Source organism: Telluria sp. PB2R4, from assembly GCF_059685695.1.
Genome location: NZ_JCASIC010000004.1, coordinates 287,676 through 343,239 on the forward strand (window position 1 = coordinate 287,676; position 55,564 = coordinate 343,239).

Genomic DNA, 55,564 nt, shown 5'->3' on the forward strand with positions numbered 1-55,564 from the left:
CGAAGCCGGCCACCTTGTCGGGCAGGCTGTCGCGCGCGGTCAGCATCAGGACCGGGGTCGACTTGCCGAGCTCCGCGCGGAGTTTCTGGCACAGCTCCAGCCCGTTCAAGCCGGGCAGCATGACGTCGAGGACGATCACGTCGTACTCGTTCTCCGAGGCCAGCGCCAGCCCGCCGTAGCCGTTGCGGGCGGAATCGAGCTGGTGGCCCTTCGGCTCCAGGAAACCGTAGAGGTTGGCGAGGATGTCCGGGTGGTCTTCGACGATGAGAATGCGCATGCACCTATTCTAGCGTCCCGGGTGTCAAGAAAGCGTTAAGGGTGAGCCGGCCATTGCGGCGTTGGCAAATGGCCATCTTTGCATTATTGTTGGCAGGTTCGACAATGTCGCCAGCCCTTGAGAGAGACCATGAACCGATTCCTTGCCGCCGCTTTCCTTTTCCTGAGCCTGTTCAGCACCGCCCATGCGGCCACCGATCCGGTCCTCACCAAACAGGTCAACGCATTCGTCGACGAATGGCACGACGACGCGGCCAACGCGCGCCTGGCCTATTTCGACAAGATCGCACCGGATGGCGTCTATATCGGCACCGACCGCACCGAACTGTGGAAGCGCGACGAATTCAAGGCCTGGGCCAAAAAGCAGTTCGAGCGCAAGTCGGCCTGGAGTTTCAAGGCCACCCGCCGCAACGTGTACGCATCGAGCGACGGTTCGCTGATCTGGTTCGACGAGCTGCTCGACACGCCGAACATGGGGCCGTGCATGGCCAGCGGCGTGATCCGCAAGACGGCCAAGGGCTTCGAGATCGTGCACTACCAGCTGTCGATGGCGGTGCCGAACGAGGTGGCGGGGCAGGTCACCAAGCTGATCGCCGGGGAAAAGTAGGGTGGGCAGGGTAATTTCGGGCAGTGCCCGGAATTACAAATGCCCACGCGGTGATAGCTAACGCGTGAATGATCGCGCAGGCTGGGTCACCGTGATTTGAACGCGTGGGCGGAGTACCCGCCCACCCTACGGGTATCATTACCGGATGTCGCACGTAAATTCTCCCTACATCGGCCGCTTCGCCCCATCCCCGACCGGCCCGCTGCACGCCGGCTCGCTCGTGGCGGCCCTGGCCAGCTATCTCGACGCGCGCGCCCACCACGGCAGCTGGCTGGTGCGCATCGAAGACATCGACGAAGGCCGCAGCGTGCCCGGGGCAGCCGAAAGCATCCTGGCGCTGCTGGACGCGCTGGGCATGCATGCCGACGGCGAGATCGTCTGGCAGAGCCGGCGCAAGCACCTGTACGCCGCGGCGGCCGAGCGCATCGTCGAACATACCTACCCCTGCGGCTGCAACCGGCGCGAGATCGCCGATTCGCGCCTGGGCTTCGCGCCCGACGGCGCCGCCATCTATCCCGGCACCTGCCGCTACGGCCTGTCCGACGGACGCGGCATGCGCAGCCTGCGCCTGCGCGTGCCGGAGCCGGGCTACGATGTCGTAAGCTTCGTGGATCGTTTCGCGGGCGAGGTGACGCAGCGCCTGCATGCCGAGTCGGGCGACTTCGTCCTGAAGCGCGCCGACGGCTTCTGGGCCTACCAGCTGGCGGTGGTGGTGGATGACGCCGAGCAGGGCGTCACCGATGTGGTGCGCGGTGCCGATTTGCTCGACTCCACGCCGCGCCAGGTCTTCCTGCAGCGCGTGCTCGGGGTGCCGACGCCGCGCTACCTGCACGTGCCCGTGGTGCGCAACGAGAACGGCGAAAAACTGTCGAAGCAGACCGGCGCGCTGGCGGTGGCGCCGGGCGACGAAACCGCTGCGGTGGAAGCGCTGCTGCAGGCCGCGCGCTTCCTCGGCTTGCGGCTCGACCGGCCGGCATCGCTGCACGCCTTCTGGCAGGCGGCGATACCGGCCTGGAGCCGGTTGCTGGCCAGCCGCGAGGGGGCCGGACTTCCCCCGGACCTTACTTGACCATGCCGGGCCGGCGCCGTGCCATCAGCGCCAGTCCGGCCAGGCCAACACCCAGCATTCCCCAGGTCGCCGGTTCCGGAATCGGCGCGGCCACGACGAAGCCGCGGATCTCGCCGCCCGGGTACTGGGTGGTGTGGATGTTGATGTAGGCCTGGTTGGCGGCCATCGCCTCGAGCAGCCCCGTGGCCGCGGAGGCCGCGGTGCCGCCGAACGAGGCCAGGAAGGCCGGATCATAGATGGCGGCGTCGGTCGCGTCGAATGTATAGCGGTATTCGCCTGCCGTGACGCCGGTCGGGAATTCGACGAGCGGCACCGCAACCGGCGCGACGCCGGTGAAGGCCTCGGTGGTGCAGCAGTGGATGTGGGCCGCGGTCGTGCTGCCGACCAGGTCGCGGAAAGGCACCTCGGCCCGCAGCAGCGTTCCATCGACCTCCACGGTGGCGACGCTCGACCCGGGCGACCCATTGGGCGGCGACTCGGCCGGGCCGCTGGACACGGCGCGATAGATGTCGGCACCCTGGGCCGCGGGGGCGAGCGCCGCTGTTGCAGCAGCCAGCGCAAGCGCGGTCAGTACTTTTTTCATGGCAGTCCTCCTGATTAGGAAAGAATCCGGACAGCACACCCGGCGGGTGTGCTGCTGAAAAAAGTAACCCAACAAATTCTGCATGGCCCACACCGTACGAGGGATAAAAGTACCGTGGGTATAGGTGTAAAAGAAAGATAATGACGGACTGGCTTACTGCGGGTTGCGCAGGATGGTGATCTCGCCGTCGGCCTCCAGGAAAGCGCACTTCATTTCCGAGCGTGGGCAGTCGTGCTCGCGCAGGGATTCCTCGAGGTCGGATTGGGACAGCCGGCAGTTGCGCACGACCTTGTCGAAAAACACGCCATCGCGGCCGATCAGCACGGCGCTGCCGTCCACGATTTTTTCGAACCGCTGGCTGCGCGAACTGCCCAGGGCCACCAGGGAATTGATGGCGACCAGCGTGGCTGCCGCGATCAGCCCGCCCAGCAGGGAGTCGTCGCCGCCGCTCAGCGAACTCGATACCGCTTCCGACAGCAGCATGACGACCAGCAGGTCAAAGGGCGTGAACTGGCCCACCGTCCGCTTGCCGGACAGGCGCACCATGACCAGTAGCAGGAGATACACGGCAAGCCCGCGTACGACGAATTCCCACCAGGGAAGATCCAAGTCGAACATATCCCCTCCACATGGACAGAGCCGATGAGTTCATTCTAATCAAAACGGCAAGCTTTCGGATTCAAGCGTGCCCTGCAGGACAGCGCAATGCGGAGGCGGCGGCATTGGAGGGTGGGCGGCTTCCCATGCGGCCAGTTCGCGCTCGTAGCGTTCGAGCGCTTCTTCGTACAGGTCGAACACGCAGGGCGTGCAGCCGCTGCGGCAGCAGTCTTCCAGGTCCGGCTGCACGGGCGGGACAGGACGCGCAAGCGGCATGTTCAATCGTCCCGGCTCAGGATCCGCTGGATTTCCTCGCGTTCCTTCTTGCTGACGTGGCCGCGCAGCGCGGCCAGCACCAGTTCCTTGCCGGAACCGGAGAAAGCCTTGTGGATCAAATCCTTGATGAGGCCGGCCTGGTGGGTGTCCTGCGGCTGGGCTGGCGCGTACACGTGGGCGCGTGCGCTTTCGTCGCGGGTGAGCAGGCCTTTCGCATGCATCATCTGCAGCAGGCGCAGCACGTTGGCATAGGGCATGTCGGGGCGCGTCTCGACCGCCGCCGCGTGCACCTGGCGTGCGGTGGCGGGGCCGAGCTGCCACAGCAGGCGCAGCATTTCCAGTTCGGATGGGGTCGGCTTGGCGGGAACGTCGGGTGTGCTCATGGACCTAGAATAAATGATCTAGATGGCGGAGTCGAGCCGTATCTTGCGCTGGCAGCCCGCAACTGGAACACGGCTCAGTGCACTGCGCACCCGTACACGCTGGTCGCAAGCCAACATCCGACTCACGCGATTGGGGGCCTGACGAGCATCAAGCCCCCGACGGTGCGCCCTCGGACAGGCGCATCCATCGCGGTAGACTTCACCGTTCGAGACAAGCCCGAGGCGGCCAGCCGAGAGAGCACATGCGTCGACACAGTGAGCAACGACGTTTCTTGCAAGGCCTGTTCGCTGGCCTGCGGGTGGTATGGCCCATCCTGTCGGGCCTGCTCATCATGATCGTCGGCCTCGGCACCATCGCCGGCCTGCGCGAAGGCTGGTCACTCCAGGATTCAATTTATTTCTCCTTCGTCACCGGACTGACCATCGGTTATGGCGACTTCGCGCCCAAGACACTGCTCGCACGCGTGCTCGCCATCCTGATCGGTGTGTGTGGTGTCACCCTGACCGCGATTGTCGCCGCCATCGCTGTCAAGGCATTGACCGGCGCGGTGGGCGGAAGCGGGGAGTGACAGCGTCGGCATCGCCGCAAGCGCAGCTGCGCTAATCGTGGATCCGATACTCGCGCAGCTGGAACACCGGCTTGCCGTCCTCGCGCTCGCAGACGCCGGTCATGGTCTCGCCCTTGCCCGGAATATAGGTGATGCGGGCGCCGTCCGGCTTGCCGGCGCAGGCGGCGTGGGCCGCGGCCGGCACTTCCGGGATCGGCGGCGGGGCCGGTGGCGCCGGTGGCGCCGGTGGTGCGGGCGGCGCCGGTGGAGCGTCGTAGGAGACGCCGTCGGCGGACAGGTGCGGCGGCGGTGCCGGCGGGGCAGGCGGCGCCGGCGGCGTGGGCGGAACGGGAGGCGGCGGACATTTGCCCTTCACCGTCGATTCGCATTTGTAGCGGACCTGGACGCCGGCCTCGGCGTTGCCGGCGGCAAAACCCAGCAGGGCGATGGCCGCGCACAGGCCCGTGTTCTTGATGTTCATGATGGTCTCCTTTGGCTGCGGCCCGCGCCGTTCGGCGGGCCATGGAGATAGGTTGCAGGCCAAATGTGGAGAAATGATGGAGGGCCCGCCCTGCAGCGCGCAGCGTCATGGCGATCGGAGCATGTTCAGCGCCCGGATCCACCGTCAAGTCCGGCTTGCCCCCGACGCGCTCCCAGCCGGGGCCGGTCGTCCTGCATGGCCATGTGAACAAGACGAGAATGCGCGGCCGGCTAGCTAATCAGCCCCAGCCGTCTGCGGCGGTGGGTGTCGGACAGTTCGTTTGTTTACCGGGCCCCGGCAGCGTCTGTGGGGAGCCCCGGCCCGTCGGATTCCCTGATCAACCTCGCCACGACTTGGACCGTGCCGCGCCCGGTCGAGTCGGTGACGCGGGCGACCATGTTGTAGTCGCCTTCCGCGGTGAACGTATGGGTGGCGCTCACTTCGCCGCGGCCACGGTACTCGCGCACGGCGGCTGGCTGCGGGCCCCTGCCGTCGCCCCAGTCGATGGTAGCGTGGTGGGTGTCGCCAGGATTGCGGTCGCGGAAGGATAGCCTGAGCGTCACCGGTTGGTTGAGCTCCGTCGGGGATAGCTGGATTGGCCCGAGCACCGGCGCATCGCCGCCCCTGCCACGCGCACCCAGCAGTACCAGGCCGGCACTGGAGTTGGCGAGGATGTTGCCGTTGGGCGCGATCGCCAGCGCTTCGCCGACAACGAGGCCGGAAGGCGGGTCGAGCAGGAGGGTGTTGAGGTCGACTGCGCCGCCCGGCCGCGACCAGCGGTAGGCCACCCCCGGGTCGGTCGCACTGCGCCGCGCCATGCCGACCACGATGCCGCTTTCGTTGATGTCGGTGGCCTCGGATGCGAACAGTGGGCGGGGGTGCAGGTTGACCAGTCCCCGTGCCCGGGAAAAATAGTAGGCGTGGGTCTCGCCGTTGGGGCGCTGGAAGCGCCCGACCTGTTCGCCGGCCTCGTTCAACTTGCTGAGAACGGTATTCGGCCCGACCCGCACCGTGCCCCTTCCAGGACTCCACAGGAAGGCCTGGAAATTGCCGGTCGCCGGGTCGAGCGTACCGGCGATCTCGCCGCGGTTGTTGATGTAGCGGGGCGCGGCGCCGGCCGCGCCGAAGGTGCCGAGGTCCAGCGGCCGGCCGGCCTGATCCCAGCGCAGTCCGCGGATAGCGCCGTTGGCGGCGACGCCGTAGCCGACGCTGACATTGCTGTCGTTGATGTCGGGTGCGGACACCTCGCCGAAGCCTGCCGGGCCGTAAAGAGGAAGCACGCGGTTGCCCGCCGTCCAGCGTACTCCCCGGTAATTCCCGCCCTCCGGCGAGGTGGAGGAGTTCCCGACGATCTCGCCGCGCTTGTTGATGGCGCCGATATAAATATCGGCGTCGGCGATGTAGGGAACAGGCAGGATGACCGGAGGGCGCCCGGCCGTCCAGCGCAGTACCCGGAATGCGTCGGAGAGGGGGTGTGCGGGGTCGAGGTAACGCACCTGCATGGCAAGTTCGCCCCGGTCGTTGAGCCCGCCGAGCACCGACACCGTCGCGGCCGGCGGCACAGGATCGATGACGCGCTCGCCGTCGAAGAAGCCGACATGCAGCCCGTAGTCGAGTCCGACGTAGTCGAAGGCGGCCTGGCCGCGCGCATTGAAGCGTGACGTGGACGCCCGGAACGGCACCAGGTTGACGATGCCGTAGACGTCGCGGCCGCCAGGGCCGCCGCCCGTACGTGCGTCTTGTGTGGGTGCGGCGTTTGCCGTATCGGCCACTGCTCCGCTGTCGGTTTGGCTGTACACGGACATTGCCGCTGTCAGCAGCAGCAAGCCGATGCCCGTGGAAGTCCGTCCTGGCGTAAAGCGTCGCATCTTCGCCTCCCTTCGTTTTGTTCCATGCTTCGTGCACGGATTCCGACCACGATAGGGAAGCGAAGAATGCGCAGGACGACGTGCCGCAAAAGGCTTGATGGAACCTCGGGCGAATGGTGCGGTCGCCTTGCCTGTTTCAAATGTCGCAGCGGTAGCCGAGGCCGTAAATCGAGCGGATTGCTTCCAGCCCAGGCGCGGCGGCGTCGATCTTGCGCCGCAGGTTCTTGATGTGGCTGTCGATGGCGCGGTCGGTGGCCTCCAGGCTGTCGGCGCGGGCGCAATCGAGCAGCTGGGCGCGCGAGAGCACCTGGCCCGGCCGGCGCGCCAGCGCGGCCAGGATGGCGAATTCGCTCGGCGTCAGGTCGAGCGCCTGGCCGTGGATCGTGATGTGCCGCGCCGCTTCGTCGATCGCCAGCACGCGTGGCGGTTGCGCCGGGCCCGAGCGGCGCAGGATCGCCTTGATGCGCGCCATCAGCTCGCGCGGGCTGAAGGGCTTGCACAGGTAGTCGTCGGCGCCCGCCTCGAGGCCGAGCAGGCGGTCGATCTCCTCGACGCGCGCGGTCACCATGATGACCGGCAGCGCGCTGCCCGGTTCATTACCCTCGCGCAGCGCGCGGCACAGCGACAGGCCGTCCAGGCCGGGCAGCATCAGGTCGAGCACGACCAGTGCGGGCGGGTCGGCGCGGATCGCGTCCAGTGCCGCGCGGCCGTCGCCGACAACCCGCGGCACATAGCCGGCGGCGCGTGCATAGTCGGCCACCAGTGCGGCCAGCTCCGGCTCGTCTTCCACGATCATGATGGCCTGGCTCATGCGGCCTCTCCCGACAGCGGCAGCGACAGGATCACGCGCAGGCCGCCGAGCGGCGAATGGGCGAAGTCGATGTCGCCGCCCTGTGCCTCGAGGATACGGCGGCACAGCGCCAGCCCGAGCCCGGCCCCGCCATGCGCGCGGCTGCGCGAGGCATCGACGCGGTAGAAGCGTTCGGCCAGGCGTGCGAGGGCGTCGTCCGGCACCCCGGGTGCGCTGTCGTCGATGACCAGTTGCAGTCGCGCGCCGTCGGCGTGTGCAGACAAGACGATGCGGCCGCCCGGCGCGCTGTAGCGCAGGCTGTTTTCAAGCAGGTTGTCGAGCACCTGGCGCAGGCGGTCGGGATCGGCCAGCACGCGGCGTTGCGCAGGCGCGGCGCCGGTTTCCAGGGTCAGGCCGGCCGCTTCCAGGCGCATGGCGAAACCCTGGGCGTGGGCGCCGGCGAAGTCCCACAGGTCGAGCGGGACCGGCCTGCAATCGAGCGCACCCACGTCGGCGCGCGCCAGCGCATACAGTTCGTCGATCAGCTTGTTCAGGGCCAGCACCTGGCGCAGCATGGCCTCGAAGGTCTCGGGTGTGGCGCTGCGCACGCCGTCCTGCAGCGCTTCGAGCTGGGCGCGCAGCACGGACAGCGGGGTGCGCAGCTCGTGCGAGGTATCGGCCACCCATTGGCGGCGCGCGCCTTCGAGGCTGTCGAGCTGCTGCGCCAGTGCGTTGAAGTGGCGCGCCAGCTCGCCCAGCTCGTCGCTGCGCGCAGCCGGCAGGCGCACATCGTAGCGGCCGCCGGCCAGGGCGCCGGCGCCTTCGGCCAGGGCCAGGATCGGCTGGCGGAAGTGGCGCGCCAGCAGGGTCGCGGCGAGCGCGCTCAGGGCCACCGCCACGGCGACGATCAGCCACAGGCTGCTGCGCAGCTGTTCCAGGAAGGCGAGCGCCATCGCATCGCTCGGCTGGTGGCTGCGCGCCACCGCCAGGTAGCCGACCGTGCGGCCGTCGATCTCGATGGCGCGCCGGGCCGGCGGCAAAGCGCCTTGCGTCTGGAGCGTGTGGCCGGCCAGGTAGCCGCCCTTGGTGTCGAGCAGCGTGACGCGTTGGGGCAGGTCGTAGGTGATGCCGTCGGCGGACGGGACGTCGAGGCGGGGCGGCGGCAGGGGCGGGGCGGGCGGGGCGGGAGGGGCGGGAGGGGCGGGCGGCGCCGGCGGCGAAGATGCTTCCATCGGCGCAACCGGGCCGGCCGGGGCAAGCGGGGCAACCGGGGCCGGCGCGCTCGGCGGCACCGGCGGCACGGCGACAAGGCGCCGTTCGCGCTCGTCCTGCAGCCGGCCCAGCTCGTGCGCGATCCAGCCGCGGCGCCCCGCATCGGCGGGCAGGAACTGCCAGCCGCCCTGCGCCCGGTAGCGGGCCGCCAGCGCAGCCGAGAGTTCGTCCAGGCGATCGAGTTCGATGCCGACTGCGTAGTCGCCGAAGCTGGACAACACGTTCTGGCGCAGCAGGTAAACGGCACTGGCCGCCACTGCCAGGATGGCGAGCAGGACCGAGAGGAACAGGCGGTGGCCGATGGAGAATTTCACAATGTCGGGTCAGCGTAGGACTACAGCGGAAAAGAAAATTTGTTCTCGAAACTGGAACTGGAGGATCATCCTATGCCAGGGCTCGCAAAAATACAAAATGTTGAACAAAAAACTTCTGCCAGTCTGACGGCCCAGACGCCGGGTTGGACGAGGCCTGGTCCTACAGGAGCGCTGCCGGTTTTGGCTGGCCGGATGGGTTCGCCATGGTTAGGATGGACCCGTCTCAGCCACTTCCGGCTGGTGCTTTTTAACTCTGTTCAGGAGGCAACTATGGCATCGAATAACCAGGGCGGCAACAAGGGCGGTAACCAGGGCAAGAATCAGGTCGGCAACCAGGGCAACAACCAGGGTAACAACCAGTCCGGCAACCAGGGCAGCAACAAGCAGAGCGGCGGCACCAGCAACCGCGGTTTCGCTTCCATGGATCCGCAGCGCCAGCGCGAGATCGCCAGCGAAGGCGGACGCGCTGCCCATGCCTCGGGCAATGCCCATGAGTTCACGCCGGAAGAAGCACGCCGTGCCGGCTCGATGAGCCACGGCGGCGGTGGCGGCGGCAGCCAGCAGAGCGGTGGCGGCCAGGGTGGCCAGCAGAGTGGCCGTGGGGGAAACCAGGGCGGCGGCAACCAGGCCAGCGGCGGTGTGCAGGGCGGAACGCCGGAGCAGCATGCGCGGGCGGGTGCGCAGAGCCACAAGAACGACAAGCAGCGATAGGCGTGGTGGTGGGCGGCGCTGCCGCCCACCATGTTCAATACACGTCGCGGCGGTAGCGGCCCGCGGCCGTCAGTGCGTCGAGGGTCTGTGCACCCAAGGCTTCGGTCAGTGCCTCATGCACGCCACCGGCCATCCCCTGCAAGCTCCCGCACACATAGATCGCGGCGCCTTGCTCGACCCAGCTGCGCAGCGCCGCGGCGTGTTCCTCTACCAGATGCTGCACGTAGCGCGTTGCCGACCCGTCGCGCGAGAAGGCGAGGTCGAGCCGCGCCAGGCTGCCCGCTGCAAGCCATTCCTGCAGCTCCTCGCGGCACAGGAAGTCGTGCGCCGCGTTGCGCTCGCCGAACAGCAGCCAGTTGTCGCCTTTGCCCGCGTCGATGCGCGACTTGAGCAGCGCACGCAATCCAGCCAGTCCGCTGCCGTTGCCGATCGCGATCAGGGGACGTCCGGCGTTGCCGTTCAGGCGGAAGCGCTGGTGCGCGCGCAGGCGCAGCCGGATCACGTCAGCCGGCGCCGCCGTTTCGCACAGCCAGCCGGAAGCCGCGCCCACGCTGCCGTCCTCGCGCCGCTGCAGGCGCACCATCAGTTCCAGCCGGCCTTCCGAGCGCAATGAAGCAATCGAATATTCGCGTGGATGCTCCGGATCCGCCGGCGCGCTGAGCTGCGCCAGGTCGCCGGCTTCCCAGGCCGGCAGCGCGCCATCCAGCGGCAGCAGGGCAATGCGGTAGAGCGGGGCCCCGGCGCTGCCCGGGTTGGCGAGCGAGCGTTCGGCGATACGCCAGTCGGCGTAGCTTGGCGCTTCCCAGTCCGGCGCGTCGGCGGTGCCGGCCAGGCGGCCGATGTGGTGCTGCCATTCGGCCAGCGCCCTGGCATTGCCGCGGTCGACGTCGATGCGCTCGAACAGCGGCGTTGCGCCGCGCGCCCTCAGCCAGCCGTCCAGCGCGCGGCCGAAGCCGCAATAATTGACGTAGCTGCTGTCGCCCAGGGCCAGCATGGCGTAGTGCAAGTGCGTCAGGTGCGCCAGGTCGGGCGACCCGGCCATCACCGCGCCGGCAAAGCGTGCGGCGCTGTCGGGCGCGTCGCCTTCGCCGTAGGTGCTGGCGATGAACAGCACGCGGCCGGCCCGCGCCAGCGTATCGGCGTCGAGCTCGGACATGCACAGCGCGCGCGCGGACAGTCCGCCCGTGGTCAAGGTGGCGGCGGTCTGCCCGGCCAGGTATTCGGCGCCGCCGGTCTGGCTGGCGTACACCACCAGCCAGTCGGCAGTGCCGGTTGGCGTAACGGGACGAGCAGCCCGTGCACGCCAGATCGCCAGGCACATCGCCAGGTAGCCACCGGAAAGGGCGAGCGCGCTGCACCAGCGCACGGGGTCGAGGGTCATCATTGCAGCAGTTCCCGCCACCCGGCCGTGACGTGTTCGCGCAACCCGCCGTCGATCCGCACCAGGTAGCGCGCCGCGATGCCGCGCGCATCCGCAAACGCGATTCCCGCCTCGGCGCCCATCACGGTCAGCGCGGTCGACAGCGCGTCGGCCACCATGCAGGTGCGGGCCACGACCGTGCAGGACGCGACCCGGTTGACGATCGGGTGGCCGCTGCGTGGATCGAGCGTGTGCGAAGCGCGCTGTCCGCCATGGTCGAAGTAGCTGCGGTAGTCGCCCGAGGTGGCGACGGCCAGGCCGTGCAGGGCCACCACGGCCTGCGCAGGCGTGAGCACAGCGGCGGCCGCATCGGGCACGCCTTCGATCTCGACCCACCACGGCTCGCCGTCCGGCTTCATGCCGGCGCCGCGCAGCTCGCCGCCGACTTCGACCAGGTAGTGGCGCACGCCATGGCGTTCGAGGCAGAGCCCGAGGCGGTCCACGCCGTAGCCCTTGGCGACCGAGGAGAAATCGAGGATGGCGCCGCCAGGCTGCAACAGGCGGCGTTCCTTGCGGTCGAGCTGCGGCGCGGCCCTGGCGCGCCGCGCCACGGTGCTGGCAACCTCGGCTGGGGAGGGCAGCTGGAAACCGGCGCTGTCGTGGCGGCCGGTCGGGCCGAAGCCCCATAGCTGGACCAGTGCGCCGGCGGCCGGATCGTAGGCGCCGGCCGTGTCTTCATGGACCTGCAGCGCGAAGTCTATCACCTCGAAGAACTGCGGCGGCAGCGCGTGCCAGCTGCCGCCCGGCGCCCGGTTGTAGCGCGCCAGCAGGGAGGTGTCGTCCCAGTGGCTCATCTGCGCGACGATCTCGTCCAGCTCGCGTTGCAGGGCGGCTTCCAGATCGCCGCCAGCCCCGGGCGGGACCAGCATCTGCGCCGACCAGGTCGTGCCCATCGCGCGGCCGGCCGCCTTGCGCAGCACGCTCCCGACGGGCGGCAGCGCCATGTCGATGTCGAGCGGAACGAGAACCTCACGCATGCTGTCTTGCCGGTCTTTACTGCGGCAGCACTTCGAACGTTGCCGCATAGGTGTAGCGCTTGGCGCCCGGCTGCTGCGGAGCACCGCGCTCGCCGCCCGGGAAGCTGGCGCTCAGGTAGTACATGTTCGGCGCCGGCACGGTGAAGCTGGCTTCGCCCTTGTCGTCGGTCGTCAGGCGCTGTTCGCCCGAGGAGCCGCGGTACTTGGCGGTGCCCGGCACCACGCTGAAGGCCAGCTTGGCCGCCGGCTTGCCGTCGAGCTGGAAGCGCACGCGGATCGGCTCGCCGACGCGCAGGTCGGACGGGTGGGTGACCGGGATCAGTTCGAGACCGGTACCGCTCGGCTTCAGGGCAGTCTCATTCATCTTGTTGGCCGAGACGAAGGTTTCCAGGCGGGTGAGGACATTGGTGGTCTGCACCTCGGTGGCGCCAGCCGGGACCTGCACTTGCGCGCTGCCCTGCGGACCGCGGAAGCGCTTGGTTTCGCCATTGAGCTTGTAGCTGCCCATCACGTTGTTGTTGACGATCGACAGGCGGTAGGTGCCGTCCTTCGGCAGGCGCAGGTCGAGCGTGCTGCGGTACTTGCCCAGCACCGCGCCGGTGGCCTTGGTGCTCACACCATCCGGATCGGTGATCATCAGGTTGTCCAGACGCAGCGGTGCATGGTTGAACTCGAACAACTGGTTCGAGATCCCGGCGTCGAGCGACACCCAGGCTTCCTTGGCGTCGACCATGGTGGCGTTCGGCAGCAGCCATGCGTCGTGCGCCTTGGCCGTCATGGACATGCCTGCGAAGATCAGGCCGAGTGCAAGGGCCTTGGTGAAGCGCTGTTGTTGCATGTGGTTCTCCTGTTGTCGTATCAAATAATGTGCGTTACTGGATCTGAAGCGATACGGCGCCCAGTTCGTCCTTGCCTGCCGCGCTGGCGGCGACCTTGCCCTTGCCGGCCCAGTTGAATGGCAGCTTGACCACTTCGCGCCCGCCCGATTCGCGCGAGGCTTCGACCACCAGGGTGTAGCCGCCGGCCGGAAGCTTGTCCAGGCCGGAGCGCGCAGCATCGAATTTCATGGTGTGGGTGCCGGGCGCACGGGTCGCGCCGCTCACGCCGTCGATCGGCATGCTCGCTTCGCGCCCCGCCTTGCGCCACCAGGTGCGCAGGTCCTTCAGCCATTTTTCGCCTTCGCGGTCCTTCAGCTTGAGGTCGTACAGCACGGCCAGGTTCGACGCGACGCCCTGGTCGGCGCGCTCGAGCCAGATCGCGACGTAGGGCTTGTGGTATTCGGCCACGTTCAGCCGCGGCAGCTCGAACTTGACGGACAGGTCGGCGCCCATCGCCCAGCCGGATGCCAGCGGCAGGGTCAGTGGCAAGGTCAAGGCCAGCGAGCGGGACAGTTTCATCAGATTACCTTATGAATGAGAGTTAAATATAAGCTCAGCTAATAAATCAGCCATGAAGTCAATGCACGAACAGCAGCGCGATCACGGCCGGCAGCACGATGCCGAAACCGATCACGGGCCAGGTCGAGGGCCGGTTGGCCGCGTGGTATTTCAGGATCAGGAAGCCGGTGAGGCAAAAAATCACGCAGGCGATCGCGAAGATGTCGATGAACCAGCTCCAGACGGTGCCGGTGTTGCGGCCCTTGTGCATGTCGTTCAGCCACGAGATCCAGCCGCGCGAGGTCGCCTCGTATTCGGCCTCGCCAGTGGCCGCGATGCGCAGCCAGGCGTCGCCGCCCGGACGGGGCAGGGCGATGTAGGCGTCTTCCTCGCTCCATTCGGCGCGGGTGCCGCGCACGTCGACCGGGAAGGAGGCGTTGGCCCACTCGGCGATCTCGTTCGGGAGCGGCACTTCGGCGTCGGCGTGATCGGCGGCATAGGCTTCGAGCTGGGTGCGCAGCGGCTCCGGCAGGGTGCTTTTGAGGCGCGTGACTTGCGGCTTGGCCTCGATCTGGGCCGCGTGGTTCAGGGTGAATCCGGTAAAGCTGAAAAGAAGCATCGCCATCAGGCAGATTGCCGAGCTGATCCAGTGCCATTGGTGCAGCTGCTTGAGATAGACGGCGCGGCGCGCGCCCGGCAGGGCGTTCGATGCCGTGCCTGGCTGTGCGGTAGTGGTTGGTCCAGATGAGCTCATCCTCAAATGATAACGATTATCATTTACCGGGTCAACGCCTGGATGTGGCTTTACAAATTGAAATAAAACATTTATGGCCGCAGGGCCTGCCTTGCGCGGAAGCTTGCGTTACAATACCGTGCGCTAAAAGGCATCATGCTTGTGATATAGCAAGCGTTGCTAGTGTAAAAGCAGTACAGAATTTCGTCCTTCCCCACAACTTGAGAAGTAAGTGCGATCCGCTAACCGGTCAGGCCGTGTCGCGGAAGGTTAGACTAACCCGCCCCATACTCGCGAAGCGCGAAGAAAGGTGAGCAAGAATGATGCAGCAACAGAATGCGAACTCGTACCTGTTCGGCGGTAATGCGCCGTACGTGGAAGAGTTATACGAAGCGTACCTGAACAATCCGGGATCGGTCCCGGACAACTGGCGCGCCTATTTCGACCAGATGCAGAACGTGCCTGCCGTCGACGGTTCCAACCGTTCCGACGTGGTGCACTCGTCGGTCGTCGCCTCGTTCGCCGAACGCGCGAAGCAGGGCCCGATCCGCACCATCAGCGCCAGCACCGATCCGGAAATGGGCCGCAAGCGCGTGGCCGTCACCCAGCTGATCGCCGCCTACCGCTACCTCGGCTCGCGCTGGGCCAACCTCGATCCGCTGCAGCGCCAGGAACGTCCGCCGCTGCCGGAACTCGACCCGGCTTTCTACGGCTTCACCGAAGCGGACCTCGACACCGTCTTCAACATCAGCAATACCTACTTCGGCAAGGAAACCGCGCCCCTGCGCGACATCCTGAACTGGCTGCGCGACACCTATTGCCGTTCGATCGGCGCTGAGTTCATGTACATCAGCGATCCGGCGGAAAAGCGCTGGCTGCAGGAACGCCTCGAGTCGATCCGCTCGACCCCGACCTTCTCGGGCGAGAAGAAAAAGCACATCCTCGAGCGCCTCACCGCGGCCGAAGGCCTGGAACGCTACCTCCACACCAAGTACGTCGGCGCCAAGCGCTTCTCGCTGGAAGGCGGCGAGTCCTTCATCGCCTCGATCGACGAAGTCATCCAGCGCGCCGGTGAAAAAGGCGTGCAGGAGATCGTCATCGGCATGGCCCACCGCGGCCGCCTGAACGTGCTGGTCAACACCCTGGGCAAGAGCCCGGCCGACCTGTTCGAAGAATTCGAAGGCAAGCACGCCGACGACCTGCCTGCGGGCGACGTCAAGTACCACCAGGGCTTCTCGAGCGACATCTCGACCCCGGGCGGCCCGGTCCACCTGTCGCTGGCCTTCAATCCCTCGCACCTCGAGATCGTGAACCCGGTCGTCGAAGGTTCGGTCAAGGCGCGCATGGAACGCCGCGGCGACCGCAAGGGCAAGGAAGTGCTGCCGATCCTGGTGCACGGCGACGCCGCATTCGCCGGCCAGGGCGTGGTCATGGAAACCCTGAACCTGGCCCAGACCCGCGGCTACGGCACCGGCGGTACCGTCCACATCGTCATCAATAACCAGATCGGTTTCACCACCTCGGACCCGCGTGACGCCCGTTCGACCATCTACTGCTCGGACGTCGTCAAGATGATCGAGGCACCGGTGCTGCACGTGAACGCCGACGATCCGGAAGCGGTGGTGCTGGCCTCGCAGCTCGCGATGGACTACCGCACCGAGTTCGGCAAGGACGTGGTCGTGGACATCGTCTGCTACCGCAAGCTCGGCCACAACGAGCAGGACACCCCGGCGCTGACCCAGCCGCTGATGTACAAGAAGATCGCCAAGCACCCGGGCACCCGCAAGCTGTACGCGGAGAAGCTGGCTGCCCAGGGCACCATCGCCGCGGATGCCGGCGACCAGTTGGTCGCCGAGTTCCGCAGCGCAATGGACGCCGGCAAGCACACCGTCGATCCGGTGCTGACCAACTTCAAGGGCAAGTACGCCGTCGACTGGGCGCCGTTCCTGAACAAGAAGTGGACCGACGCCTGCGACACCGCCGTGCCGATGACCGAGCTGAAGCGCCTGGCCGAACGCATCACCAAGGTGCCGGAAGGCTTCAAGCCGCACTCGCTGGTGGAAAAGGTGCTGAACGACCGCGCCAACATGGGCAAGGGCGAGATGAACCTCGACTGGGGCATGGGCGAGCACCTCGGCTTCGCCTCGCTGCTGGCCTCGGGCTATGCGATCCGCCTGTCGGGCCAGGACGCCGGCCGCGGCACCTTCGTGCACCGCCACGCCGTGCTGCACGACCAGAACCGCGAGCGCTGGGACCAGGGCATCTACCTGCCGCTGGCCAACGTCTCGGACAACCAGGCCAACTTCACCGTGATCGACTCGGTGCTGTCCGAAGAAGCGGTGCTCGGTTTCGAGTACGGCTACTCGACCGCCGAACCGAACACGCTTACCATCTGGGAAGCCCAGTTCGGCGACTTCGTCAACGGCGCCCAGGTCGTCATCGACCAGTTCATCGCTTCGGGCGAAGTGAAGTGGGGCCGCGCCTCGGGCCTGGTCATGATGCTGCCGCACGGCTATGAAGGCCAGGGTCCGGAGCACTCGTCGGCCCGCATCGAGCGCTTCCTGCAGCTGTGCGCCGACAACAACATGCAAGTGGTGCAGCCGACCACGGCCGCCCAGATCTTCCACCTGCTGCGCCGCCAGATGGTGCGCCAGTTCCGCAAGCCGCTGGTGATCTTCACGCCGAAGTCGCTGCTGCGTAACAAGGACGCCGGCTCGCCGCTGACCGACCTGGCCAAGGGCGGCTTCCAGACCGTCATCGGCGAAGTCGACGAGAAGATCGATGCGAGCAAGGTCAAGCGCGTGCAGGTCTGCTCGGGCAAGGTCTACTACGACCTGGTCAACACCCGCAAGACCCGCGGCGCCAACGATGTCGCCATCGTTCGTATCGAACAGATGTATCCGTTCCCGCACAAGTCGTTCGCGGCCGAACTGAAGAAGTTCCCGAACGCGACCGAAGTGGTGTGGGTGCAGGATGAACCGCAGAACCAGGGTCCGTGGTTCCAGATCCAGCACAACATCTTCGAAAGCCTGGAAGCCGGACAGCGCCTGGCCTATGCCGGCCGCGCGGCCTCCGCGTCCCCGGCGGTCGGTTATGCCGACAAGCACGTGGCGCAGCAGAAAGAACTGCTGGAAACCGCGTTCTCGAAGCTGAAGGGTTTCATCCTGACCAAGTAAGACGATACGGCCTCGTGCTCAGGCACGGGGCCTTTTGCACAGAATACATAAAACGGAGTTACATCAAATGGCACAAATCGAAGTCAAGGTCCCTGTACTGTCGGAATCGGTTGCTGAAGCGACCCTGCTGTCCTGGCACAAGAAAGTCGGCGAGCCGGTTGCGCGCGACGAGAACATGATCGACATCGAGACCGACAAGGTGGTCCTGGAGCTGCCGGCCCCTGGCGCCGGCGTGATCGTGCAGCTGCTCAAGGCCGACGGCGCGACCGTCGTGTCGGGCGAAGTCATCGCGATCATCGATACCGAAGCCTCGGCACAGACCAGCCCGCTGGAAGTGAAGCCGATCCCGTCGGCCGCACCGAACGCACCGATCGCCGCCGGGCCAAGCGCAGCATCGACCGGCGCCAAGGGCGACGTCGCCATGCCGGCCGCCGCCAAGATCCTGGCCGACAACAACATGAGCGCATCGGACGCCACCGGCACCGGCCGCGACGGCCGCGTGACCAAGGGCGACGCCCTGGCCGCAGTCGCGGGCAAGCCGGCCGGCGCTCCGGCGGCCCAGGCCGCTGCGCCTGCCGCAAAGCCTGCCCTGCAATCGGTCGCCGCACCGGTCGCCAACCTGGGCGACCGTCCGGAAGAGCGCGTGCCGATGAGCCGCCTGCGCGCCCGTATCGCCGAGCGCCTGCTGCAGTCGCAATCGACCAACGCCATCCTGACCACCTTCAACGAGGTGAACATGGCGCCGGTCATGGAACTGCGCAACAAGTACAAGGACAAGTTCGAGAAAGAGCACGGCGTCAAGCTGGGCTTCATGTCCTTCTTCGTCAAGGCCGCCGTCGCCGCACTGAAGAAGTACCCGATCCTGAACGCCTCGGTCGACGGTAACGACATCGTCTACCACGGCTACTTCGACATCGGTATCGCCGTCGGTTCGCCGCGCGGCCTGGTGGTGCCGATCCTGCGCAACGCCGACCAGCTGTCGATCGCCGAGATCGAGAAGAAGATCGGTGAATTCGGCCAGAAAGCCAAGGACGGCAAGCTGACCCTGGAAGACCTGAACGGCGGTACCTTCTCGATCTCGAACGGCGGCGTGTTCGGTTCGATGCTGTCGACCCCGATCATCAACCCGCCGCAGTCGGCGATCCTGGGCGTGCACGCGACCAAGGACCGCGCTGTCGTGGAGAACGGCCAGATCGTCATCCGCCCGATGAACTACCTGGCTATGTCGTACGACCACCGCATCATCGACGGCCGCGAAGCCGTGCTGGGCCTGGTGGCCATGAAGGACGCGCTGGAAGATCCGGCACGCCTGCTGCTCGACCTGTAATCGGCAGCACAGTAGTGCAGTGCGGACATGCAGCCGAGCGGCGCATGTCCGCTACAGCAGCACAACACAGCAGCACAACCCAGGGAGGACTGCCATGATCTCCGATGAAATCCGGCGTCTGCACGAGCTGCACCAGGCCGGCGCGCTGAGCGACGCCGAATTCGAGCAGGCCAAGGCCAAGGTGCTGGCGGCCGAGCGCGTCAACCTGGACAAGGGCAGCGGCGAAGCCGGTGCGCGGGGTGGCACCGGCGGCGGCTTCGGCAGTGCGACCAACCGCTTCGAGGCGCAAATGCGCGGCCTGCGCCGTTCGCGCAGCGACCGCTGGCTCGGCGGTGTCTGCGGTGGCCTGAGCGTGACCTTCGGCATGGAGACCGTCGCCTGGCGCGTGATCTTCGCCCTGTTCACCCTGGTCACCTCCGGCTTCGGCGCGCTGGCGTACCTGCTGCTGTGGATCTTTGTCCCAGAAGAATAACGCAGAAGAATAAGGAAGCTATTCATGAGTAACGAGAAACAATTCGACGTCGTCGTGATCGGCGGCGGTCCTGGCGGCTACATCGCCGCCATCCGTGCAGCGCAGCTCGGCTTCAAGACCGCCTGCATCGACGAGTGGAGCAACGCGGCCGGCAAGCCGGCCCCGGGCGGCACCTGCACCAACGTCGGCTGCATTCCGTCGAAAGCCCTGCTGCAGTCGTCGGAACACTTCGAGCACGCCGGCCATGCGTTCGCGGACCACGGCATCAAGGTGAACGGCCTGGAACTCGACCTGCCGACCATGCTCAAGCGCAAGGACACCATCGTCAAGCAGAACAACGACGGCATCCTGTTCCTGTTCAAGAAGAACAAGGTGACCTTCTTCCACGGCCGCGGCGCGTTCGCCGGCAAGGCGGACGGCGGCTACACCATCAACGTGAGCGGCCCGACCACCGAGACCCTGACGGCCAAGAACGTCGTCATCGCGACCGGTTCGAACGCACGCCAGCTGCCGGGCGCGGAATTCGACGAGAAGCTGATCCTGTCGAACGCCGGCGCGCTGGCGATCGAAGCCGTTCCGTCGAAGCTGGGCGTGATCGGCGCCGGCGTCATCGGCCTGGAAATGGGTTCGGTGTGGCGCCGCGTCGGCGCCGACGTCACCGTGCTGGAAGGCCTGCCGACCTTCCTGGGCGCGGTCGACGAGCAGATCGCCAAGGAAGCGCACAAGCTGTTCACCAAGCAGGGCCTGAAGATCAACCTGGGCTGCAAGATCGGTGCGATCACCAAGGGCGACAACAACGTCACCGTCGCCTACCTTGATTCCACCGGCGCCGAGCAGACCGCGACCTTCGATCGCCTGATCATCTCGATCGGCCGCGTGCCGAACACCAACGGCCTGGGCATCGAGACCGTCGGCGTGCAGCTGGACGAGCGCGGTTTCGTGGTCGTCGACGACGAATGCCGCACCAGCCTGCCGGGCGTGTGGGCGGTGGGCGACGTCGTGCGCGGCCCGATGCTGGCGCACAAGGCGGAAGAAGAGGGCGTCGCGGTTGCCGAGCGCATCGCCGGCCAGCACGGCCACGTCAACTTCAACACCATCCCGTGGGTCATCTACACCTCGCCGGAAATCGCATGGGTCGGCAAGACCGAGCAGCAGCTGAAAAGCGAAGGCGTGTCGTACAAGGCGGGCACCTTCCCGTTCATGGCCAACGGCCGTGCGCGCGCGCTTGGCGACACATCGGGCATGGTGAAATTCCTGGCCGATGCGGTCACCGATGAAATCCTGGGTGTGCACATCGTGGGCCCGGTGGCGTCCGAACTGATCTCGGAAGCCGTCGTCGCGATGGAGTTCAAGGCCTCGTCGGAAGACATCGCCCGCATCTGCCACGCGCACCCGTCGCTGTCGGAAGCCGTGAAGGAAGCGGCGCTGGCGGTGGACAAGCGTTCGCTGAACTTCTAAAAGCAGTACTCGTAGGGTGGGCGGCTCTGCCGCCCACGCGTTCAAATCACCTGTCCCGGCCCGCTCCGTGGCGTGCATGCGACCGTTGAACGCGTGGGCGGGAGACCCGCCCACCCTACGTTAACAGCATCAACACTATGAACGTCCAAGAGTATTACCAACATGCGCTGACCGAGCGCGGCTTCACATCCGACCCGGCCCAGCAAGCCGCGGTCGACCGCCTGCAGCAGGCGTACGACGACTGGGTCCAGTACAAGGCCCAGCGGTCGTCCGCTTTCAAGCGCCTCATCAACCGTCCCGACGTGCCGAAGGGCGTATACATGTGGGGCGGGGTGGGGCGCGGCAAGTCCTTCCTGATGGACTCCTTCTATTCGGTGGTGCCGGTGGTGCGCAAGACGCGCCTGCACTTCCACGAATTCATGCGCGCCGTGCACGGCCAACTGGATGAACTGAAAGGCGTCGCCGATCCGCTCGACGAAGTCGCCAAGCGCATCGCGAAAAAATATCGCCTGATCTGCTTCGACGAATTCCACGTCTCGGACATCGCCGATGCGATGATCCTGTATAACCTGCTCAAGGCCTTGTTCGACAATGGCGTGAGCTTCGTGATGACCTCGAACTACGAGCCGTCCACCCTGTACCCGGACGGCCTGCACCGCGACCGCATGCTGCCGACCATCGCGCTGCTGAAGGACAAGCTCGACGTCCTCAACGTCGATGCCGGCAACGACTACCGCAAGCGCGCGCTGGAGCAGGTCGAGGCCTATTACACGCCGCTCAACGCGAAGTCCGACCACATGCTGCGCGATGCCTACGCCAAGGTGGCCGACACCGCCGACGAGAGCCCGATCGTGCACATCGAGAACCGCGAGATCCGCGCGCTGCGCCGCGCCGGCGGGGTGATCTGGTTCGACTTCGCCACCCTGTGCGGCGGGCCGCGTTCGCAGAACGACTACCTCGAACTGGCCGAGCGCTTCCATACCGTGGTGTTGTCCGGCATTCCGGCCATGTCGGCCGGACAGTCATCGGAAGCGCGCCGCTTCACCTGGCTGATCGACGTGTTCTATGACCACAAGGTCAAGCTGATCATGTCCGCGGCAGTCGAACCCGAAGAGCTGTACACCCAGGGTATGCTGGCGAACGAATTCCACCGTACCGTCTCGCGTATCATTGAAATGCAGTCGCGCGAGTACATGCTCGCCGAGCGCCGCGGCGCCGCCGACGCCATCGCCTGAATCGAAAGGACACCATGACGAGTCACCCAGTAATGCGCCTTGTGGCTGCGGCGGTGGTCGCGGCCGCGCTGGCCGCCTGCGCCAGCGTCGAGCCGGGCCCTGCGGTGGAATCGGGCGATCCGCCCACCTCGATCGCGCAGGCGGACGCACGCCTTGGCGCGGTGGCCGCCGAGCGCAGCGCCATCGAGGCCCGCTATGCCGAACGCGAAGCGGTCTGCTACGACAAGTTCTTCGTCAATAACTGCCTGGACGAAGCCAAGGAGCGTCGTCGCGTGGCCCTGGTCGCCCAGCGCAACATCGAAATCGAAGCCGAGCGCTTCAAGCGCCGCGTCAAGGTCGAGGAACGCGACCGCGAGATTGCGGCCGCCGACGCCGAATACAAGGCCGAGGAAGCGCGCCTGGCGGCCGAACCGCCGCCGGCGCCGCGCGACACCACGGCCCTGCCGCCGCCGAAGCCGGCGCCGGCCGCATCGCGCATGGCGCGCCGCGATGCCAAGCTTAGGGAAGAAGCAGCCCGGGCGCCGGAACAGGCGGCCAAGGCCGCCGCCAATGCGCGCGAATTCGAGGAGCGCAAGCGCAAGTCGGAGCAGAAGCAGAAAGACGTCGCGCAGCGCGTGGCCGAGCGCGAGGCCAAGGCGGCGGCGCGCAAGGCCGAGGAAGAGAAGGCCAAGGCGGCAGTCGCGAAGCCGGCGCCTGTGCCCGGCAAGTAAAGCCCGTCCGGGAGGGCCGGTGTGCGGCCCTGCCGGCGTTCAGACCACCCGGCCGATCTTTCCCGCCAGGCCATCCTGCGCCGGCTTGACCAGCTTCACGATCACCATCGAGCAATTCCCACCCTTGCCCTGCGAGCGTTCCTGCGCCTTGTTGATCAGCATTTCCGACGCCTGGCGCGGCGTGGCCTTGCTGGTGGCCGCCGCCAGTTCGGCGTCGGTGAAGAAATGCCACAGGCCGTCCGAGGCCAGCAGGAAGACATCACCCGGCGCCAGCCCGCTGTAGCTGCCGATGGTGACGAAGGGTTCCTTGCGATTGTTGCCCAGTACATTGAGCAGCAGTTTGGACTTGCGGTGGTTCTTCGCCGCATCCGCAGGCAGTTTATCGCTGGCCACCAGGTGCTGTACATACTCCGCGTCGTTACTCCGCGTCATGCACTTACCTTCCTGGAAGCGGTACAGGCGCGAGTCGCCCACATGGCCCCAGACCGCCTCGCCGTGCGGGCCCAGCACCAGCCCGACGAAGCTCGCATGCACTTCCGGCTGCTCGGCTGCCCCGCCCGCCGATCCGCCCATCACGGCGTTCATCTTCATGACCAGGTGGGTTTCACTGACGATGTCGCGCAGCAGCTGGGCGAGCCGTTCGGGGCCGGGGCGGTCGCCCGGCTTGAATTCGTCGAAGACCTGGCGCGCCGTGTGCAGCAGCTGGTCGGCCCCCGCGGCCCCCGCGATGCCGTCCGACAGCACGGCCAGCACGTAGCCGGGCGCGCGCGCGCCGCTGAACAGCGCGACGCGGTCGTTCTGCTGCGGGCGGTTGCCGATGTGCTGCCCGGTTCCCGCTTCGATCTTGTATGTTGTCATAAACCTTGTTTTCCGTAGCGCCTGCGCCAATCTTTGTTGGCGGCAACCTCAGCGTAGATTAAACTATGCACCGAGAAGCCGTCGTGTTGCAAGCCGAAAACATCGGCCGCGCCCGGCCAATGCCGCCACGCCGCCGGCGACCGGCGGCGCCGCTCCCAGCTCCCGCAAACGCTTTGACCAGAACTGTTTGGAACAGCAATCATGAACGACGTCCAGGATATCCAGCGCCGCATCATTGAACTCGACGTGGAACACCGCGACCTCGATGCCGTCATTTCGATGCTGGCTGTGGACGGCCATGCCGACCAGCTCCAGCTGCGCCGTTTGAAAAAGCGTAAGCTGCAGCTCAAGGATCATATTACGCTGCTGAAGATGCAGCTGGTGCCCGATATCCCGGCCTGAGGCGAGGCCTGCAGGCCGCCCGCTTGCGCTTTCCTCTGCCCCTGAAGAAACCATTATTTTGACCGACCAACTCCCCGCTTCCGCTGCGGATACCGGCGACGTACTGCCAACCGGCGCCCGACCTTTGGGAAAATACGACGAAGAGCTCGACCGCCTGTTCGGGGCGGGAGGCCCGCTCGCGCCGAATGTCGGCACCTACAAGCCGCGCCAGTCGCAGACCGAGATGGCCAAGGCCATCGCATCGGCGATCGACGGCCAGAAAGTCCTGATGGCCGAGGCCGGCACCGGCACCGGCAAGACCTTCGCCTACCTGGTTCCGGCGCTGCTGTGGGGCGGCAAGACCATCATCTCGACCGGTACCAAGAATCTGCAAGATCAATTGTTCTTGCGCGACATCCCGACCATTCGCGCCGCGCTGCGCGCCCCGGTCTCGGTGGCGCTGCTCAAGGGACGCTCGAACTACGTCTGCCACTTCCACCTGGAACGCACGCTCAACAACGGGCGCCTGACCTCGCGCGACGACGTCGGCCACCTGCGCGAGATCTCGCGCTTCATCAAGATGACCAGCTCGGGCGACAAGGCCGAGCTGGCCAAGGTGCCGGAAACCGCCACGGTCTGGAACCTGGTCACGTCCACCCGCGACACCTGCATGGGCGCCGAGTGCCAGTATTACCAGGACTGTTTCGTCATGAAGGCGCGCAGGGAAGCTCAACAAGCAGATGTGGTGGTGGTCAATCATCATCTGTTCTTCGCCGACGTGGCCCTGAAGGACACCGGCGTGGCCGAACTGCTGCCCTCGGCCAACACCATCATCTTCGACGAGGCGCACCAGCTGCCGGACACGGCCACCTTGTTCTTCGGCCAGTCGGTCTCGACCTCGATGGTGCTGGAACTGTGCCGCGACGTGCTGGCCGAGGGCCTGGCGCACGCGCGCGGGCCGGACTGGGCCAAGGTCGTCACCGTGGTCGAGAAGGCGGCGCGCGACCTGCGCCTGACCTTCCCGGAAGGCGGCACCCGCCTGTCGCTGCCACAGATCATCCCGACATCAAGCTTTTTCCCGGCGCTCGAGAAATTAAAAGAAGAACTGTCCGGCATGATCACGGTGCTCGAGGAACACGCCGCGCGCGCCGAAACCATCGAGGCCTGCCGCATCCGCGCGCTGGAGCTGAGCGCCTCCTTCGAGGCCTGGAAGCCGGACACCAAAAAAGGCAAGCTCGTCGAGGGCGACGACGCCGCCGTCCTGTGGGTCGAGGCCTTCAATTCCTCGCTGCAGCTGCACAAGACGCCGCTGTCGATCGCCCCGATCTTTTCCAGCCAGCGCGAAGGCACGCCGCGCAGCTGGATCTTCACCTCGGCGACCCTGGCGGTGAAGAACGACTTCAAGCACTTCGCCGACCAGATGGGATTGGCGGGCGAGCCGGCCATGACCTGGCCGAGCCCGTTCAACTACGTCGAGCAGGGCATCCTGTACGTGCCGACCGGCCTGCCTGAACCGAATTCCTTTCAGTACACCGATGCCGTGGTCGATACCGCGCTGCCCGTCATCGAGGCGGCCGGCGGGCGCACCTTCTTCCTGTGCACGACCATTCGCGCCGTGAATCGCGTGGCCGAGCGCCTGCGAGAAGAGTTCGCCGCCCGGGGGCTGGACTTCCCGCTGTTCGTGCAGGGCGAGCGTGGACGTACCGAGCTGCTCGATTCCTTCCGCAATGCGGGCAATGCGGTGCTGGTGGGCAGCCAGAGCTTCTGGGAAGGTGTCGACGTGCGCGGCGATGCGCTGTCGCTGGTCATCATCGACAAGCTGCCGTTCGCGCCGCCGGACGACCCGGTGCTGGCCGCCCGCATCGAGGTGATGGAGAAACAGGGGCTGAACGGCTTCATGCACCACCAGTTGCCGGAGGCGATCATCACGCTCAAGCAGGGGGCAGGGCGCCTGATCCGCGACGTCGACGACCGCGGTGTGCTGATGATCTGCGACCCGCGCCTCATCACCAAGCCGTATGGACGGCGCATCTGGCAAAGCCTGCCGCCGTTCAAGCGTACGCGGGTGCAGGCGGAGGTGATCGAGTTCTTCAAGCCGGGGACGATGGCGGATGCGGCCGATTTGAACGGCTGACGAACGGCTTTTCGTAGGGTGGTCGGCTTCGCCGACCGCGCGTTCAGCCAGCTTGGAAATCGACGATGCGCGCCAATTCGCCGTGTAGTTGAACGCGCGTACGGCAGAGCGTGATCTGGTCCACTGGACCAGATCACCCCTACGGGGTGATAACGATTTTGCCGGTAACTTTACGGGCCGCCATGTCGTTCAATGCCTGCGCAGTGTCTTCCAATTCATAGCGCGCCGACACCAGCGGCTTCAGCTTCCCTTCCGCCATCCACCCCAGCATCTGGCGCATCGCCGCCAGGTTCGCCTGCGGTTCCTTGCGTACGAAATCGCCCCAGAACACGCCCACCACCGAGGCGCCTTTCAGCAGCATCAGGTTCCACGGCAGCTTCGGAATGTCTCCCGCCGCGAAGCCCACCACCAGGTGGCGCCCGCGCCAGGCGATCGAGCGCAGGGCCGGTTCGCTGTACTTGCCGCCGACCGGATCGTAGATGACGTCCGGCCCGCGTCCAGCGGTCGCCGCCTTCAGCGCCTCGCGCAGGTCTTGCTTCTCGTAATTGATCACGGCATCGGCGCCGTGCGCCGTGCAGATCGCCAGCTTGTCGTCGCTGGACGCTGCCGCGATGACGCGCGCGCCCAGCGCCTTGCCGATCTCGATCGCGGCCAGCCCGACGCCGCCGGCCGCGCCCAGCACCAGCATGGTTTCGCCCGGCTGCAGGGCGGCGCGGTCCACTACCGCGTGGTGCGAGGTGCCATAGGTGAGGGTGATCGCGGCGGCGGTATCGAAGTCCATGCCGGCCGGCATCGGCATCAGGGCCTCGACCGGCGCAATGGCCTGCTCGGCGAAGGCCCCGGTGCGCGTGAAGCCGATCACCGGCTGGCCCGGCGCGAAGGCCGTCACGCCGGCGCCCACCGCGCGCACCGTGCCGGCGAATTCATTCCCCGGCGTGAAGGGCAGCGTGGGCCGTACCTGGTACTTGCCCTGCACCGTCAGCACGTCGGGAAAATTGACGCCGGCTGCGCGCACATCCACCAGCACCTCCCCGGCGTCCGGCACCGGCTCGGGCAAATCCTCGATCACGAGGCTGTCGATCGGGCCCCAATCCTTGCAACGCACGGCTTTCATTTGCTTCCCTTCATCTCGAATGCGTGTTCCGCATCTGTGTTCCGAATTTCGTGTTCATCCATCAACGAGATTATGCCCGAAGGTGCATGTGACGCGACTTTCAAAACGATGCTGCCGAGTCCGCCAACCCGCTTGTGCGCCCGCAAAATGGATGGGGTCGGCGGCGCTAGAGTCGAAGGAATCCGCCTTGTATAGAAGAGAATGGGAGCAGGCAATGGCGATCCGTTACGGGTGTTTCTTCAGCTACGCACACGGCAGGCACGACCTGATGAACCGGTTCAAGACTGCCCTGGCCGACGCGCTGCGCTGCTATCTCGAGCCTTACTTCGACAACGAAGACGAACTGTTCATCGACACCGAACAGCTGGGCGGTGGCGACGACCTCGACCGCAAAATCGCGCGCGCGATGTGCGAGAGCGTCTGCATGATCCTCATTTACACGCCCAAGTACGAGGCGCATGCCTACACGCGGCGCGAATACGCCGCCATGCGCGAGCTCGAGCGCGAGCGCGCTGCCTGGTACACGCTGCCGAGCCACCTGATCATCCCGGTCATCATGACCCGGCACCCGGACTCGCTGCCGCCCGAAATCACCGACAACACCTTCTACGTCGACTTTTCGCACTTCACGATGGCGACGGCCGACCTCAAGTCCAATCCGGATTTTTTGCCGGACATCGACAACATGGTCAAGCGGATCGCCACCCACTACCATTTTCAAAAAAAGCATACGCCGCCCGGCCATGACTGCAACCAATTCGTGCTCCCCGATGTCCCACCAGAATGGCGCGCGATGCCCAGCCTGACCTTTCCAAAAAAATGAGGAGCCACATGGAAAAGATTCGTATGTTGCTTCCAACTTCGTTTCCCTCGACACTTTTACCGCTGGATAGCCCTGGCCAGGTGACCACGTTCTACGCCTATGAAGGCGGTCCCGCCCGCAACGGCCTGCTGGCGGCGATGGCCCTGCAGCTCGCCGGCGACAGCGCCGGGGCGCCGGTGCTGGTGATCGACTGGGACCTCGAATCGCCGTCGCTGCACCGTTACTTCGGCGCCCTGCACGATGGCGGCGAGGCCGACCTTGCCGACGATGCCTGCGATGATGAGCCGCCCGGCCTGGTGGAATATGTCGACGCCCTGCGCGACGAACTTCGCCGCCGCCGCGGTGCACGCGAGGACGGTTCCGCCGCGTCGAGCGCCGGGCCCGCTGCAGTAGCCGCCACCGTGGCCGATGCCGTGGCCGATGCCGTCCTCGATGCGGTCGACTGGCGCGCCTACGTCGGCCGTGCCGACGGCCGCCGCCCGCTCTACCTGATGCGCTCCGGCCGCTTCGGTGACGACTATGCCGAGCGTGCCGGGCGCCTCGACTGGGTCGCCTTGTTCGATGCCTGCCCGGCCCTGCTGCGCCGCTTCGCAGCACGCATGGCCGGCCACTTCCGCCACGTGCTGGTGGCCTGCCGCTCCGGCCGCTCCGCGAGCGTCAGTGCCTGCACCACGCTCGTGCCCGACCGGCTGGTCGGCCTGTTCACGCCCGCGCCCGGCAGCCTCGACGGCCTCGAAGGCGTGGTCAGGCGCGCGATCGAGTACCGCTGCACCCACGAGGACGAGCAGCGACCGCTGCTGGTCTATCCAGTCGCCTGTGCCGCCGACGGCGCGCGCAGCGACCCGGGACAGTTCTGGCGGCGCGGCGACGCCAGCCAGGGCCTGGCCGGCTACCAGCCGCGCGTCGAAGCGCTGCTGCGCGGCGTGTACGGCATCAGCCGGCTGCGCCTGGAAAGCTGGTTCGACGAAGTCCAGCTGCCGCTGTGCGACGCCGTCGCCGCTTTCAATCCCCACGCCGGGCCCGGCTTCGGCATCGGGGGCGGGGCGCTGGCGCATCCGGTTTCCTGCCTGCTATCGTGGTTCGCCCAGGGCTGCTTCCCGTGGCAGTCCTTGGCCGAGGTACGGCTGCGGGCGGCGCTCGCGCGGGCACGTGCGCAAGCGGACACGGAATCGGTCGCAGAAGCGGACGTGGAAGCGGACGCAGAAGCGGACGCAGCGGCCGTGGCGGCAGCCGGCCACCTGGCCGCCAGGCTGATGCGGCTCGGCCTGCTCTGCCAGGAAGAAGGGCGCGCCGGTGAAGCCGGCGAACTGCTGCGCGAAAGCCTGGCGCTGCGCTGCGCCGTGCTGGGCGACGACCATCCGGATGCGCGTGCAGCCCTGGCCGCGCTGGCGGCCCTGCACCTGGCCAGCGCCGAACTGGACGTGGCGCGGCGTCACTACGAACTGCTGGTACAGCGCAGCGCGCGGGACGCGGGCGCCGAGCATCCCGACACGCTGGCGGCGCGCTCCGGCCTGGCCTGTGTGCTCGGCTGGCTGGGGGAAGGCGAACGGGCGCTGGCCCTGCACGAACAGGTCGTGGCAGCCTGCGAGCGCCTGTGGGGCGATGCCCATCCGGCCACGCTCGAGAGCCTCGAAGCGCTCGCCGTCACCCTGGGCGGGCAGCATGAGAACGACCGGGCGCGGGTATTGTTCGAGCGCGTGCTCGACGGCCGCCGCCGGCTGCAGGGCAGCGAGCACGAAGACACGCTGCGCTGCGCAGAGCGGCTCGCCCGGCTGCTCGGCCAGATGGGCGACCTGGGCAATGCCCGGCGCCTGCTGGAAGGCGCACTGCGCGCACGCGCGCGCCAGGACGGCGGCTACGCCTTGAGCACACTGCGAACGCGCCAGGCGCTGGCCGAGATCCTCGCCGCCCAGGGCGATATGGCTGCCGTGCGCAGCATCCAGGACGGGGCGCCCGCGCAGCGCGCGCCCGCCTGGCCGCGCGGGCAGGCCTGTGACTCCGGCGCCAGGCCCGGCGAAGCCGGGGAGCATTCGGCGTTCGACAGCCTGCAAAACAAGTGCGCGCAACTGAAAGACCTGGTGGACAGGGAAGACCGGCACGAGGCGCGGGTACTGGCCGACACACTGCGCCATTCGGTGCCGTGGCCGAATGTGGCACTTCCGCTACGCAAGCTCATGACGGCCCTGATCGAACAGGTTTACCTGCAAGAGGGGGACAAGGACGCCGCCCTGGCCTTCAATAAAGACCTGTTGTCGTCACTGGAAGGAGCATTGTCGCAAGCCGGGCGAGGACACGTGCCGGGTTTGCATTAAAGACAAGAAAGTAAGAAAACGCCGTGACCGGCCCTGTGGCCGGCGGCACAAAAAATCGCCGTCCGGAAACAAAAAACGCGGCTCCGGCGAACGAAGTGGGCGTTGCTTCAGGTAAAATCGCAGGCATGCGAATTCTTATCAGTAACGATGACGGCTATCTGGCGCCTGGTATCAGCGCGCTGGCCGATGCCTTGTCCGCGATCGCGGACATCATGGTAGTCGCACCCGACAGCAACCGCTCGGGTGCGTCGAATTCGCTCACCCTGGATCGGCCGCTCACGGTCCAGAAGGCCGCAAACGGTTTTCATTTTGTCAACGGTACGCCAACCGATTGCGTCCACATCGCACTGACTGCGATGGGGGATGCGCTGCCCGACCTGGTCGTTTCGGGCATCAATAACGGCCAGAACATGGGTGACGACACCCTGTATTCGGGCACCGTTGCGGCAGCCACCGAAGCTTACCTGTTCGGCATCCCCGCGATCGCATTTTCGCAGGTGAACGCGGGCTGGGCCCATGTGGACGCCGCAGCCAGGGTTGCACGCGAGATCGTCGAGCGCCGCTTCGACAAGCTTGAACTGCCTTTCCTGTTCAACGTGAACATCCCGAATTTGCCCTACGAACAGATCGGCCCTTTGACGCCGTCGCGCCTCGGGCGCCGCCACCAGGCCGAGCCGGTGGTGCGCTCGCAGGATCCGCGTGGCCGCGAAATCTTCTGGATCGGCGCCCCCGGCGCCTGCCGCGATGCGGGCGAGGGCACCGATTTCCACACCACCGCGCAGGGCTGCGTATCGATCACGCCGCTGCAGGTCGACCTGACCCACCGTGCCCAACTGGAACTGCTGCGAGGGATCGTATGAGCGAGAAGATGGGCGACAAGCGCAGCACCTTCCCGCTGCCGCTGTCCTCGGTGACCGGCGGCGCCACCCGCAAGCCGGGGCTGCAGGGACCGGTGGCCACGCCGCAGACCGCCACGCGCAATGCCAGCAGCACGGCCGCCGGCACCTGGGGTCGCGCAAGTAGCCCCCCCGGCGCAGCGGCGCCGTCGCCGCGCGCGCCCGGCTATGCGCAGACACACGCGCCGAGCGCGCCGGTCGTGCAGCGTTCCGACCTGATGGCATCGGAAGCGGTGCGGCGCGCCATGGTGGCGCGTGTGGCGAAGCAGGGCGTCAAGGACGGCATCGTGCTGGACGCGATGGAAGCGGTGCCGCGCCACCTGTTCATCGAACCGGCCCTGTCGGCGCAGGCGTACATCGACGCTTCGCTGCCGATCGGCTATAACCAGACGATTTCGCAGCCCTACATCGTGGCCCGCATGATCGAAGCAATGCGCGAGGCCATGCGCGACGGCGGGAAACTGGGCAAGGTGCTCGAGATCGGCACCGGCTGCGGCTACCAGGCCGCCGTACTGTCCTTTGTGGCGCGCGAGGTGTATTCGATCGAGCGCATCAAGCCGCTGCACGAGCTGGCCAAGACCAAGCTGCGGCCGCTGAGGATTTCGAACCTGCGTTTGCAATACGGCGATGGTATGCTAGGCTTGCCGCAGGTAGCACCTTTCGACGGCATCATCCTTGCAGCCGCGGGCCTCGAAGTGCCGCAAGCCCTGCTCGAACAACTGGCCATCGGCGCGCATCTGGTTGCGCCGGTTGGCGCCCAGGTCCAGCACCTGCAACGTATTACCCGCATCGGCAAGAGCGAGTGGGCCAGCGAAACGCTGGAAGCCTGCCACTTCGTGCCGCTGCGTCCCGGCACGGTCTAGCGCAGCGTCGCTTTGGCATGCCCCGGCCCGCCGGGGGAGGCCTGTGCCGGGCTGTGCAGACCAAGCTGCCGGGTCAACCCGTCCGGCCCGGCCGGCGTTGAAGAGCCTGGTCCGACACCATGACCGGACACGGCCGATGATGTCCGCCGACGTGCGTCCTTCCCTGGCTCGGCCGGGGCTGCGCGCCACAGAACATGAACAGAAAACAGAAAGACAATGAACCAAGCACCCCAATTGCCCCGTCTGGCACTGATTACCCTCACCCTCGGCCTGCTGGCCGGCTGTAACTCCATTACGCGCCAGGCGCCGGTCGTCGAGCGCACCACGCAGCCGGCGGCCTCGCAGCCGCGCCCGGCTCAGGCCGCGCGGGTCGAAGAACCGAAGGCCGAGAAGGGCATGTACACCGTTCGCCGCGGCGACACCCTGCTGCGCATCGCACTGGACCACGGAGAGAATTACCGCGACCTCGTCGCCTGGAACAACCTGCGCGACCCGGACGACATCAAGGTCGGCCAGACCCTGCGCATCGCGGCGCCGGAGCGCGGCGAGCGCACCGCCAATATCCAGACCCAGCCGGTGCCGATGCCGCCGAGCGCCACGCCGCCGCGCAAGACCGAACCGCGCGCCGACAAGCAGCCGTACAACGAGAGCGTCGCCGCCAACCAGCCGCCCGTGCCCGCACGCACCGAGCCTGTGCGCCCGGCCGCGCCGGCGCCCGCTGTTGCGGCCCCGGCGGTTGCGGCAGCCGGCACCGTCAGCGCGAACGACGACGACAGGCTGAGCTGGATGTGGCCGGCCGATGGCCGCATCGTCGCCACCTTCGACGAAGGCCGCAACAAGGGCATCGATATTGCCGGGCGTCCCGGCCAGCAGGTCGTGGCGGCAGGCGCCGGCAAGGTAATGTACGCTGGCAGTGGCATCCGGGGTTATGGTAATCTCGTCATCGTCAAGCACAACAACAGCTTGCTGTCGGCATACGCGCACAACCGCAAGATCGTCGTCAAGGAAGGCGACAACGTGGCCAAGGGCCAGATGATCGCGGAGATGGGCGATTCGGATGCCGATTCGGTGAAATTGCATTTCGAAATACGCCAACAGGGCAAACCCGTCGACCCGTCGAGGTTCCTGCCCGGTCGCTGACGGGTGTGAAAAAGCGGCCAGGGCAAGGTGCCGAGTCGAAGACAGTACGGTAGTACGGTAGTACGGCGAGACGAGGCAACGCAGCCATGGACGAATTTTTCGCACACGTAGGGATGGTATGACGCAGCCGCCGCATTCGCTGGAACCGCAGGACGACGAGTTTCCGGACGAATCGGAACCCGAGGGTGCGCTTGCGGCCGATGGGGCGGAGGAGCTGGCGAGCACCCCGGCAGTCGATTCGGTGGACGAGCTGCGCAAGGTCTTGCAGGCCGAGCTTGCCACCGATACCACCCAGCACTACCTCAACCAGATCGGCACCCGCCCGCTCCTGAGCGCGGCGGAAGAAGTCCAGGTCGCCACGCTGGCCAAGGCGGGCGACTTCGCCGCGCGCCAGAAGATGATCGAGCATAACCTGCGCCTGGTCGTCTCGATCGCCAAGCACTACATCAATCGCGGCGTCGTGCTGCTCGACCTTATCGAGGAAGGCAATATCGGCCTGATGCGCGCAATCGACAAGTTCGAGCCCGAGCGCGGCTTCCGTTTTTCGACCTACGCCACCTGGTGGATCCGCCAGAGCATCGAGCGCGCCATCATGAACCAGGCGCGCACGGTGCGTCTCCCGGTGCACATGGTGCGCGAGCTGAACCAGGTCCTGCGCGCCAAGTACCACCTCGAGGCGCAGAAGCACGACGGCAAGGACGCCACCTGCGAGGACATCGCCAGCCTGGTCGGACGGCCGGTGGAAGAGGTGCAGGACATCCTGGCGCTGTCCGAGCACGCCGCCTCGCTCGACGCCCCGCTCGACAACGATCCCACGTCCAGCCTGATGGACATGCTGCCGGACGACGGCGAGGCCAGTCCCGACCTGCGCGCCGAGCACCACGAAATGACGGGCCTGGTGCGCGACTGGCTGGCGCGGCTGCCGGACAAGCAGCGCCAGGTCGTCACGCGGCGCTTCGGGCTGGACAACGACGATCCGGCCACGCTCGAGACCCTGGCCGAAGAGATGGGCGTGACGCGCGAGCGGGTGCGCCAGATCCAGCAGGAGGCGCTGGTCAAGCTCAAGCGGGCGATGGCGGCACGCGGCGTCGTGCGGGATTCCTTGCTGTAAGCATTGAAGCCCCTCCGGTAGCGCCTGATTCATTTCCTTGCTATCATCCCCGCCGGGCGGATTCAGCCCATTTTTTATTTGCGAACTCCTTGCACAGCCAGTCCTGTGCTCACTCCCTTTTCTCCACCACCATGCAAGAAATTCTCATCGACATCAAATCCCTGGATGCGGACGCGCGCGGCGTCGGCCACCTCGAGAACGAAGACGGCAGCCAGGGCAAGGTGATCTTCGTCGAAGGCGCACTGCCTGGCGAACGCGTCAGCTATGAAACCCTGCGCAAGAAGAAGAACTGGGAGTCGGGCCGCATGCTCACGCTGCAGCGCGCCTCGTCGATGCGGGTCGAGCCCAAGTGCAAGCACTTCGGCACCTGCGGCGGCTGCTCGATGCAGCACCTGGAACCGTCGGCACAGGTGGCAATGAAGCAGCGCGTCCTGGAAGACAACCTCTGGCACATCGGCAAGGTCAAGTCCGAGATGATCATGCGTCCGATGTACGGCCCCACCTGGGACTACCGCTTCCGCGCCCGCCTGTCGGTGCGCCACGTGGCCAAGAAGGGCGGGGTGCTGGTCGGTTTCCACGAACGCGGCTCGGCCTTCGTGGCCGACATCACCTATTGCGAAATCTTGCCGGACCACGTGGCGCAGCTGATCGCGCCCTTGCGCGAATTCATCGGCCAGCTGTCGATCTACAACCAGCTGCCGCAGATCGAGGTCGCCATCGGCGAAGAGGTGACGGTGCTGGTGCTGCGCATCATGGCGCCGCTCACCCCGGCGGATGAAACCCTGGTCAAGGCCTTCGCCGATCAGTGGAATGTGCAGATCTGGCTCCAGCCGAAGGGTCCGGACACCGCCCATCCCTACTACCCGCTGGGCAAGGAGCTCTACTACACGCTGCCGGAATTCGGCATCCGCATGCCCTTCAAGCCGACCGATTTCACCCAGGTGAACCACCAGATCAACCGCGTGCTGGTGGCGAAGGCGCTGAGGCTGCTGGACGTCCAGCCGGGCGAGCGCGTGGCCGACCTGTTCTGTGGTCTGGGCAACTTCACGCTGCCGCTGGCGACGCAGGCGCGCGAAGTGGTCGGCATCGAAGGCAGCACCGCGCTGACCACGCGCGCGCTGGAGAATGCGCAGGCCAACGGGCTGGCAAGCAAAACGGCGTTCTCGACCCGCAACCTGTTCGAGGTGACGAAGGAGGACCTGGTCGCGCTGGGCCATTTTGAGCGCATGCTGGTCGACCCGCCACGCGACGGCGCCATGGCGCTGTCGCAGGCGCTGGCCGACCTGCGCGCTACGCATGAGGAGCTGATGCCGCAGCGGATCGTGTACGTGTCCTGCAGCCCGTCGACCCTGGCGCGCGACGCAGGGATCCTGGTGCATCAGGCGGGCTATGTGCTGCGGAAGGCGGGGGTGTGCAATATGTTCCCGCACACCTCGCACGTGGAGTCGATTGCGGTGTTCGAGCTGGGGGAGAAGCCGGTGGCGGCTGCCACGTGCGAGGTGCCAGGCGAAGCCGCTTGACGTAGGGTGGGCAGGTTTTCCTGCCCACGCGTTCAGCTATCGGGCGAGAAGCCGCGCCGTGCCTGCATCCGATCTGGTTGAACGCGTGGGCGGGAGACCCGCCCACCCTACGAGAACCCAGCCGTTCCGCCAAAGAAAAAGCCGACCATCAGGTCGGCTTTTTCATTCGGGCTGAAACCGCTTAGTCGCGGTCGCCGCCGGCGATGCCCAGCAGGTGCAGCAGGCTGGTGAAGATGTTGTACACGTCCAGGTAGATCGCCAGGGTCGCCGAGATGTAGTTGGTCTCGCCGCCGTTGATGATGCGCTGCACGTCATACAGGATGAAGGCCGAGAAGATGCCGATTGCCAGCATCGAGATCACGATCGACAGCGCCGACATCTGCAGGAAGATGTTGGCCACGGCTGCCAGCAGGATCACGATCACGCCGGCCATCAGCCAGCTGCCCATGCCCGAGAAGTCGCGCTTGGTGGTGGTGGCGATGCTGGCCATCACGGCGAACACGCAGGCGGTGCCGCCGAAGGCGGTCATGATCAGGGTGCCGCCATTGCTGTAGCCCAGGGTGTGGCGCAGCAGTGGAGTCAGCATCAGGCCCATGAAGAAGGTGAAGCCCAGCAGCACGGCCACGCCGAGCGCGGAGTGCTTGGTCTTTTCGATGGCGAACATGAAGCCGAATGCGACGGCCAGGAAGATGATGAAGCCCATGCCGCCGCTGAGCATCGGCAGTTCCATCGAGACGCCGATGAATGCGCCCAGCACGGTCGGGATCATCGACAGTGCCAGCAGCCAATAGGTGTTGCGCAGGACGTTATTGCGCGCGACCTGGCCCCGACCCGCTTTGGTCAGGTCGATCGTGCTGCGCGGTTGGGAATTAGGGAACATTTATGCCTCCGGTTAGTGGATGAGCGTCACTGAAAACATACAAGGACAAACTTAGTTGAGCCTTAAACAACGCTGCAGTCAGGACGATTTTGCCCTGCAACTCTACCACTTTGCTTGCCAGTGCCGCAATATCGGCTATATGGGGCATGTGTGGTAAAATTAAAGGTTGATTGAGTTCCAAATTGGGTTGCAAGAACCCTCCTCAGTTCTTGATTCAAATCATTCATTTTTATTGGAGTTTTACATGGCAATCGAACGCACCCTGTCGATCATCAAACCAGACGCCGTTGCAAAAAACGTGATCGGCCAAATCTATAGCCGTTTCGAAGGCGCTGGCCTGAAGATCGTCGCTGCACGCATGACCCAGCTGTCGCGTGAGCAGGCTGAAGGCTTCTACGCTGCCCACAAGGAGCGCGGCTTCTTCAACGACCTGGTCACCTTCATGGTCTCGGGTCCTGTCATGATCCAGGTCCTGGAAGGCGAGAACGCCGTCCTGGCGCACCGCGACCTGATGGGCGCGACCGATCCGAAGAAAGCTGAAAAAGGCACCATCCGCGCCGATTTCGCCGATTCGATCGATGCCAACGCCGTTCACGGTTCGGACGCTGTCGAAGCTGCCAAAGTGGAAATCGCTTACTTCTTCCCAGAACTGAAGTAATCGGCTTCATGCATCAAGAACCACTCGTCCGCAGCCCCGGGGCTGGCACGAGTGGTTTCAGAAATAAAAGGATTTTGCCATGACGACGCTCACCAACCTGCTGGACTTCGATCCCGCGCAACTCGTTGCGTACTGCGCCGAGCTGGGTGAGAAGCCGTTCCGCGCCAAGCAGCTGCAGCGCTGGATCCACCAGTTCGGCGCCGCCAGTTTCGACGACATGACCGACCTGGCCAAGTCGCTGCGCGAAAAACTGAAGACCCGCGCCGAAGTCCGTGCCCCTGGCATCATCAGCGACCACACGTCCACCGACGGCACCCGCAAGTGGCTGGTCGACGTCGGCAATGGCAATGCCGTGGAAACCGTGTTCATTCCGGAAGAAAACCGCGGCACGCTGTGCATCTCCACGCAGGCCGGCTGCGCCGTCAACTGCCGCTTCTGCTCGACCGGCAAGCAGGGCTTCAACCGCAACCTCACCGTGGCCGAAATCATCGGCCAGCTGTGGATGGCCGAGTTCGAGCTGCGCCGTACCAAGGGCATCGAGCCGGGCCCGAAGGGCGAGCGCCAGATCACCAACGTGGTCATGATGGGCATGGGCGAGCCGCTGCTCAACTACGAGCCGACCGTCACCGCGCTCAAGCTGATGTTGGACGATAACGCCTACGGCCTGTCGCGCCGCCGCGTGACCCTGTCGACCTCGGGCGTGGTCCCGAACATCGACAAGCTGTCGCAGGACGTGCCGGTGGCGCTGGCCGTGTCGCTGCACGCGTCGAACGACGCCCTGCGCGACATCCTGGTGCCGCTGAACAAGAAATACCCGCTGCGCGAGCTGATGGCCGCCTGCAAGCGCTACCTGGAGTTCGCGCCACGCGACTTCATCACCTTCGAGTACTGCATGCTCGATAACTTCAACGACAGCGACGAGCATGCACGCGAACTGATCAAGCTGGTCACCGACCCGGTGGTCGGCATCAACTGCAAGTTCAACCTGATTCCGTTCAATCCGTTCCCGGAATCGGGCCTGACCCGTTCCAAGAACCCGCGCATCAAGGCCTTCGCCCAGGTGCTGATGGACGCCGGCATCGTCACCACCGTGCGCAAGACGCGCGGCGACGACATCGACGCCGCCTGCGGCCAGCTGGCAGGCGAGGTGCAGGACCGCACCAAGGTCGCCCAGCGCATGGAAAAGATGGCCGAGTACCAGAAGAAGTTCGGCGCCGACTTCGGCCGCATCGTGGAGATTCCGTCCTGATGGTCCGCGCTGCCGGTCGTGCCGCGCTGTTGTTCGTCCTGGCCTTCGTGGCCGGCTGCGCCAGCAATGGCACGGGCGGCAGCGGCGAACTGAAGACCGCGTCCGACGTGACGGCGGCGGAAAAGCGCGCCGCGATCCGCATGCAGTTGGCGGTCGGCTACTACCAGCAAGGCAAGAACGAGATCGCCCTCGATGAGGTCAAGCAGGCAATCGCGGCCGACCCGGACAATGCCGAGGCCTATGGCCTGCGCGCGCTGATCTATACCGCGATGGGCCAGCTGGCGCTGGCCGACGAGAATTACCAGTCTGCGCTGCGCCTCAAGCCGGGCAACCCGGACCTGTCGAACAACTACGGTTCCTTCCTGTGCAGCGCGCTGAACAAGCCGGCGCAGGCGATGCCTTACTTCGACGCCGCCTTGCGCAACCCGGCCTACCAGACGCCGGTGAGCGCGCTGGTGAACGCGGGCCTGTGCAGCATCCGCAGCAAGAGTTACCTGGCCGCCGAGCGCTACCTGCTGGAAGCCGTCCGCTACAACCCCGACCTGCAGGCCATCAATGCCGGCCTGGCAAGGACTTATTACGAGCGGCGCGACTTTCCACGCGCCGGTTTTTTCATCAACCGCCTGATCGAGACGTCGAAACTCGACACGCTGCCGGCCGACACGCTCTGGCTTGCCTTGCGCGTGCAGCGCAGGCTGGGCGACCGGAGCCAGGAGGCCAGCCTGGCAGCCCAGCTGCGGCGGCGCTTCCCCGGTTCGCCGGAGTACGCGGCTTTCGAGCGCGGCGCATTCGACGATTGATCCAGCTAGAGTGAGACCAGCATAATGAACGAGCATGCAGACCAGCCGGCAACGCCGGGCAACGACGCGGGCATTCCCGGCAAGACCCTGCAGTCCCAGCGCGAAGCGATGGGCTGGAGCGTGGAGCAGGTGGCCGACCAGCTGAAGCTGGCGCCGCGCCAGGTGGTCGCGCTGGAAGCCGGCGACTACGCCGCGCTCCCCAGCCCTGCCGTGACGCGCGGCTTCGTGCGCGCCTACGCCAAGTTACTGCGCATCGACGCTGCCCCGCTGGTGGCCAAGATCGAGATGAACATGCCGCCCGAAGCCCAGGCCGGCGCGACCGCCTCCATCCCGCGCCGCGAACAGCGTCCGGCCTCGTTCTCGCAGAGCCGCTTCCCGATCGGCGGCAAGCGCAACAAAGTGCCGGTCGGTCTCATCGCCGGCGCCCTCGTCGTGATCGCCGCCGGCGCCGCGCTCTGGCACTTCGGCCTGATCCCGGGCAGCCAGCAGCCGCAGACCGACAGCGGCAACGTGCTCGAGTCGCCGGTGGTGGCGCCGCAAGGCGTCGCACCGGCCGTGCCCGCGCCCAATGACGCGCTGCTGAATCCGTCGGTGCCGCTGATCTCGGTGCCGGCGCCGACAGGCGAGGGCGCGACTGCCCCGGCCGCCGCTCCTGCGACCGCAGCTGCAACGACACCGGCGGCGCCCGCGGCGTCCACCCCGGTCGCACCGGCAGCCGCCAACCTTGCAGCGCCGGTCACGGCTGTGCCGGCGGCTGCTGCCCCGGCAACGGCAGGCGGCAACACGCTGGTGCTGAACGTACGTGAAGATGCCTGGATCGGCGTGGTCGTCGGCGGCAAGCGCGTCCTCTGGCGCGAGGTCAAGGCCGGCTCGACCGAAACCATCGACGTCACCGGGCCGGGTATGCTGACCGTCGGCAATCCAGGCGCCGTGACGGCGACCCTGCGTGGTTCGGCTGTCAGCCTGGAGCTGGCGCCGGGCAAGAAGTTCGCGCAAGTGACCTTGAAATAAGCGATGGAACAGAACATGATCGTGAATGAGCCCTGCATTGGGGAACCTATCCCGTCCGGCCCGCAGGCACGCAGCGCCCGCCGCAAGGTAGCGGTCTCGCATGGCCAGCGCACCGTCTGGGTCGGCGGCGACGCGCCGGTCGTGGTGCAGTCGATGACCAACACCGATACCGCCGACGTGATCGGCACCGCGATCCAGGTCAAGGAGCTGGCGCGCGCCGGTTCCGAGATCGTGCGCATCACCGTGGACACGCCGGCCGCCGCCGCCGCGGTGCCGGCGATCCGCGAACAGCTCGACCGCATGGAGATCGACACCCCGCTGGTGGGCGACTTCCACTACAACGGCCACCTGCTGCTGCGCGACTATCCGGAATGCGCGCAGGCGCTGTCGAAGTACCGCATCAATCCGGGCAACGTGGGGCAGGGCGCCAAGCGCGACACCCAGTTCGCCCAGATGATCGAGATCGCCGCCCGCTACGACAAGCCGGTGCGCATCGGCGTCAACTGGGGCTCGCTCGACCAGTCGCTGCTGGCGCGCATCATGGACGAAAACGCGTCGCGCGCCACGCCGTGGAGCGCCCAGGCGGTGATGTACGAAGCCCTGATCACCTCGGCGATCGAGAACGCCGTGCGCGCCGAGGAAGTCGGCCTGGCGCGCGACAAGATCATCCTGAGCTGCAAGGTGTCGGGCGTGCAAGACCTGATCGCGGTCTACCGCGAGCTCGCCCGCCGCTGCGACTACCCGCTGCACCTGGGCCTGACCGAGGCCGGCATGGGCAGCAAGGGCATCGTGGCCTCGACCGCGGCCTTGTCGGTGCTGCTGCAGGAAGGCATCGGCGACACCATCCGCATTTCCTTGACGCCGGAACCGGGCGGCGACCGCACCAGGGAGGTCGTGGTCGGCCAGGAAATCCTGCAGACCATGGGCCTGCGCAAGTTCACCCCGATGGTGATCGCCTGCCCGGGCTGCGGCCGCACGACCTCGACCGTGTTCCAGGAACTGGCGGACAATATCCAGACCTTCCTGCGCGAGCAGATGCCGGAGTGGAAAAAGACTTATCCGGGCGTGGAAGCGATGAACGTGGCCGTGATGGGCTGCATCGTCAACGGTCCGGGCGAATCGAAGCACGCCAATATCGGCATCAGTTTGCCGGGCACGGGCGAATCGCCGGCGGCGCCGGTGTTCGTCGACGGGCAGAAGTTCGCCACCCTGCGCGGCGAGCGCATCGTGGATGAGTTCAAGGCCATCGTGCTGAATTACGTGCAGAAGAATTACGGCCAGCAGGCAGTGGCACAATAAAATACACCACGGTTTTTCGTAGGGTGGGCGGGTTCCCCGCCCACGCGTTCAAACAGTGCATGCGTGATTTGAACGCGTGGGCGGGAGACCCGCCCACCTACAGAAGCGAAAGAAAACATGTCCAAACCAGAAAAAATCGTCGCCGTCAAAGGCATGAACGACATCCTCCCGCAAGACGCACCGATGTGGGAGCTGTTCGAGAACACCGCCGAGACCATCCTCAAGAGCTACGGCTACCAGAAGATCGTCACCCCGATCGTCGAGGACACCTCCCTGTTCGCGCGCGCCATCGGCGCCGTCACCGACATCGTCGAGAAGGAGATGTACTCCTTCGAAGACGCGATGAACGGCGACCAGCTGACCCTGCGTCCGGAAGGCACCGCCGGCGCCGTGCGCGCGGTCATCGAGCATAACCTCGTGTACGACGGCCCCAAGCGCCTCTGGTACAAGGGCCCGATGTTCCGCCACGAGCGTCCGCAGCGTGGCCGCTACCGCCAGTTCTTCCAGTTCGGCGCCGAAGCGGTCGGTTTCTCGGGCCCGGACATCGACGCCGAGCTGATCATGCTGTGCCGCCGCCTGTGGGACGACCTGGGCCTGCAGAACGTGCGCCTCGAGCTGAACTCGATCGGCAATGCGGACGAGCGCCTGCGCCACCGCGCCGACCTGATCGCCTACCTGGAACAGCACGCCGACATCCTCGACGCCGAGGCCAAGCGCCGCCTGCACAGCAACCCGCTGCGCATCCTCGACACCAAGAACCCGGCCATGCAGGAGATGGTCAATGGCGCGCCCAAGCTGCTCGACTACCTGGGCGAGGACTCGCTGGCGCACCTGAACGGCTTGCGCAAGATCCTCGATCTCAACGCGGTGCAGTACACCATCAACCCGCGCCTGGTGCGCGGCCTCGATTACTACAACCGCACCGTGTTCGAGTGGGTCACCGACGAGCTGGGCTCGCAGGGCACCATCTGTGCCGGCGGCCGCTACGATCCGCTGATCGAGCAGTTCGGCGGCAAGCCGACCCCGGCGGTCGGCTTCGCGATGGGCATCGAGCGCATCGTCGAGCTGATGAAGGGCCTGGGCGAGACCCAGGCGCCGAGCCAGTGCGATGTCTACCTGGTCCACCAGGGCGAACCAGCCCAGCTGCAGGCCTTCGTGCTGGGCGAGCGCCTGCGGGATGCCGGCCTGGATGTTGTGTTACATTGCGCAACGCCGGCAGGCGCGGGCAGCTTCAAGAGCCAGATGAAGAAGGCCGACGGCAGCGGCGCTTCGTTCGCCGTGATCATCGGCGACGATGAAATCGCCACCAGCCAGGCAGTCGTCAAGGCGATGCGCGGCGAGGCGGGCGAACAGCAGCAGTCGAAAGTGGCCTTCGAAAACGTGGTCGACTACGTGGTCGACCAGATCGTCGGCGGCGGCGGGCACGACTGCGAGGACGAGAATTGCAACGAGCACGGGCATCATCACCGCCCATGACCGACCAATAAGCCGGGCGCCGGTAACAGACCGATCCACCACCATAACAACCACGCAACAGAGCAGACAATGGCATACGACCTCGAAGAACAGGAACAGATCGCGAACTTCAAGGCCTTCTGGGCCCGTTACGGCAACCTCATCATGGGCGTGCTGATTGCCGCGCTTCTCGCTTACGCCGGCTATAACTTCTGGCAGACGCGCCAGCGCACCCAGGCCGTCGAGGCCTCGGGGCTGTACGACGAGCTGCAGGCGTCGCTGGCGGCGAGCGACAACGCCAAGGCCCAGCGCATTGCAGGCGACATCAAGCAGAAGTACGAAGGCACCGTCTACGCGCAGATGGCCGCCCTGGCCGCCGCCAAGACCGCGTTCGAAGCGAACGACCTGAAGACCGCCAAGGCGCAGCTGCAGTGGGTGGTGGACAAGGGCAATGACGAGTACAAGGCGATCGCGCGACTGCGCCTGGCCGGCGTGCTGCTGGACGAAAAGTCTTTCGACGCCGCCCTCAAGCTGCTGAACGACAAGTTCCCTGAGCAATTCTCGGCCGAAGTGTCGGATCGCAAGGGCGACGTGCTGGTGGCACAGAACAAGATTACCGAAGCACGCCAGGCTTACGTGGCCGCGCTGGCTGCGATGCACAAGGATAACCCGGGCCGCCAGCTGGTCCAGATCAAGCTCGAAGCCATTGGCGGCACCGTGCCGGCCGAAGCGAAGGATGCCAAAGCACCGGCGGCGGCAGCGTAAACCCAAGATTCACAGGCCCGCGCCCGCTTGCGAAAAGGGGGCGCGGGCTTTGCGTCCTTTATAAGCCCAGGAACAAGGTTAAAGAATATGCGTATTAGCAGCAAACTTGTTGGTGTTGGTGTACTGGCCCTGGTGACGGGCTGCTCGAGCATTCCGCAATTCTCGTCGCTCAGCCTCAGCTCGCTCAATCCGTTTTCGAAGCCGAAGGGCGACCAGCCGGCGCCGCTGGTGGAATTGAAGGCGACCATGGCGGTGCGTACCGCATGGAAGCTCGACATCGGCAAGGCCGGTCCCTATGTGTTCTCGCCCGCGCTGAGCGGCAACACCGTGGTGGTGGCCGGCGGCGGCGGCGACATCGCCCGCGTCGAAGCCGCCACCGGCAAGCTGCTGTGGCGCATCAAGGCCGGCACCGAACTGTCGGCCGGCGTCGGCACCGACGGCAACCTGATCGTGGTCGGCGGCACCAAGGGCACCGTGCTGGCCTTCGACATGGACGGCCAGAAGCTGTGGAGCGCGCAGCTGTCGAGCGAACTCCTGTCTTCGCCGGTCGTCGGCCAGGGCATCGTGGTCGCGCGCAGCCTGGACAACCGCATCGTCGGCCTGGACGCCAAGACCGGCGAAAAGAAATGGACCGTGCAGCGCGTGACGCCGGCACTGACCCTGCGCACCGCGCCGGGCATGCTGATCCGCGGCAGCGACGTCATTATCGCCCAGCCGGCAGGCCGCCTGTCGTCCATGATCCTGGCCACCGGCGCGCCGCGCTGGGACCAGGAAGTGGGCGTGGCGCGCGGCGCCACCGAACTCGAACGCGTGACCGACATCGGCGGCGCTCCGGTGCTGTTCGAGAACGATGTCTGCGCCGTCTCCTACCAGGGCCGGGTCGCCTGCTTCGACGCGGCCAACGGCAGCCCGAAATGGACGCGCGACCTGTCGTCGGAAGTCGGCGTCGCCGTCGACCAGCGCTTCGTGTTCGCGCCGGACGACAAGGGCGCGCTGTTCGCGTTCAACCGCGACACCGGCTCGAACGCCTGGAAGAACGACAAGCTGGCCTTCCGCCGCCTGTCGACCCCGGTTTCCTACGGCCGCACGGTGGCGGTGGGCGACTACCAGGGCATGATCCACTTCCTGTCGCGCGAGGATGGCAGCTTCCTGGCGCGCGCCGCGACCGACGGCAGCGCCGTGATCGGCACCCCGCTGGTGGCTGGATCGCACCTGATTTTTCAAACACAAAATGGAACTGTGACCGCTATCGCGGTCGAATAGAATAAAACAATGAAGCCGGTAATTGCACTCGTTGGTCGCCCGAACGTCGGGAAGTCGACCCTATTCAACCGCCTGACCCGCTCGCGGGACGCGCTGGTTGCCGACCTCCCTGGCCTGACCCGCGACCGCCACTATGGTGAAGGCCGGATCGGCGAACGTCCGTTCCTGGTCATCGACACCGGCGGTTTCGAACCGGTGGCCAAAGAGGGCATCATGCACGAGATGGCGCTGCAGACGCGCCAGGCGGTGGCCGAAGCCGACATCGTCGTGTTCATCGTCGATGGCCGCCAGGGCATGACCCCGCACGACAAGACCATCACCGATTTCCTGCGCAAGCAGAATCGCAAGGTCATGCTCGTGGTTAATAAATCCGAGGGCATGAAGTACACGGCGGTCACCGCCGACTTCTATGAGCTCGGCATGGGCGACCCCTACGTCATCTCGGCCGCGCACGGCGACGGCGTGCACGACCTCGTCAACGAGGCGCTCGACTTCGCCCTGGCCAACCGTCCCGACGAAGAAGACGAGCCGGAACACCCCGACCACGGCGTCAAGATCGCCATCGTCGGCCGCCCGAACGTGGGCAAGTCGACCCTGATCAATACCCTGGTCGGCGAGCAGCGCGTGATTGCCTTCGACATGCCGGGAACCACCCGCGACTCGATCGAAGTGCCGTTCGAGCGCGACGGCAAGAAATACACCCTGATCGACACCGCCGGCATCCGCCGCCGCGGCAAGGTCTTCGAAGCCATCGAGAAGTTCTCGGTGGTGAAGACCATGCAGTCGATCTCGGACGCCAACGTGGTCGTGCTGCTGCTCGACGCCCAGCAGGACATCTCCGAGCAAGATGCGCACATTGCCGGCTTCATCCTCGAGTCGGGCAGGGCGCTGGTCGTGGCCGTCAACAAGTGGGATGGCCTGCAGTCGGACGACCGCGACGAAGTGAAAATCGACCTCGACCGCAAACTCGACTTCCTGTCGTTTGCCAAGACCCACTTCATTTCGGCGCTCAAGGGCACCGGCATCGCCCAACTGATGAAGTCGGTGGATGCCGCCTACGCCGCCGCAACGGCCAACCTGTCGACCCCGCGCCTGACCCGCGCGCTGCAGGAAGCGATCGAAAAGCAGGAGCCGAAGCGCAAGGGCAGTACCCGTCCGAAGCTGCGCTACGCCCACCAGGGTGGCCAGAATCCGCCGATCATCGTGATCCACGGTAACGCGCTCGAGGCCGTCAGCGAGCCGTACAAGCGCTACCTGGAGCGGCATTTCCGTGACACCTTCAACCTGGTGGGGACCCCGGTCCGCATCGAGCTCAAGAGCGGCAAGAATCCATTTGCCAAAGAGCAGAAATAGGCTTAGCTGTACGACAAAAAGTGGCGAAACAGGTTACAGTAGCTCAGGGCCGGCATTCGCCACTGCGGAATGTGGCCCGAGCACTTGAAAAAAGGCAAATAGCCTCAAACTCGCATCTACACCCACTGAACAACTACAACATTACGGAGCTGTTATGAGCAACAAAGGGCAACTGTTACAAGACCCATTCCTGAACGCATTGCGCAAGGAGCACGTCCCCGTCTCCATCTACCTGGTCAACGGTATCAAGCTGCAAGGCCATATCGAATCGTTCGACCAGTACGTCGTCCTGCTTCGTAACACCGTGACCCAGATGGTCTACAAGCATGCCATTTCCACCGTCGTCCCGGCCCGTGCCGTCAACCTTAACCTCGACTCCGAAGCCGAGTAAGGCGGATGGCTGACGCCCCCGGCAACACCACCATGCGCGCAGCGCTGGTCGGCATCGATTTCGGTGCTGGCGACTTCAACGCCAGCCTGGAAGAGTTGTCCCTCCTTGCGCGCTCCGCCGGCGCCGACCCGATCACCACGATCACGGCCAAGCGCAGCAGTCCCGATCCCGCCCATTTCGTCGGCAGCGGCAAAGCCGACGAAATCAAGATGGCCTGCAAGGTCGACGGGATCGACATCGTCATCTTCAACCACGCCCTGTCGCCCGCCCAGCAGCGCAACCTGGAGCGCCGCCTGGAGGTGCGCGTGGTCGACCGTACCAGCCTGATCCTCGACATCTTCGCCCAGCGCGCCCAGAGCCACGAGGGTAAGCTGCAGGTCGAACTGGCCCAGTTGCAGCACCTGGCCACGCGCCTGATCCGCGGCTGGACCCACCTCGAGCGCCAGAAGGGTGGTATCGGCCTGCGCGGTCCCGGTGAAACCCAGCTCGAGACCGACCGCCGCCTGATCGGCGAGCGCGTCAAGCAATTGCGCATCAAGCTCACCAAGCTGCGCAAGCAGCACGAGACCCAGCGCCGCCAGCGCGGCCGCAACCAGACTTTCTCGGTGTCGCTCGTCGGTTATACCAATGCCGGCAAGTCGACCCTGTTCAACACGCTCACCAAGGCCGGCGTCTATGTGGCGAACCAGCTGTTCGCAACGCTCGACACGACCAGCCGCCGCCTCTACCTCGGCGACGAGGTGGGCAGCGTCGTCATTTCCGACACGGTCGGTTTCGTGCGCGAACTGCCGCACCAGCTGGTGGCGGCCTTCCGCGCCACGCTCGAAGAAACCATCCATGCCGACCTGCTGCTGCACGTGGTCGACGGTAACTCGCCGGTGCGCATGGAACAAATCGAGCAGGTCAATGAAGTCCTGCGCGAGATCGGCGCCGATCACGTGCCCCAGATCCTGGTCTGGAACAAGATCGATGCTTCCGGGCTAGAACCCGGCATCGAGCGTGATGAATATGATAAGATCAGCCGCGTTTTCATCAGCGCGCACAGCGGCGCCGGTCTGGACCTGCTGCGGGAAGCCATCGTCGAGTCGGCGAGGGCGGCGCGCGAAGATACGCACTTTGGCGCGCGGACTGCGCGCCTTGAAGACGATATGCAGGATGGGGAAGAACCGGCGGTGGGCGGCTCCCTGGCAAATTCTGCAGACAACAATATAACAACCTCCACCCATCTCGGGCCACACTAGCCTATGCTCGTTTCTTTTCTAAAACGTTGCGGCATCAAACTGTCGCTCAACGATCCGCGCTGGGGCCACAAACCCCAGGGTGACCACAAGGCCCAGGAGGGCCGTCGGCCGGGTGAAGGCCCGCCCGACCTCGATCAACTCTGGCGCGACTTCAACGCCCGTCTCAACCGCCTGTTCGGCGGCCGTAACAACGGCGGCGGCGATGGCGGCAACGGCCCTTCGGGCCGCGGCGACATGCGCGGCGCCAGCGTCACCGCCGGCGTGGTGGCGGTGATCGTCGGCCTCATCTGGCTGGCGAGCGGCGCCTTCATCGTGCAAGAGGGCCAGACCGGCGTGGTCACCACGTTCGGCAAGCTCAGCCACAAGACCGGCCCCGGCTTCAACTGGCGCTGGCCGTACCCGATCCAGGCCCACGAGACCGTCAACGTCTCGCAGATCCGTACCGCCGAGATCGGCTACCGCGCCAACGTGCGCAACAAGCAGCCGCAGGAAGCCCTGATGCTGACCGACGATGAAAACATCATCGACATCCAGTTCGCGGTGCAGTACACGCTGAAGGACCCGGTCCAGTGGTTGTTCAACAACCGCGAGAACGACGAGACCGTACGCCAGGTCGCCGAGACCGCGATCCGCGAGGTGGTCGGCAAGAGCAAGATGGACTTCGTCCTGTACGAAGGCCGCGAGAAGGTCGCCGCCGACGTACACCAGATGATGCAGCAGATCGTCGACCGCTACGCGCTGGGCGCCCTCGTCACCAACGTCACCATGCAGGCGGTGCAGCCGCCGGAGCAGGTGCAGGAAGCCTTCGACGATGCCGTCAAGGCCGGCCAGGACCGCGCCCGCGCCCGTAACGAGGGCGAGGCGTATGCCAACCAGGTGATCCCGCAGGCGCGCGGCCAGGCCTTCCGCCTGGCGCAGGACGCCGAAGCCTACCGTTCGATGGTGGTCGAGAACGCGCTAGGCAACGCCTCGCGCTTCGACCAGGTGGTGGCGGCCTACGCCAAGGCGCCCGGCGTGACCCGCGACCGCATGTACATCGACACCATGCAGCAGATCTTCTCCAGCACCAGCAAGGTGATGGTCGATTCGCGCGCGGGCAACCCGATGATCTACCTGCCGCTCGACAAGCTGATCGGGCAGGGCGCCGGCAACGAAGCCGTCGGCAGCCGTTCCGGGCCGGTGCAGGTGCCGCAGTCGTCGGCGCCGTCGGACGTCATGCAAGCCATGGATTCGGTGCGTCAGCGCGACAGCCGGAGCCGCGATTCCTCACGTGACCGGGAGAGCCGTTAATGAACCGCCTCGTAACTTTATTTGTGGCGGGCTTCATTGCCCTGATGCTGCTGTCCTCGACCGTGTTCGTGGTGGACCAGCGCCGCTTCGCCATCGTGTTTGCCCTGGGTCAGGTGCGCGACGTAATCACCGAACCGGGCCTGCACTTCAAGCTGCCGCCGCCGTTCCAGAACGTGCTTTACCTGGACAAGCGCATCCTGACGCTCGACACGCCGGACGCCGACCGTTTCATCACCGCCGAGAAGAAGAACATCCTGGTGGATGCCTTCATGAAATGGCGCATCACCGACCCGCGCCTGTACTACGTCAGCTTCAACGGCGACGAAAGCCGCGCGCGCGACCGCCTGTCGCAGATCATCAAGGCGGCCCTGAACGACGAAATCACCAAGCGCACCGTGCGCGAAGTGATCTCGGGCGAGCGTGGCCGCGTGATGGAAGCGGTGAAGCAAAAGGTCGTGGCCGAAGCCAAGGAGATCGGCGTCGGCGTGGTGGACGTGCGCCTGAAGCGCGTCGACTACATCGAGCAGATCAACAACTCGGTGTACGAACGCATGAAGGCGGAGCGCACCCGCGTGGCCAACGAGCTGCGTTCGACCGGCGCAGCCGAATCCGAACAGATCCGCGCCGATGCGGATCGCCAGCGCACCGTGATCATTGCCGAAGCCTTCCGCGAGGCCGAGAAGATCAAGGGTGACGGCGATGCCAAGGCGTCGGTGATCTACGCCGATGCCTTCGGCAAGAATCCGGAATTCGCCAAGTTCTACCGCTCGCTGGAAGCCTACCGCGCGACCTTCAAGAACCGCGGAGACGTGATGGTGGTGGATCCAAATTCGGAGTTCTTCAAGTACTTCAAGCAGCCGGGCAGCAAGTAAGCCGGGTGATTTCGTAGGGTGGGCGGGTCTCCCGCCCACGCGTTCAAACAGTGCATGAGCTACTTGAACGCGTGGGCAGGGGACCTGCCCACCCTACGTTTACCCGGCCGTTTCAGTATAGACAAGCGTTGTAGCATGGCACTCTGATAAGCCTTCAATGCTGTCAACCTAACATCCCCGGCCTACGCCTCCCCATTTTCGGGTAAAATCACCGATTCGGCGCTCGCACCGTGCGCCGGCACGCCTGTGCCTATAGCATTGCTCTTAAAAACAACCCGTTAGCTTTCTGCCCATGCCGAACTGGCTTTTGCCTGAGAATATTGCCGATGTCTTGCCGTCCGAAGCGCGCAAGATCGAGGATCTGCGCCGCAAGATGCTCGACACCTTCCGCCTGTACGGTTACGAACTGGTGATGCCGCCGCTGCTCGAGTACGTCGAGTCGCTGCTGGCGGGGGCAGGGCAGGACACCGAACTGCGCACCTTCAAGGTGGTCGACCAGCTGTCCGGCCGCCTGCTCGGCCTGCGCGCCGACATGACCACGCAGGTGGCGCGCATCGACGCCCACCTGCTCAACCGCGACACCGTCACCCGCCTGTGCTACGCCGGCAGCGTGCTACATACCCGTCCATCCGGCCTGCACGCCACGCGTGAGCCGATCCAGATCGGCGCCGAGATCTACGGCCACGCCGGCCTGGAAGCCGACGCCGAGATCCAGGAACTGGCCCTCGGTTCGCTGGCGCTGGCGGGCTTCGGCGACGTGCGCCTCGACCTGTGCCACGTCGGCATCCTGCGCGCCATCTTGAGCGACGATCCGGCCGCGCGCCGCGACGAAGCCCAGCTGACCTGCCTGCTGCGCGCCAAGGATGCGCCGGGCCTGGACGAGTTCACGCACAATTATCTGCCAGCCACCCGCAAGGCGCTGCTGGCGCTGCCGCAGCTGTACGGCGACGTCGATGTCCTGGCGCGTGCGAAAGAAGCATTGCCGGCGCTGCCGGGAGTCACCCGCGCGCTGGCCGAACTGGCCGCCCTGGCGGCGGGCGCCATCGGCCGCGCCGAAGTCGCCATCGACCTGGCCGACCTGCGCGGCTACCAGTACGAAAGCGGCGCCATGTTCGCGCTCTACGTGCCTGGCCTGCCGAACGCGGTGGCGCGCGGCGGGCGCTACGACCATGTGGGCGAAGCATTCGGGCGCGCACGTCCGGCAACCGGCTTCTCGCTCGACCTGCGCGAACTGGCCCGTCTGCTGCCGACGGCCGAGCGCAAGCATTCCATTCGCGCGCCCTGGGGCAATGCCCTGGAGCTCAAGGAAAAAATCGCTGACCTGCGCAAGGCAGGCGAAGTCGTGATCCAGTCCATGCCGGGTCACGACAATGTTCAGGACGAGTTCGAGTGCGACCGCGTGCTCGTCCTCGAAAACGGAAATTGGATTCTCAAAAACTTAGGTTAAGTGATGTCAAATACTAACGTGGCAAAGAACGTCGTTGTCATCGGCACCCAGTGGGGCGATGAGGGCAAGGGTAAGATCGTCGACTGGCTGACAGACCATGCGGCCGGCGTCGTCCGCTTCCAGGGCGGCCATAACGCGGGCCACACGCTCGTGATCAAGGGCCAGAAGACCGCACTGCAGCTGATCCCGTCGGGCATCATGCGCGAAGGCGTGGCCTGCTACATCGGCAACGGCGTGGTCGTGTCGGTCCCGGACGTCATGCGCGAGATCGACAAGCTGCAGGCCGCCGGCATCGAAGTGGTGTCGCGCCTGAAGATCTCGGAAGCCTGCCCGGTCATCCTGCCTTACCACGTCGCCATCGACAAGGCGCGCGAAGCCAAGCGCGGCGAGAACAAGATCGGCACCACGGGCAAGGGCATCGGCCCGGCCTACGAAGACAAGGTGGCGCGCCGCGCGATCCGCATCGCCGACCTGCTCAACGAAGAGCGCTTCGCCGAGAAGCTCAAGGAAAACCTCGAGTACCACAACCACGTGCTGGTGAACTACCTGGGCGCCGATCCGATCGACTTCCAGACCACCTACGACGACGCGATGGCCTTGGTCCCGCGCCTGCGTCCGATGGTGGGCGACGTGTCGTCGCAGCTGTACGCCGCGCACAAGGCCGGCGGCAGCCTGCTGTTCGAAGGCGCGCAGGGTTCCCTGCTCGACGTCGACCACGGCACCTACCCGTTCGTCACCTCGTCGAACTGCGTGGCCGGCAACGCCGCCGCCGGCGCCGGCGTGGGCCCGGGCATGCTGCACTACATCCTTGGCATCACCAAGGCCTACACGACCCGCGTGGGTTCGGGTCCGTTCCCGGCTGAACTGCCGACCGACGCCGGCGTGGGCGAGCACCTGTCGCGCATCGGCCACGAGTTCGGCACCGTGACCGGCCGTGCGCGCCGCTGCGGCTGGTTCGACGCCGCGCTGCTGCGCCGCTCGGTGCAGATCAACGGCGTGTCGGGCATGTGCCTGACCAAGCTGGACGTGCTGGACGGTATCGAGTCGCTGAAGCTCTGCACCGGCTACAGGATCGACGGCCGCGAAGTCGATATCTTCCCGGTCGGCGCCGAAGAAGCCGCGCTGTGCGAGCCGGTGTACGAAGAGATGCCTGGCTGGACCGAATCGACCGTCGGCGCCAAGTCGATGGACGAACTGCCGGCCAACGCCCGCGCCTACATCCAGCGCATCGAAGAACTGGTCGGCGTCCCGATCGACATGGTGTCGACCGGCCCGGACCGCGAAGAAACCATCGTGCTGCGTCACCCGTTCGCGGCCTGATCGTTCAAACATAAAAATAGGAATAACCTTAATGAACACTCCTGCATCGACCGACAAGGACCTCTGGGTGTCGTGGGACCAGTACAACCGCCTGGTCGAGCGCCTCGCGCTGCAAGTGTATGAATCGAACTGGAAGTTCGACATGGTGCTGTGCCTGGCGCGCGGCGGCGTGCGTCCTGGCGACGTGATCTCGCGTATCTTCGATGTGCCGCTGGCGATCCTGTCGACCAGCTCCTACCGCGAAGAATCGGGCACCAAGCAGGGCAACCTGGACATCGCCAAGTACATGACGATGACCAAGGGCCCGCTGGCCGGCCGCATCCTGCTGGTCGACGACCTGGCCGATTCCGGCGTGACCCTGCAGAAGGTGCGCGAACACCTGACCGCGAACTACGCCGACGTCACCGAAGTGCGTTCGGCCGTCATCTGGGTGAAAGGTACCTCGGCCTTCAAGCCGGACTACCACCTGGAAGACCTGCCGCACAATCCGTGGATCCACCAGCCGTTCGAAGACTACGACGGCCTGCGTCCGCACCAGCTGTCGGCGTGGATGAAGAAGTTCGAGAAGTAATCCGCTCGGCCTGAAAGGGCAAGCGAACGGGCAGGGAAGGCGCAAGTCTTTCCTGCCCGTTTTGCTTTCGGCTTCTCTTGTGGAAAAGCCTCCGCGCCGTGCCAGGGCAACGCCGTTCGTGGCGGCGGGTGGGGCGGCGCGGGAGTTGCTCGATAGAACCCATCCATCGTAAGCCGCTGCCGCGGAAAGGTGCTTCTGTAGTTTCCCCGTTTTTCATGATTCGTGGGAGAATCTTCTTCAATTCGATAAAAGGATAGGAGCTTATTCTCATGGATGCCGAGGGCAGACCGAAAAAGGACGGACTCGACGAGATCGACCGGAAGATCCTGCGCATCCTGCGCAGCGACGGCCGCATCACCAACCAGAAGCTGGCGGAGAGCGTCCACCTGTCCCCCACGCCCTGCTGGAACCGGGTGCGGGCCCTGGAAGAGGGCGGCTACATCGAGGGCTACGCCGCCATCCTGTCGCAGCGCGCGCTGGGCTTGCCGGACACGGTCATCATCGAGGTCACCCTCGAGCGGCACGACGACGAGATGCTGGAGCGCTTCGGCGAAGAGCTGGCGAAGCTGCCCGAGGTGATGGAAGCCAGCTTGCTGACCGGCGACTACGACTACCTGATCAAGGTAGCAGTGGCCGGCACCGAAGGCTACGAGCGCTTCCTGCGCCAGCGCTTGTACAAAATTCCCGGCATCCGGCACAGCCGTTCGACCTTCGTGCTGCGCACCCTGAAACGCGCCCACTCGGTCGAACCCTGATACAAAAGCAGAGGTCGCCTTTTGGTGGCACTCTGTTAAGATGCATCTCGGCCATTCGCGAAATTTAACAATAACAATCACAGCCCGATGACCCAAAGCTTTTTCCAGACCTTCATTCTCCTGATCCTCGTCACCGACCCATTCGGCAACGTTCCCCTGTTCGTCGCAGCCCTCAAGGAAGTCCCGGTCGAACGCCGCGCCCGCATCGTCGTGCGCGAATGCGCGATCGCCTTCCTGCTGCTGCTCGTGTTCATGTTCTTCGGCCAGCACTTCCTGGCGGCCCTGCACCTGTCGCCGGTGGCGCTGCGCATCGGCGGCGCGGTGATCCTGCTCATCATCGCGATCCGCATGATCTTCCCGCACCCGGACGGCGTGCTCGGCCGCAACGAGGGCGGCGAACCCTTCATCGTACCGCTGGCGATTCCGGCGCTGGCCGGGCCGTCGGCGCTTGCGACGGTGCTGCTGTTCAGCGCGGGCAGCCTGGCCGAAACCATGGTCCACGTGGCCGCGCTGGCCGCCGTCGGCGTGGTGTGGCTGGCGGTCTTCCTCAGCGCGGAGAAGCTGCAGCAGCGCCTGGGGCCGCAGGTAATGACCGCCTTCGAACGCCTGATGGGTTTGATCCTGACGGCCATGTCGGTCGAAATGCTGCTGGGCGGTATCCGCGAATTCGTACAGACACTATGACGGCAGCCGTGCGGGGTAGAACGTCGCCTTCTGGCACACTTTCGGCAAGACTACCGGCACGGCCACATCCGTATTGACCACAGCATGAAACCCGAACACGAGACTCCTTCCGAATGGCTGCCCTTCCTGAGCGGGGGCGGGCAAATGGGAGCCATGATGCGGGCCCACGACTGGTCGAATTCCCCGCTCGGCCATCCGCGCACCTGGCCGCAAGCCCTGCGCACCACGGTCGGCCTGATGCTCAACGCGAAGTTCCCGATGTTCGTGGCCTGGGGGCCGGAGCTGGGCTTCCTCTACAACGATGCCTACGGTCTGATCCTGGGCGAAAAACATCCGGCGGCGCTGGGCAGCCGTTTCCATGACATCTGGCGCGAGATCTGGGACGACATCCATCCGCTGATCGTGCGCGCGCTCAAGGGCGAGGCCACCTACGTGGACCGGATGCCGCT

The 55,564-nt window shown here is 65.8% G+C and carries 55 protein-coding genes (2 of these 55 only partly in view); 38 read left to right on the top strand and 17 right to left on the bottom strand.

Going from position 1 to position 55,564, the window contains the following annotated elements:
• A protein-coding gene (locus tag AC56LU_RS09690; protein WP_497175378.1) for a response regulator transcription factor crosses the window boundary here: on the bottom strand, nt 1-277 show its beginning. It extends 425 nt beyond the left edge of the window; only the first 277 of its 702 coding nucleotides appear in the window; its start codon is at nt 275-277; its stop codon lies beyond the left edge, outside the window.
• A gap of 129 nt (nt 278-406) precedes the next feature.
• Here AC56LU_RS09690 and AC56LU_RS09695 point away from each other — a divergent pair, with 129 nt between their 5' ends.
• Nucleotides 407-883, top strand: coding sequence for a nuclear transport factor 2 family protein (locus AC56LU_RS09695; protein WP_497175379.1), 477 nt, complete (start codon nt 407-409; stop codon nt 881-883).
• A gap of 145 nt (nt 884-1,028) precedes the next feature.
• A complete protein-coding gene (gene gluQRS, locus AC56LU_RS09700) occupies nt 1,029-1,952 on the top strand; it encodes a tRNA glutamyl-Q(34) synthetase GluQRS (RefSeq protein WP_497175380.1) in 924 nt (307 codons plus the stop codon).
• Here gluQRS and AC56LU_RS09705 read toward each other — a convergent pair.
• From AC56LU_RS09705 to AC56LU_RS09720, 4 genes are all read right to left on the bottom strand, one after another.
• Nucleotides 1,945-2,535 (bottom strand): CHRD domain-containing protein, encoded by a 591-nt coding sequence (locus AC56LU_RS09705; RefSeq protein WP_497175381.1) that lies wholly within the window; start codon nt 2,533-2,535, stop codon nt 1,945-1,947. The genes gluQRS and AC56LU_RS09705 overlap by 8 nt on opposite strands.
• 153 nt (nt 2,536-2,688) lie before the next feature.
• Entirely contained in the window at nt 2,689-3,153 is a 465-nt protein-coding gene (locus AC56LU_RS09710; RefSeq protein ID WP_497175382.1) for a DUF421 domain-containing protein, read from the bottom strand.
• Between the two features lie 39 nt (nt 3,154-3,192).
• Nucleotides 3,193-3,408 (bottom strand): oxidoreductase-like domain-containing protein, encoded by a 216-nt coding sequence (locus AC56LU_RS09715; protein WP_497175383.1) that lies wholly within the window; start codon nt 3,406-3,408, stop codon nt 3,193-3,195.
• 2 nt (nt 3,409-3,410) lie between these two features.
• The gene (locus AC56LU_RS09720; RefSeq protein WP_497175384.1) at nt 3,411-3,791 is read right to left on the bottom strand and encodes a BlaI/MecI/CopY family transcriptional regulator; all 381 of its coding nucleotides are present in this window, start codon (nt 3,789-3,791) and stop codon (nt 3,411-3,413) included.
• 242 nt (nt 3,792-4,033) lie between these two features.
• Here AC56LU_RS09720 and AC56LU_RS09725 point away from each other — a divergent pair, with 242 nt between their 5' ends.
• Nucleotides 4,034-4,360 carry a potassium channel family protein gene (locus AC56LU_RS09725; RefSeq protein ID WP_497175385.1) on the top strand — a complete coding sequence of 109 codons (327 nt, stop codon included), beginning with the start codon at nt 4,034-4,036 and terminating at the stop codon, nt 4,358-4,360.
• Nucleotides 4,361-4,391: 31 nt separating this feature from the next.
• Here AC56LU_RS09725 and AC56LU_RS09730 read toward each other — a convergent pair whose 3' ends face one another.
• The 4 genes from AC56LU_RS09730 to AC56LU_RS09745 form a co-directional block, all read right to left on the bottom strand.
• Complete coding sequence (locus tag AC56LU_RS09730; RefSeq protein ID WP_497175386.1) at nt 4,392-4,820, bottom strand: hypothetical protein; 429 nt, start codon at nt 4,818-4,820, stop codon at nt 4,392-4,394.
• Nucleotides 4,821-5,104: 284 nt separating this feature from the next.
• The gene (locus AC56LU_RS09735) at nt 5,105-6,688 is read right to left on the bottom strand and encodes a hypothetical protein (RefSeq protein ID WP_497175387.1); all 1,584 of its coding nucleotides are present in this window, start codon (nt 6,686-6,688) and stop codon (nt 5,105-5,107) included.
• A gap of 136 nt (nt 6,689-6,824) precedes the next feature.
• Complete coding sequence (locus tag AC56LU_RS09740; RefSeq protein ID WP_497175388.1) at nt 6,825-7,499, bottom strand: response regulator; 675 nt, start codon at nt 7,497-7,499, stop codon at nt 6,825-6,827.
• A complete protein-coding gene (locus AC56LU_RS09745) occupies nt 7,496-9,064 on the bottom strand; it encodes an ATP-binding protein (protein WP_497175389.1) in 1,569 nt (522 codons plus the stop codon). The genes AC56LU_RS09740 and AC56LU_RS09745 overlap by 4 nt, the downstream gene beginning before the upstream one ends.
• A 270-nt stretch (nt 9,065-9,334) precedes the next feature.
• On the opposite strand from AC56LU_RS09745, the gene AC56LU_RS09750 reads away from it, so the two are divergent.
• Nucleotides 9,335-9,775, top strand: coding sequence for a KGG domain-containing protein (locus AC56LU_RS09750; protein ID WP_497175390.1), 441 nt, complete (start codon nt 9,335-9,337; stop codon nt 9,773-9,775).
• Nucleotides 9,776-9,809: 34 nt separating this feature from the next.
• On the opposite strand, the gene AC56LU_RS09755 is transcribed toward AC56LU_RS09750, so the two are convergent.
• From AC56LU_RS09755 to AC56LU_RS09775, 5 genes are read right to left on the bottom strand one after another with little or no spacing between them, the layout of a single operon-like run.
• Nucleotides 9,810-11,159 carry a sulfite reductase subunit alpha gene (locus tag AC56LU_RS09755; protein WP_497175391.1) on the bottom strand — a complete coding sequence of 450 codons (1,350 nt, stop codon included), beginning with the start codon at nt 11,157-11,159 and terminating at the stop codon, nt 9,810-9,812.
• Nucleotides 11,156-12,172: an FAD:protein FMN transferase gene (locus tag AC56LU_RS09760; protein ID WP_497175392.1), complete on the bottom strand. Its 1,017-nt coding sequence runs from the start codon at nt 12,170-12,172 to the stop codon at nt 11,156-11,158. Before AC56LU_RS09760 ends, AC56LU_RS09755 begins: the two co-directional genes overlap by 4 nt.
• A 16-nt stretch (nt 12,173-12,188) precedes the next feature.
• The gene (locus AC56LU_RS09765; RefSeq protein ID WP_497175393.1) at nt 12,189-13,010 is read right to left on the bottom strand and encodes a DUF4198 domain-containing protein; all 822 of its coding nucleotides are present in this window, start codon (nt 13,008-13,010) and stop codon (nt 12,189-12,191) included.
• A 34-nt stretch (nt 13,011-13,044) separates the two neighbouring features.
• The gene (locus AC56LU_RS09770; protein ID WP_497175394.1) at nt 13,045-13,569 is read right to left on the bottom strand and encodes a DUF2271 domain-containing protein; all 525 of its coding nucleotides are present in this window, start codon (nt 13,567-13,569) and stop codon (nt 13,045-13,047) included.
• 58 nt (nt 13,570-13,627) lie between these two features.
• A complete protein-coding gene (locus AC56LU_RS09775; protein ID WP_497175395.1) occupies nt 13,628-14,302 on the bottom strand; it encodes a PepSY-associated TM helix domain-containing protein in 675 nt (224 codons plus the stop codon).
• A gap of 299 nt (nt 14,303-14,601) precedes the next feature.
• Between AC56LU_RS09775 and AC56LU_RS09780 the strand changes: the two genes are divergently transcribed.
• From AC56LU_RS09780 to AC56LU_RS09805, 6 genes are all read left to right on the top strand, one after another.
• Complete coding sequence (locus AC56LU_RS09780; RefSeq protein WP_497175396.1) at nt 14,602-17,457, top strand: 2-oxoglutarate dehydrogenase E1 component; 2,856 nt, start codon at nt 14,602-14,604, stop codon at nt 17,455-17,457.
• 67 nt (nt 17,458-17,524) lie between these two features.
• Nucleotides 17,525-18,784 carry a 2-oxoglutarate dehydrogenase complex dihydrolipoyllysine-residue succinyltransferase gene (odhB, locus tag AC56LU_RS09785; protein WP_497175397.1) on the top strand — a complete coding sequence of 420 codons (1,260 nt, stop codon included), beginning with the start codon at nt 17,525-17,527 and terminating at the stop codon, nt 18,782-18,784.
• 94 nt (nt 18,785-18,878) lie between these two features.
• Nucleotides 18,879-19,256 (top strand): PspC domain-containing protein, encoded by a 378-nt coding sequence (locus AC56LU_RS09790; protein WP_497175398.1) that lies wholly within the window; start codon nt 18,879-18,881, stop codon nt 19,254-19,256.
• A gap of 24 nt (nt 19,257-19,280) precedes the next feature.
• Nucleotides 19,281-20,714 carry a dihydrolipoyl dehydrogenase gene (lpdA, locus tag AC56LU_RS09795; protein WP_497175399.1) on the top strand — a complete coding sequence of 478 codons (1,434 nt, stop codon included), beginning with the start codon at nt 19,281-19,283 and terminating at the stop codon, nt 20,712-20,714.
• 137 nt (nt 20,715-20,851) lie between these two features.
• Nucleotides 20,852-21,949: a cell division protein ZapE gene (gene zapE / locus AC56LU_RS09800; protein ID WP_497175400.1), complete on the top strand. Its 1,098-nt coding sequence runs from the start codon at nt 20,852-20,854 to the stop codon at nt 21,947-21,949.
• A 14-nt stretch (nt 21,950-21,963) separates the two neighbouring features.
• A complete protein-coding gene (locus AC56LU_RS09805) occupies nt 21,964-22,659 on the top strand; it encodes a hypothetical protein (RefSeq protein ID WP_497175401.1) in 696 nt (231 codons plus the stop codon).
• A gap of 39 nt (nt 22,660-22,698) precedes the next feature.
• On the opposite strand, the gene AC56LU_RS09810 is transcribed toward AC56LU_RS09805, so the two are convergent.
• Entirely contained in the window at nt 22,699-23,517 is an 819-nt protein-coding gene (locus tag AC56LU_RS09810) for a PP2C family protein-serine/threonine phosphatase (RefSeq protein WP_497175402.1), read from the bottom strand.
• A gap of 201 nt (nt 23,518-23,718) precedes the next feature.
• Between AC56LU_RS09810 and AC56LU_RS09815 the strand changes: the two genes are divergently transcribed.
• A complete protein-coding gene (locus AC56LU_RS09815; protein ID WP_497175403.1) occupies nt 23,719-23,919 on the top strand; it encodes a YdcH family protein in 201 nt (66 codons plus the stop codon).
• A 58-nt stretch (nt 23,920-23,977) separates the two neighbouring features.
• Nucleotides 23,978-26,032: a DNA repair helicase YoaA gene (gene yoaA, locus AC56LU_RS09820; protein WP_497175404.1), complete on the top strand. Its 2,055-nt coding sequence runs from the start codon at nt 23,978-23,980 to the stop codon at nt 26,030-26,032.
• A gap of 139 nt (nt 26,033-26,171) precedes the next feature.
• On the opposite strand, the gene AC56LU_RS09825 is transcribed toward yoaA, so the two are convergent.
• On the bottom strand, nt 26,172-27,146 hold the full coding sequence (locus AC56LU_RS09825; RefSeq protein WP_497175405.1) for an NADPH:quinone oxidoreductase family protein: 975 nt from the start codon (nt 27,144-27,146) through the stop codon (nt 26,172-26,174).
• 214 nt (nt 27,147-27,360) lie between these two features.
• Between AC56LU_RS09825 and AC56LU_RS09830 the strand changes: the two genes are divergently transcribed.
• From AC56LU_RS09830 to rlmD, 7 genes are all read left to right on the top strand, one after another.
• Nucleotides 27,361-27,969 carry a toll/interleukin-1 receptor domain-containing protein gene (locus AC56LU_RS09830; protein ID WP_497175406.1) on the top strand — a complete coding sequence of 203 codons (609 nt, stop codon included), beginning with the start codon at nt 27,361-27,363 and terminating at the stop codon, nt 27,967-27,969.
• An 80-nt stretch (nt 27,970-28,049) separates the two neighbouring features.
• Complete coding sequence (locus AC56LU_RS09835; RefSeq protein WP_497175407.1) at nt 28,050-30,281, top strand: tetratricopeptide repeat protein; 2,232 nt, start codon at nt 28,050-28,052, stop codon at nt 30,279-30,281.
• A gap of 125 nt (nt 30,282-30,406) precedes the next feature.
• Nucleotides 30,407-31,141, top strand: a complete 735-nt coding sequence (surE, locus tag AC56LU_RS09840) for a 5'/3'-nucleotidase SurE (protein WP_497175408.1) — start codon at nt 30,407-30,409, stop codon at nt 31,139-31,141.
• Nucleotides 31,142-31,149: 8 nt separating this feature from the next.
• On the top strand, nt 31,150-32,040 hold the full coding sequence (locus AC56LU_RS09845; RefSeq protein ID WP_497175447.1) for a protein-L-isoaspartate(D-aspartate) O-methyltransferase: 891 nt from the start codon (nt 31,150-31,152) through the stop codon (nt 32,038-32,040).
• A gap of 216 nt (nt 32,041-32,256) precedes the next feature.
• Nucleotides 32,257-33,180 carry a peptidoglycan DD-metalloendopeptidase family protein gene (locus AC56LU_RS09850; RefSeq protein WP_497175409.1) on the top strand — a complete coding sequence of 308 codons (924 nt, stop codon included), beginning with the start codon at nt 32,257-32,259 and terminating at the stop codon, nt 33,178-33,180.
• A 118-nt stretch (nt 33,181-33,298) separates the two neighbouring features.
• Complete coding sequence (rpoS, locus tag AC56LU_RS09855; RefSeq protein WP_497175410.1) at nt 33,299-34,291, top strand: RNA polymerase sigma factor RpoS; 993 nt, start codon at nt 33,299-33,301, stop codon at nt 34,289-34,291.
• Nucleotides 34,292-34,422: 131 nt separating this feature from the next.
• The gene (rlmD, locus tag AC56LU_RS09860) at nt 34,423-35,811 is read left to right on the top strand and encodes a 23S rRNA (uracil(1939)-C(5))-methyltransferase RlmD (protein ID WP_497175411.1); all 1,389 of its coding nucleotides are present in this window, start codon (nt 34,423-34,425) and stop codon (nt 35,809-35,811) included.
• Nucleotides 35,812-35,992: 181 nt separating this feature from the next.
• Here rlmD and AC56LU_RS09865 read toward each other — a convergent pair whose 3' ends face one another.
• Nucleotides 35,993-36,691, bottom strand: coding sequence for a Bax inhibitor-1/YccA family protein (locus tag AC56LU_RS09865; protein WP_497175412.1), 699 nt, complete (start codon nt 36,689-36,691; stop codon nt 35,993-35,995).
• A 244-nt stretch (nt 36,692-36,935) separates the two neighbouring features.
• On the opposite strand from AC56LU_RS09865, the gene ndk reads away from it, so the two are divergent.
• The 19 genes from ndk to AC56LU_RS09960 form a co-directional block, all read left to right on the top strand.
• Nucleotides 36,936-37,349: a nucleoside-diphosphate kinase gene (gene ndk, locus AC56LU_RS09870; protein ID WP_497175413.1), complete on the top strand. Its 414-nt coding sequence runs from the start codon at nt 36,936-36,938 to the stop codon at nt 37,347-37,349.
• A gap of 79 nt (nt 37,350-37,428) precedes the next feature.
• Nucleotides 37,429-38,598 (top strand): dual-specificity RNA methyltransferase RlmN, encoded by a 1,170-nt coding sequence (gene rlmN / locus AC56LU_RS09875; RefSeq protein ID WP_497175414.1) that lies wholly within the window; start codon nt 37,429-37,431, stop codon nt 38,596-38,598.
• Nucleotides 38,598-39,398 (top strand): type IV pilus biogenesis/stability protein PilW, encoded by an 801-nt coding sequence (gene pilW, locus AC56LU_RS09880; RefSeq protein WP_497175415.1) that lies wholly within the window; start codon nt 38,598-38,600, stop codon nt 39,396-39,398. The genes rlmN and pilW overlap by 1 nt, the downstream gene beginning before the upstream one ends.
• A gap of 24 nt (nt 39,399-39,422) precedes the next feature.
• Entirely contained in the window at nt 39,423-40,409 is a 987-nt protein-coding gene (locus AC56LU_RS09885; RefSeq protein ID WP_497175416.1) for a RodZ domain-containing protein, read from the top strand.
• Nucleotides 40,410-40,424: 15 nt separating this feature from the next.
• Nucleotides 40,425-41,708: a flavodoxin-dependent (E)-4-hydroxy-3-methylbut-2-enyl-diphosphate synthase gene (gene ispG, locus AC56LU_RS09890; RefSeq protein ID WP_497175417.1), complete on the top strand. Its 1,284-nt coding sequence runs from the start codon at nt 40,425-40,427 to the stop codon at nt 41,706-41,708.
• Nucleotides 41,709-41,825: 117 nt separating this feature from the next.
• Nucleotides 41,826-43,184, top strand: coding sequence for a histidine--tRNA ligase (hisS, locus tag AC56LU_RS09895; RefSeq protein ID WP_497175418.1), 1,359 nt, complete (start codon nt 41,826-41,828; stop codon nt 43,182-43,184).
• Between the two features lie 69 nt (nt 43,185-43,253).
• Nucleotides 43,254-43,928, top strand: coding sequence for a YfgM family protein (locus AC56LU_RS09900; RefSeq protein ID WP_497175419.1), 675 nt, complete (start codon nt 43,254-43,256; stop codon nt 43,926-43,928).
• A gap of 87 nt (nt 43,929-44,015) precedes the next feature.
• A complete protein-coding gene (gene bamB / locus AC56LU_RS09905; protein ID WP_497175420.1) occupies nt 44,016-45,191 on the top strand; it encodes an outer membrane protein assembly factor BamB in 1,176 nt (391 codons plus the stop codon).
• A gap of 9 nt (nt 45,192-45,200) precedes the next feature.
• Nucleotides 45,201-46,544: a ribosome biogenesis GTPase Der gene (gene der / locus AC56LU_RS09910; protein WP_497175421.1), complete on the top strand. Its 1,344-nt coding sequence runs from the start codon at nt 45,201-45,203 to the stop codon at nt 46,542-46,544.
• 154 nt (nt 46,545-46,698) lie between these two features.
• The gene (hfq, locus tag AC56LU_RS09915) at nt 46,699-46,935 is read left to right on the top strand and encodes an RNA chaperone Hfq (protein ID WP_026354376.1); all 237 of its coding nucleotides are present in this window, start codon (nt 46,699-46,701) and stop codon (nt 46,933-46,935) included.
• A 32-nt stretch (nt 46,936-46,967) separates the two neighbouring features.
• On the top strand, nt 46,968-48,176 hold the full coding sequence (gene hflX / locus AC56LU_RS09920; RefSeq protein ID WP_497175448.1) for a GTPase HflX: 1,209 nt from the start codon (nt 46,968-46,970) through the stop codon (nt 48,174-48,176).
• Between the two features lie 3 nt (nt 48,177-48,179).
• The gene (gene hflK / locus AC56LU_RS09925; RefSeq protein WP_497175422.1) at nt 48,180-49,466 is read left to right on the top strand and encodes an FtsH protease activity modulator HflK; all 1,287 of its coding nucleotides are present in this window, start codon (nt 48,180-48,182) and stop codon (nt 49,464-49,466) included.
• On the top strand, nt 49,466-50,338 hold the full coding sequence (gene hflC, locus AC56LU_RS09930) for a protease modulator HflC (RefSeq protein WP_497175423.1): 873 nt from the start codon (nt 49,466-49,468) through the stop codon (nt 50,336-50,338). The genes hflK and hflC overlap by 1 nt, the downstream gene beginning before the upstream one ends.
• A 292-nt stretch (nt 50,339-50,630) precedes the next feature.
• Nucleotides 50,631-51,785 (top strand): ATP phosphoribosyltransferase regulatory subunit, encoded by a 1,155-nt coding sequence (locus AC56LU_RS09935; RefSeq protein WP_497175424.1) that lies wholly within the window; start codon nt 50,631-50,633, stop codon nt 51,783-51,785.
• A 3-nt stretch (nt 51,786-51,788) separates the two neighbouring features.
• Complete coding sequence (locus AC56LU_RS09940; protein WP_497175425.1) at nt 51,789-53,105, top strand: adenylosuccinate synthase; 1,317 nt, start codon at nt 51,789-51,791, stop codon at nt 53,103-53,105.
• Between the two features lie 31 nt (nt 53,106-53,136).
• Complete coding sequence (locus AC56LU_RS09945) at nt 53,137-53,676, top strand: phosphoribosyltransferase (protein ID WP_497175426.1); 540 nt, start codon at nt 53,137-53,139, stop codon at nt 53,674-53,676.
• A gap of 269 nt (nt 53,677-53,945) precedes the next feature.
• Nucleotides 53,946-54,431, top strand: coding sequence for an Lrp/AsnC family transcriptional regulator (locus AC56LU_RS09950; RefSeq protein WP_497175427.1), 486 nt, complete (start codon nt 53,946-53,948; stop codon nt 54,429-54,431).
• A gap of 87 nt (nt 54,432-54,518) precedes the next feature.
• On the top strand, nt 54,519-55,115 hold the full coding sequence (locus AC56LU_RS09955; protein WP_497175428.1) for a MarC family protein: 597 nt from the start codon (nt 54,519-54,521) through the stop codon (nt 55,113-55,115).
• Between the two features lie 84 nt (nt 55,116-55,199).
• Nucleotides 55,200-55,564, top strand: partial view of a hybrid sensor histidine kinase/response regulator gene (locus AC56LU_RS09960; protein WP_497175429.1) — the 5' end (the start) only. Its footprint extends 1,645 nt past the window's final position; the window shows 365 of its 2,010 coding nt (coding positions 1-365); it begins with the start codon at nt 55,200-55,202; the stop codon falls past the right edge of the window.

Bases quoted from the DNA above. Each gene is read 5' to 3' on its own strand.
- AC56LU_RS09940 (WP_497175425.1), top strand. From the start codon at position 51,789: ATGTCAAATACTAACGTGGCAAAGAACGTCGTTGTCATCGGCACCCAG.
- AC56LU_RS09830 (WP_497175406.1), top strand. From the start codon at position 27,361: ATGGCGATCCGTTACGGGTGTTTCTTCAGCTACGCACACGGCAGGCAC.
- odhB (WP_497175397.1), top strand. From the start codon at position 17,525: ATGGCACAAATCGAAGTCAAGGTCCCTGTACTGTCGGAATCGGTTGCT.
- AC56LU_RS09775 (WP_497175395.1), bottom strand. From the start codon at position 14,302: ATGAGCTCATCTGGACCAACCACTACCGCACAGCCAGGCACGGCATCG.
- AC56LU_RS09805 (WP_497175401.1), top strand. From the start codon at position 21,964: ATGACGAGTCACCCAGTAATGCGCCTTGTGGCTGCGGCGGTGGTCGCG.
- AC56LU_RS09850 (WP_497175409.1), top strand. From the start codon at position 32,257: ATGAACCAAGCACCCCAATTGCCCCGTCTGGCACTGATTACCCTCACC.
- rlmN (WP_497175414.1), top strand. From the start codon at position 37,429: ATGACGACGCTCACCAACCTGCTGGACTTCGATCCCGCGCAACTCGTT.
- AC56LU_RS09735 (WP_497175387.1), bottom strand. From the start codon at position 6,688: ATGCGACGCTTTACGCCAGGACGGACTTCCACGGGCATCGGCTTGCTG.
- AC56LU_RS09790 (WP_497175398.1), top strand. From the start codon at position 18,879: ATGATCTCCGATGAAATCCGGCGTCTGCACGAGCTGCACCAGGCCGGC.
- rlmD (WP_497175411.1), top strand. From the start codon at position 34,423: ATGCAAGAAATTCTCATCGACATCAAATCCCTGGATGCGGACGCGCGC.
- AC56LU_RS09955 (WP_497175428.1), top strand. From the start codon at position 54,519: ATGACCCAAAGCTTTTTCCAGACCTTCATTCTCCTGATCCTCGTCACC.
- AC56LU_RS09950 (WP_497175427.1), top strand. From the start codon at position 53,946: ATGGATGCCGAGGGCAGACCGAAAAAGGACGGACTCGACGAGATCGAC.
- ndk (WP_497175413.1), top strand. From the start codon at position 36,936: ATGGCAATCGAACGCACCCTGTCGATCATCAAACCAGACGCCGTTGCA.
- AC56LU_RS09740 (WP_497175388.1), bottom strand. From the start codon at position 7,499: ATGAGCCAGGCCATCATGATCGTGGAAGACGAGCCGGAGCTGGCCGCA.
- AC56LU_RS09825 (WP_497175405.1), bottom strand. From the start codon at position 27,146: ATGAAAGCCGTGCGTTGCAAGGATTGGGGCCCGATCGACAGCCTCGTG.
- AC56LU_RS09710 (WP_497175382.1), bottom strand. From the start codon at position 3,153: ATGTTCGACTTGGATCTTCCCTGGTGGGAATTCGTCGTACGCGGGCTT.
- AC56LU_RS09760 (WP_497175392.1), bottom strand. From the start codon at position 12,172: ATGCGTGAGGTTCTCGTTCCGCTCGACATCGACATGGCGCTGCCGCCC.
- AC56LU_RS09705 (WP_497175381.1), bottom strand. From the start codon at position 2,535: ATGAAAAAAGTACTGACCGCGCTTGCGCTGGCTGCTGCAACAGCGGCG.
- gluQRS (WP_497175380.1), top strand. From the start codon at position 1,029: ATGTCGCACGTAAATTCTCCCTACATCGGCCGCTTCGCCCCATCCCCG.
- der (WP_497175421.1), top strand. From the start codon at position 45,201: ATGAAGCCGGTAATTGCACTCGTTGGTCGCCCGAACGTCGGGAAGTCG.
- hflK (WP_497175422.1), top strand. From the start codon at position 48,180: ATGCTCGTTTCTTTTCTAAAACGTTGCGGCATCAAACTGTCGCTCAAC.
- hfq (WP_026354376.1), top strand. From the start codon at position 46,699: ATGAGCAACAAAGGGCAACTGTTACAAGACCCATTCCTGAACGCATTG.
- bamB (WP_497175420.1), top strand. From the start codon at position 44,016: ATGCGTATTAGCAGCAAACTTGTTGGTGTTGGTGTACTGGCCCTGGTG.
- AC56LU_RS09750 (WP_497175390.1), top strand. From the start codon at position 9,335: ATGGCATCGAATAACCAGGGCGGCAACAAGGGCGGTAACCAGGGCAAG.
- AC56LU_RS09725 (WP_497175385.1), top strand. From the start codon at position 4,034: ATGCGTCGACACAGTGAGCAACGACGTTTCTTGCAAGGCCTGTTCGCT.
- AC56LU_RS09815 (WP_497175403.1), top strand. From the start codon at position 23,719: ATGAACGACGTCCAGGATATCCAGCGCCGCATCATTGAACTCGACGTG.
- AC56LU_RS09770 (WP_497175394.1), bottom strand. From the start codon at position 13,569: ATGAAACTGTCCCGCTCGCTGGCCTTGACCTTGCCACTGACCCTGCCG.
- AC56LU_RS09900 (WP_497175419.1), top strand. From the start codon at position 43,254: ATGGCATACGACCTCGAAGAACAGGAACAGATCGCGAACTTCAAGGCC.
- hisS (WP_497175418.1), top strand. From the start codon at position 41,826: ATGTCCAAACCAGAAAAAATCGTCGCCGTCAAAGGCATGAACGACATC.
- AC56LU_RS09780 (WP_497175396.1), top strand. From the start codon at position 14,602: ATGATGCAGCAACAGAATGCGAACTCGTACCTGTTCGGCGGTAATGCG.
- AC56LU_RS09810 (WP_497175402.1), bottom strand. From the start codon at position 23,517: ATGACAACATACAAGATCGAAGCGGGAACCGGGCAGCACATCGGCAAC.
- AC56LU_RS09885 (WP_497175416.1), top strand. From the start codon at position 39,423: ATGAACGAGCATGCAGACCAGCCGGCAACGCCGGGCAACGACGCGGGC.
- AC56LU_RS09865 (WP_497175412.1), bottom strand. From the start codon at position 36,691: ATGTTCCCTAATTCCCAACCGCGCAGCACGATCGACCTGACCAAAGCG.
- lpdA (WP_497175399.1), top strand. From the start codon at position 19,281: ATGAGTAACGAGAAACAATTCGACGTCGTCGTGATCGGCGGCGGTCCT.
- AC56LU_RS09945 (WP_497175426.1), top strand. From the start codon at position 53,137: ATGAACACTCCTGCATCGACCGACAAGGACCTCTGGGTGTCGTGGGAC.
- AC56LU_RS09755 (WP_497175391.1), bottom strand. From the start codon at position 11,159: ATGATGACCCTCGACCCCGTGCGCTGGTGCAGCGCGCTCGCCCTTTCC.
- pilW (WP_497175415.1), top strand. From the start codon at position 38,598: ATGGTCCGCGCTGCCGGTCGTGCCGCGCTGTTGTTCGTCCTGGCCTTC.
- AC56LU_RS09845 (WP_497175447.1), top strand. From the start codon at position 31,150: ATGGGCGACAAGCGCAGCACCTTCCCGCTGCCGCTGTCCTCGGTGACC.
- AC56LU_RS09715 (WP_497175383.1), bottom strand. From the start codon at position 3,408: ATGCCGCTTGCGCGTCCTGTCCCGCCCGTGCAGCCGGACCTGGAAGAC.
- hflC (WP_497175423.1), top strand. From the start codon at position 49,466: ATGAACCGCCTCGTAACTTTATTTGTGGCGGGCTTCATTGCCCTGATG.
- AC56LU_RS09695 (WP_497175379.1), top strand. From the start codon at position 407: ATGAACCGATTCCTTGCCGCCGCTTTCCTTTTCCTGAGCCTGTTCAGC.
- surE (WP_497175408.1), top strand. From the start codon at position 30,407: ATGCGAATTCTTATCAGTAACGATGACGGCTATCTGGCGCCTGGTATC.
- AC56LU_RS09720 (WP_497175384.1), bottom strand. From the start codon at position 3,791: ATGAGCACACCCGACGTTCCCGCCAAGCCGACCCCATCCGAACTGGAA.
- AC56LU_RS09765 (WP_497175393.1), bottom strand. From the start codon at position 13,010: ATGCAACAACAGCGCTTCACCAAGGCCCTTGCACTCGGCCTGATCTTC.
- rpoS (WP_497175410.1), top strand. From the start codon at position 33,299: ATGACGCAGCCGCCGCATTCGCTGGAACCGCAGGACGACGAGTTTCCG.
- zapE (WP_497175400.1), top strand. From the start codon at position 20,852: ATGAACGTCCAAGAGTATTACCAACATGCGCTGACCGAGCGCGGCTTC.
- hflX (WP_497175448.1), top strand. From the start codon at position 46,968: ATGCGCGCAGCGCTGGTCGGCATCGATTTCGGTGCTGGCGACTTCAAC.
- AC56LU_RS09730 (WP_497175386.1), bottom strand. From the start codon at position 4,820: ATGAACATCAAGAACACGGGCCTGTGCGCGGCCATCGCCCTGCTGGGT.
- ispG (WP_497175417.1), top strand. From the start codon at position 40,425: ATGATCGTGAATGAGCCCTGCATTGGGGAACCTATCCCGTCCGGCCCG.
- AC56LU_RS09935 (WP_497175424.1), top strand. From the start codon at position 50,631: ATGCCGAACTGGCTTTTGCCTGAGAATATTGCCGATGTCTTGCCGTCC.